The 55,597-nt window shown below is 61.2% G+C and carries 58 protein-coding genes (1 of these 58 cut by a window edge); 25 read left to right on the plus strand and 33 right to left on the minus strand.

Features of this window, described 5'->3' with window-relative positions; all coding sequences use genetic code 11:
* Positions 1-543 carry the 3' end of a chaperonin GroEL gene (gene groL / locus EX00_RS23905; RefSeq protein ID WP_047463669.1) on the plus strand. Its footprint begins 1,098 nt before the window's first position, so only the last 543 of its 1,641 coding nucleotides appear in the window; its start codon lies off the left edge, out of view; the stop codon is at positions 541-543.
* A 429-nt stretch (positions 544-972) separates the two neighbouring features.
* On the plus strand, positions 973-1,476 hold the full coding sequence (locus EX00_RS23910) for a hypothetical protein (protein ID WP_047463671.1): 504 nt from the start codon (positions 973-975) through the stop codon (positions 1,474-1,476).
* Between the two features lie 262 nt (positions 1,477-1,738).
* Here EX00_RS23910 and EX00_RS23915 read toward each other — a convergent pair whose 3' ends face one another.
* The gene (locus tag EX00_RS23915) at positions 1,739-2,446 is read right to left on the minus strand and encodes a glutathione binding-like protein (protein WP_047463673.1); all 708 of its coding nucleotides are present in this window, start codon (positions 2,444-2,446) and stop codon (positions 1,739-1,741) included.
* Between the two features lie 214 nt (positions 2,447-2,660).
* On the opposite strand from EX00_RS23915, the gene EX00_RS23920 reads away from it, so the two are divergent.
* Positions 2,661-3,104, plus strand: a complete 444-nt coding sequence (locus EX00_RS23920; RefSeq protein WP_047463676.1) for a DoxX family protein — start codon at positions 2,661-2,663, stop codon at positions 3,102-3,104.
* 80 nt (positions 3,105-3,184) lie between these two features.
* Here EX00_RS23920 and hisG read toward each other — a convergent pair whose 3' ends face one another.
* From hisG to hisS, 3 genes are read right to left on the minus strand one after another with little or no spacing between them, the layout of a single operon-like run.
* A complete protein-coding gene (gene hisG, locus EX00_RS23925) occupies positions 3,185-3,880 on the minus strand; it encodes an ATP phosphoribosyltransferase (RefSeq protein WP_047463677.1) in 696 nt (231 codons plus the stop codon).
* The gene (locus tag EX00_RS23930; protein ID WP_047463678.1) at positions 3,880-4,998 is read right to left on the minus strand and encodes an ATP phosphoribosyltransferase regulatory subunit; all 1,119 of its coding nucleotides are present in this window, start codon (positions 4,996-4,998) and stop codon (positions 3,880-3,882) included. The genes hisG and EX00_RS23930 overlap by 1 nt, the downstream gene beginning before the upstream one ends.
* A complete protein-coding gene (hisS, locus tag EX00_RS23935) occupies positions 4,999-6,513 on the minus strand; it encodes a histidine--tRNA ligase (RefSeq protein ID WP_047463679.1) in 1,515 nt (504 codons plus the stop codon).
* Positions 6,514-6,636: 123 nt separating this feature from the next.
* Between hisS and EX00_RS23940 the strand changes: the two genes are divergently transcribed.
* The 3 genes from EX00_RS23940 to copM all read left to right on the plus strand — a co-directional run bounded on the left by EX00_RS23940 (position 6,637) and on the right by copM (position 8,068).
* Positions 6,637-7,167, plus strand: a complete 531-nt coding sequence (locus EX00_RS23940; RefSeq protein WP_047463681.1) for a 2'-5' RNA ligase family protein — start codon at positions 6,637-6,639, stop codon at positions 7,165-7,167.
* A 68-nt stretch (positions 7,168-7,235) separates the two neighbouring features.
* Complete coding sequence (locus EX00_RS23945) at positions 7,236-7,619, plus strand: hypothetical protein (RefSeq protein ID WP_047463682.1); 384 nt, start codon at positions 7,236-7,238, stop codon at positions 7,617-7,619.
* Positions 7,620-7,699: 80 nt separating this feature from the next.
* Positions 7,700-8,068: a CopM family metallochaperone gene (copM, locus tag EX00_RS23950; protein WP_047463684.1), complete on the plus strand. Its 369-nt coding sequence runs from the start codon at positions 7,700-7,702 to the stop codon at positions 8,066-8,068.
* Between the two features lies 1 nt (position 8,069).
* On the opposite strand, the gene EX00_RS23955 is transcribed toward copM, so the two are convergent.
* Positions 8,070-9,008 carry a LysR family transcriptional regulator gene (locus EX00_RS23955; protein ID WP_234709099.1) on the minus strand — a complete coding sequence of 313 codons (939 nt, stop codon included), beginning with the start codon at positions 9,006-9,008 and terminating at the stop codon, positions 8,070-8,072.
* An 84-nt stretch (positions 9,009-9,092) separates the two neighbouring features.
* On the opposite strand from EX00_RS23955, the gene EX00_RS23960 reads away from it, so the two are divergent.
* Positions 9,093-9,398, plus strand: coding sequence for a YciI family protein (locus EX00_RS23960; protein WP_047463686.1), 306 nt, complete (start codon positions 9,093-9,095; stop codon positions 9,396-9,398).
* A gap of 15 nt (positions 9,399-9,413) precedes the next feature.
* On the opposite strand, the gene EX00_RS23965 is transcribed toward EX00_RS23960, so the two are convergent.
* Positions 9,414-10,316 carry a LysR family transcriptional regulator gene (locus EX00_RS23965; protein WP_047463688.1) on the minus strand — a complete coding sequence of 301 codons (903 nt, stop codon included), beginning with the start codon at positions 10,314-10,316 and terminating at the stop codon, positions 9,414-9,416.
* 110 nt (positions 10,317-10,426) lie between these two features.
* Between EX00_RS23965 and EX00_RS23970 the strand changes: the two genes are divergently transcribed.
* Positions 10,427-11,452, plus strand: coding sequence for a zinc-dependent alcohol dehydrogenase family protein (locus tag EX00_RS23970; protein WP_047463689.1), 1,026 nt, complete (start codon positions 10,427-10,429; stop codon positions 11,450-11,452).
* Positions 11,453-11,506: 54 nt separating this feature from the next.
* Here EX00_RS23970 and EX00_RS23975 read toward each other — a convergent pair whose 3' ends face one another.
* The gene (locus EX00_RS23975; RefSeq protein ID WP_047463691.1) at positions 11,507-12,556 is read right to left on the minus strand and encodes an aldo/keto reductase; all 1,050 of its coding nucleotides are present in this window, start codon (positions 12,554-12,556) and stop codon (positions 11,507-11,509) included.
* Positions 12,557-12,857: 301 nt separating this feature from the next.
* On the opposite strand from EX00_RS23975, the gene EX00_RS23980 reads away from it, so the two are divergent.
* Positions 12,858-13,562: an HAD family hydrolase gene (locus tag EX00_RS23980; protein ID WP_047463692.1), complete on the plus strand. Its 705-nt coding sequence runs from the start codon at positions 12,858-12,860 to the stop codon at positions 13,560-13,562.
* Positions 13,563-13,567: 5 nt separating this feature from the next.
* Here EX00_RS23980 and EX00_RS23985 read toward each other — a convergent pair whose 3' ends face one another.
* Entirely contained in the window at positions 13,568-14,113 is a 546-nt protein-coding gene (locus EX00_RS23985) for a hypothetical protein (RefSeq protein ID WP_047463694.1), read from the minus strand.
* On the minus strand, positions 14,110-14,739 hold the full coding sequence (locus EX00_RS23990; protein ID WP_047463696.1) for a DNA-3-methyladenine glycosylase I: 630 nt from the start codon (positions 14,737-14,739) through the stop codon (positions 14,110-14,112). Before EX00_RS23990 ends, EX00_RS23985 begins: the two co-directional genes overlap by 4 nt.
* Positions 14,740-15,042: 303 nt before the next feature.
* Here EX00_RS23990 and EX00_RS23995 point away from each other — a divergent pair, with 303 nt between their 5' ends.
* The 4 genes from EX00_RS23995 to EX00_RS24010 all read left to right on the plus strand — a co-directional run bounded on the left by EX00_RS23995 (position 15,043) and on the right by EX00_RS24010 (position 18,234).
* Complete coding sequence (locus EX00_RS23995) at positions 15,043-15,804, plus strand: L,D-transpeptidase (RefSeq protein WP_047463698.1); 762 nt, start codon at positions 15,043-15,045, stop codon at positions 15,802-15,804.
* A 436-nt stretch (positions 15,805-16,240) separates the two neighbouring features.
* Positions 16,241-16,942 carry a L,D-transpeptidase gene (locus tag EX00_RS24000; RefSeq protein ID WP_047463700.1) on the plus strand — a complete coding sequence of 234 codons (702 nt, stop codon included), beginning with the start codon at positions 16,241-16,243 and terminating at the stop codon, positions 16,940-16,942.
* A 207-nt stretch (positions 16,943-17,149) separates the two neighbouring features.
* Positions 17,150-17,821 (plus strand): outer membrane protein, encoded by a 672-nt coding sequence (locus tag EX00_RS24005; RefSeq protein WP_047463878.1) that lies wholly within the window; start codon positions 17,150-17,152, stop codon positions 17,819-17,821.
* 74 nt (positions 17,822-17,895) lie between these two features.
* Positions 17,896-18,234 (plus strand): DUF6881 domain-containing protein, encoded by a 339-nt coding sequence (locus tag EX00_RS24010; protein WP_047463702.1) that lies wholly within the window; start codon positions 17,896-17,898, stop codon positions 18,232-18,234.
* A 5-nt stretch (positions 18,235-18,239) separates the two neighbouring features.
* Here the strand turns inward: EX00_RS24010 and glcF are convergent, their stop codons facing one another.
* The 3 genes from glcF to EX00_RS24030 form a co-directional block, all read right to left on the minus strand.
* On the minus strand, positions 18,240-19,559 hold the full coding sequence (gene glcF, locus EX00_RS24015) for a glycolate oxidase subunit GlcF (protein ID WP_047463703.1): 1,320 nt from the start codon (positions 19,557-19,559) through the stop codon (positions 18,240-18,242).
* A 215-nt stretch (positions 19,560-19,774) separates the two neighbouring features.
* A complete protein-coding gene (locus EX00_RS24025) occupies positions 19,775-20,974 on the minus strand; it encodes an FAD-binding protein (RefSeq protein ID WP_047463707.1) in 1,200 nt (399 codons plus the stop codon).
* A complete protein-coding gene (locus EX00_RS24030) occupies positions 20,971-22,410 on the minus strand; it encodes an FAD-binding oxidoreductase (protein ID WP_047463709.1) in 1,440 nt (479 codons plus the stop codon). The genes EX00_RS24025 and EX00_RS24030 overlap by 4 nt, the downstream gene beginning before the upstream one ends.
* Positions 22,411-22,533: 123 nt before the next feature.
* Between EX00_RS24030 and EX00_RS24035 the strand changes: the two genes are divergently transcribed.
* From EX00_RS24035 to EX00_RS24060, 6 genes are all read left to right on the plus strand, one after another.
* A complete protein-coding gene (locus tag EX00_RS24035) occupies positions 22,534-23,430 on the plus strand; it encodes a LysR family transcriptional regulator (protein ID WP_047463711.1) in 897 nt (298 codons plus the stop codon).
* A 293-nt stretch (positions 23,431-23,723) separates the two neighbouring features.
* Positions 23,724-24,236: an NUDIX hydrolase gene (locus EX00_RS24040; RefSeq protein WP_047463880.1), complete on the plus strand. Its 513-nt coding sequence runs from the start codon at positions 23,724-23,726 to the stop codon at positions 24,234-24,236.
* Positions 24,237-24,339: 103 nt separating this feature from the next.
* The gene (locus tag EX00_RS24045) at positions 24,340-25,878 is read left to right on the plus strand and encodes an inorganic phosphate transporter (protein WP_047463713.1); all 1,539 of its coding nucleotides are present in this window, start codon (positions 24,340-24,342) and stop codon (positions 25,876-25,878) included.
* A 10-nt stretch (positions 25,879-25,888) separates the two neighbouring features.
* The gene (locus EX00_RS24050) at positions 25,889-26,626 is read left to right on the plus strand and encodes a 16S rRNA (uracil(1498)-N(3))-methyltransferase (RefSeq protein WP_047463715.1); all 738 of its coding nucleotides are present in this window, start codon (positions 25,889-25,891) and stop codon (positions 26,624-26,626) included.
* A 151-nt stretch (positions 26,627-26,777) separates the two neighbouring features.
* A complete protein-coding gene (locus EX00_RS24055) occupies positions 26,778-28,151 on the plus strand; it encodes a glutamate--cysteine ligase (RefSeq protein WP_047463717.1) in 1,374 nt (457 codons plus the stop codon).
* Between the two features lie 128 nt (positions 28,152-28,279).
* A complete protein-coding gene (locus EX00_RS24060) occupies positions 28,280-29,146 on the plus strand; it encodes a DUF937 domain-containing protein (protein ID WP_047463718.1) in 867 nt (288 codons plus the stop codon).
* 191 nt (positions 29,147-29,337) lie between these two features.
* Here the strand turns inward: EX00_RS24060 and EX00_RS24065 are convergent, their stop codons facing one another.
* The 3 genes from EX00_RS24065 to EX00_RS24075 form a co-directional block, all read right to left on the minus strand.
* Entirely contained in the window at positions 29,338-31,041 is a 1,704-nt protein-coding gene (locus EX00_RS24065) for an ABC-F family ATP-binding cassette domain-containing protein (RefSeq protein ID WP_080761319.1), read from the minus strand.
* A 120-nt stretch (positions 31,042-31,161) separates the two neighbouring features.
* Positions 31,162-31,740 (minus strand): dienelactone hydrolase family protein, encoded by a 579-nt coding sequence (locus tag EX00_RS24070; protein ID WP_047463720.1) that lies wholly within the window; start codon positions 31,738-31,740, stop codon positions 31,162-31,164.
* Positions 31,741-31,935: 195 nt separating this feature from the next.
* Positions 31,936-32,235 carry a DUF1127 domain-containing protein gene (locus tag EX00_RS24075; protein WP_047463722.1) on the minus strand — a complete coding sequence of 100 codons (300 nt, stop codon included), beginning with the start codon at positions 32,233-32,235 and terminating at the stop codon, positions 31,936-31,938.
* A gap of 196 nt (positions 32,236-32,431) precedes the next feature.
* Here EX00_RS24075 and EX00_RS24080 point away from each other — a divergent pair, with 196 nt between their 5' ends.
* A complete protein-coding gene (locus tag EX00_RS24080) occupies positions 32,432-33,385 on the plus strand; it encodes a LysR substrate-binding domain-containing protein (protein WP_047463724.1) in 954 nt (317 codons plus the stop codon).
* A gap of 27 nt (positions 33,386-33,412) precedes the next feature.
* Here EX00_RS24080 and EX00_RS24085 read toward each other — a convergent pair whose 3' ends face one another.
* From EX00_RS24085 to EX00_RS24105, 5 genes are all read right to left on the minus strand, one after another.
* On the minus strand, positions 33,413-34,057 hold the full coding sequence (locus tag EX00_RS24085; protein ID WP_047463726.1) for a TetR family transcriptional regulator: 645 nt from the start codon (positions 34,055-34,057) through the stop codon (positions 33,413-33,415).
* Between the two features lie 194 nt (positions 34,058-34,251).
* Positions 34,252-34,689 (minus strand): MAPEG family protein, encoded by a 438-nt coding sequence (locus EX00_RS24090; RefSeq protein WP_047463728.1) that lies wholly within the window; start codon positions 34,687-34,689, stop codon positions 34,252-34,254.
* 43 nt (positions 34,690-34,732) lie between these two features.
* The gene (locus EX00_RS24095; protein WP_047463730.1) at positions 34,733-35,323 is read right to left on the minus strand and encodes a hypothetical protein; all 591 of its coding nucleotides are present in this window, start codon (positions 35,321-35,323) and stop codon (positions 34,733-34,735) included.
* 3 nt (positions 35,324-35,326) lie between these two features.
* Complete coding sequence (gene guaB, locus EX00_RS24100; RefSeq protein WP_047463732.1) at positions 35,327-36,811, minus strand: IMP dehydrogenase; 1,485 nt, start codon at positions 36,809-36,811, stop codon at positions 35,327-35,329.
* 215 nt (positions 36,812-37,026) lie between these two features.
* On the minus strand, positions 37,027-37,950 hold the full coding sequence (locus EX00_RS24105) for an MBL fold metallo-hydrolase (protein WP_404944039.1): 924 nt from the start codon (positions 37,948-37,950) through the stop codon (positions 37,027-37,029).
* 295 nt (positions 37,951-38,245) lie between these two features.
* Here EX00_RS24105 and EX00_RS24110 point away from each other — a divergent pair, with 295 nt between their 5' ends.
* Positions 38,246-39,670, plus strand: a complete 1,425-nt coding sequence (locus tag EX00_RS24110) for an MFS transporter (RefSeq protein WP_047463736.1) — start codon at positions 38,246-38,248, stop codon at positions 39,668-39,670.
* A 15-nt stretch (positions 39,671-39,685) separates the two neighbouring features.
* Here EX00_RS24110 and EX00_RS24115 read toward each other — a convergent pair whose 3' ends face one another.
* From EX00_RS24115 to EX00_RS24130, 4 genes are all read right to left on the minus strand, one after another.
* The gene (locus EX00_RS24115; RefSeq protein WP_047463738.1) at positions 39,686-40,069 is read right to left on the minus strand and encodes a VOC family protein; all 384 of its coding nucleotides are present in this window, start codon (positions 40,067-40,069) and stop codon (positions 39,686-39,688) included.
* 63 nt (positions 40,070-40,132) lie between these two features.
* On the minus strand, positions 40,133-40,852 hold the full coding sequence (locus EX00_RS24120) for an RlmE family RNA methyltransferase (RefSeq protein WP_047463740.1): 720 nt from the start codon (positions 40,850-40,852) through the stop codon (positions 40,133-40,135).
* Positions 40,849-42,411, minus strand: coding sequence for a Ppx/GppA phosphatase family protein (locus EX00_RS24125; protein ID WP_047463743.1), 1,563 nt, complete (start codon positions 42,409-42,411; stop codon positions 40,849-40,851). Before EX00_RS24125 ends, EX00_RS24120 begins: the two co-directional genes overlap by 4 nt.
* A 178-nt stretch (positions 42,412-42,589) precedes the next feature.
* Positions 42,590-43,477 carry a LysR family transcriptional regulator gene (locus EX00_RS24130; RefSeq protein ID WP_047463745.1) on the minus strand — a complete coding sequence of 296 codons (888 nt, stop codon included), beginning with the start codon at positions 43,475-43,477 and terminating at the stop codon, positions 42,590-42,592.
* Positions 43,478-43,608: 131 nt separating this feature from the next.
* Here EX00_RS24130 and EX00_RS24135 point away from each other — a divergent pair, with 131 nt between their 5' ends.
* A complete protein-coding gene (locus EX00_RS24135) occupies positions 43,609-43,962 on the plus strand; it encodes an antibiotic biosynthesis monooxygenase (protein WP_047463885.1) in 354 nt (117 codons plus the stop codon).
* Positions 43,963-44,048: 86 nt separating this feature from the next.
* Here EX00_RS24135 and EX00_RS24140 read toward each other — a convergent pair whose 3' ends face one another.
* From EX00_RS24140 to EX00_RS24150, 3 genes are read right to left on the minus strand one after another with little or no spacing between them, the layout of a single operon-like run.
* Positions 44,049-44,828 carry an anti-sigma factor family protein gene (locus tag EX00_RS24140; protein ID WP_047463887.1) on the minus strand — a complete coding sequence of 260 codons (780 nt, stop codon included), beginning with the start codon at positions 44,826-44,828 and terminating at the stop codon, positions 44,049-44,051.
* Positions 44,829-44,844: 16 nt separating this feature from the next.
* Complete coding sequence (locus EX00_RS24145; RefSeq protein WP_047463747.1) at positions 44,845-45,486, minus strand: RNA polymerase sigma factor; 642 nt, start codon at positions 45,484-45,486, stop codon at positions 44,845-44,847.
* Between the two features lie 57 nt (positions 45,487-45,543).
* Positions 45,544-46,086: a tetratricopeptide repeat protein gene (locus EX00_RS24150; RefSeq protein WP_047463749.1), complete on the minus strand. Its 543-nt coding sequence runs from the start codon at positions 46,084-46,086 to the stop codon at positions 45,544-45,546.
* A 202-nt stretch (positions 46,087-46,288) separates the two neighbouring features.
* Between EX00_RS24150 and EX00_RS24155 the strand changes: the two genes are divergently transcribed.
* The 3 genes from EX00_RS24155 to EX00_RS24165 all read left to right on the plus strand — a co-directional run bounded on the left by EX00_RS24155 (position 46,289) and on the right by EX00_RS24165 (position 49,213).
* Positions 46,289-47,341 (plus strand): type III polyketide synthase, encoded by a 1,053-nt coding sequence (locus EX00_RS24155; protein ID WP_047463751.1) that lies wholly within the window; start codon positions 46,289-46,291, stop codon positions 47,339-47,341.
* Positions 47,341-47,838, plus strand: a complete 498-nt coding sequence (locus EX00_RS24160) for an isoprenylcysteine carboxyl methyltransferase family protein (RefSeq protein WP_047463752.1) — start codon at positions 47,341-47,343, stop codon at positions 47,836-47,838. The genes EX00_RS24155 and EX00_RS24160 overlap by 1 nt, the downstream gene beginning before the upstream one ends.
* 127 nt (positions 47,839-47,965) lie before the next feature.
* Positions 47,966-49,213: an NAD(P)/FAD-dependent oxidoreductase gene (locus EX00_RS24165; protein WP_047463754.1), complete on the plus strand. Its 1,248-nt coding sequence runs from the start codon at positions 47,966-47,968 to the stop codon at positions 49,211-49,213.
* Between the two features lie 12 nt (positions 49,214-49,225).
* Here the strand turns inward: EX00_RS24165 and EX00_RS24170 are convergent, their stop codons facing one another.
* The 6 genes from EX00_RS24170 to EX00_RS24195 form a co-directional block, all read right to left on the minus strand.
* Positions 49,226-49,753: a gluconokinase gene (locus EX00_RS24170; protein WP_047463756.1), complete on the minus strand. Its 528-nt coding sequence runs from the start codon at positions 49,751-49,753 to the stop codon at positions 49,226-49,228.
* 75 nt (positions 49,754-49,828) lie between these two features.
* Positions 49,829-50,782 (minus strand): peptide ABC transporter ATP-binding protein, encoded by a 954-nt coding sequence (locus EX00_RS24175; RefSeq protein WP_047463757.1) that lies wholly within the window; start codon positions 50,780-50,782, stop codon positions 49,829-49,831.
* Positions 50,779-51,795, minus strand: a complete 1,017-nt coding sequence (locus EX00_RS24180) for an ABC transporter ATP-binding protein (RefSeq protein ID WP_047463759.1) — start codon at positions 51,793-51,795, stop codon at positions 50,779-50,781. The genes EX00_RS24175 and EX00_RS24180 overlap by 4 nt, the downstream gene beginning before the upstream one ends.
* The gene (locus EX00_RS24185) at positions 51,795-52,688 is read right to left on the minus strand and encodes an ABC transporter permease subunit (RefSeq protein ID WP_047463761.1); all 894 of its coding nucleotides are present in this window, start codon (positions 52,686-52,688) and stop codon (positions 51,795-51,797) included. Before EX00_RS24185 ends, EX00_RS24180 begins: the two co-directional genes overlap by 1 nt.
* Positions 52,689-52,697: 9 nt before the next feature.
* Positions 52,698-53,702, minus strand: a complete 1,005-nt coding sequence (locus EX00_RS24190; RefSeq protein ID WP_047463763.1) for an ABC transporter permease subunit — start codon at positions 53,700-53,702, stop codon at positions 52,698-52,700.
* A gap of 88 nt (positions 53,703-53,790) precedes the next feature.
* Positions 53,791-55,386 (minus strand): ABC transporter substrate-binding protein, encoded by a 1,596-nt coding sequence (locus tag EX00_RS24195; RefSeq protein WP_047463765.1) that lies wholly within the window; start codon positions 55,384-55,386, stop codon positions 53,791-53,793.
* Positions 55,387-55,597 lie beyond the last annotated feature (211 nt).

Raw genomic sequence — 55,597 nt, forward strand, 5'->3', positions numbered from 1 at the left:
GAACGTCTTGCCAAGCTCGCTGGCGGCGTTGCCGTCATCCGCGTTGGCGGCTCGACTGAAGTTGAAGTCAAGGAAAAGAAGGACCGCATCGACGACGCTCTGAACGCGACGCGCGCTGCTGTTCAGGAAGGCATCGTACCGGGCGGCGGCACGGCTCTGCTGCGCTCCTCCGTCAAGATCTCCGTCAAGGGTGAAAACGACGACCAGGAAGCCGGCATCAACATCGTTCGTCGCGCTCTCCAGGCTCCTTGCCGCCAGATCGCTGAAAACGCTGGTGATGAAGCCTCCATCGTTGTCGGCAAGATCCTCGACAAGAACGAAGACAACTGGGGCTACAACGCTCAGACGGGCGTCTATGGCGACATGATCGCCATGGGCATCGTCGACCCGGTCAAGGTCGTTCGCACGGCTCTGCAGGACGCAGCTTCGGTTGCTTCGCTGCTGATCACCACCGAAGCCATGATTGCCGAGCTGCCGAAGAAGGACGCTCCTGGCGGCATGCCTGGCGGCATGGGCGGCATGGGTGGAATGGACATGATGTAATAAGGCCTTAGCCTTGTTATGACTGTTCAATCCGGCATCCGGAATTGATGAAAGGGCGGCTCTCGGGCCGCCCTTTTTATTTGGGCCAAGTCGGTTGCGATACTTGCAACATAAGATTTCATACCCGTGGGAATTTACAGAGTTTGCCCCATTGCCGTTTTCGGAAAAACTTCTATAAATCGCGGCGCAGAGATTTGAGTGAGGATTGCTGCTGAAAACATGGGTTCTACTTGCCTTTAATGCATCGGACGCAATCCAGTATAGTCATACTATTTTCGATAGATAATACGCTCAATTTAATACTTAAGTTAACTTGATGAACTAAGTTAGCAGTCCTGGAGTACGCCTGATGCAGATGGGTTTGCGCAAAGGCGATCTCGGCAGCCCATAGTTGTAGCAATATGTCGACGCCGTTCCGTCCAATAGTGCATGGAATTTCGATTGAAGCGCGCGCAGGGGAACCCGCGTCTCAAGTGGGGGAACATCTTGTTCAAGATCGCCAAAGCCAGCCTTGCCGCACCTTTTGCTCCGGGATCCCTGGAGTTCAATGGTCACGATCCTGATCTGCTGGCGCAGTTCTGCGTCTCGGAAAGTTGGACCGGCGATCTGGCGAGCGGCATCATCAAGCTCGGTCAGTGGAGCACCATGCTGCACGGGCTTACATCATCGGAATGTGGCCTTTTGAGCCTGATGCACTGCTATGACGCCTATGATCGCACCCGTATTCTCGACCTGTTCGAGCAGGCGGCGACCATCTCCTCCAGCTTCTGCTACTCCACGATGGCACTTGGCGTTAGCGGCCACCGCCAGCCGATCTTCTGCGTCGGAGAATCGATCGGCACGGAAGGAAAGCATGCCGGCAGCATGGTGGGGGTCTTCCTGTTCCCGCGCTTCAAGCTGGAGCCGGGCAGCCAGTTGGCGACCCGGCAGTAGAGGCTGTTATGATGATGGTCAGGTGAGCCCATCATCGTCGCACTTGCGTGCCTGGCCCCTCACCCCCACCCTCTCCCCGCAAGCGGGGCGAGGGAGTCTCGTCCTTTAAACTTATTGGCTTCATTGCTAAACGCGATGCCGGCGCAAACACGAGAGCGCCCCCTCGCCCCGTCTGCGGGGAGAGGGCTGGGGTGAGGGGCCAGGCATATAGGTGCGGCAAAGGCGAACATGCCTGACCTGCCCTCGACGCAGTTGGAGCCGATCAATCCCGCTTCGGAATATTCAGCCCGCGCTGGCTCGCCGGGCGGGCTGTCGCGCGTTCGACCCAGTCCATGACCGAGGGGAAGCTTGCGAGTTCGAGGACCTCGCGACCGCCATAGAAGACGTCGACACCACGGACCCAGGGGAAGGTGGTGATGTCGGCAATGGTGTATTCGTCGCCCATGATCCACTGGCGACCCTTCAGGCGGTCTTCCAAAACGCTGAGCAGGCGTTTGGCCTCATCGCGGTAGCGTTCCACCGGATAGGAATTGTTGGCGACCTTATCGGCGGCGAATTTGAAGAAGTGACCGAACTGGCCGAACATCGGACCAATGCCCCCCATCTGGAAGAACACCCATTGCAGCACCTCATAGCGCCCGGCCGCATCCTTGGGGATGAGCTTGCCGGTCTTTTCGGCAAGATAGACGAGGATGGCACCGGATTCGAACAGGCCGATCGGCTTGCCGCCGGGACCGTTGGGATCGATGATCGCCGGAATGCGACCGTTCGGGTTCAGCGAGACAAATTCCGGCGATTTCTGGTCGTTGCTGCCGAAGGAAACCAGGTGCGGCTCGTAAGGAAGCTCAAGCTCCTCGAGCGCGATCGAAACCTTGACGCCGTTCGGCGTCGGCAGCGAATAGAGCTGGATAATATCCGGATTGCTGGCGGGCCAGCGCTTCGTGATCGGAAATGAGGATAGATCGGCCATAAGGGTTTCCTTCCGAAAATCATGATTTGGCATTGAATTCGCGTCACCATAACCGATAGCGCACGGATGGGAAGAGTGAGCGAAGCCCATCACTGTTCAACAATAGTGAACTAATCGTGCGCAATTGTTTATCTTTTCAATCGCATCGAAATCGCGAATAACGGTCCCAAGAAATCGTCACTCACGGTGCCGACCACCCTTACTGGAGACCGTCATGTCCAACACCAATAATGTCATCATCCTCGTGGCGCGCATCCTGCTCGCCTTCATGTTCATCTTCGCTGGTTTCGGCAAGCTGACCGATCCGGCAGGCACCGCCGGCATGATCGCTGGCGCCGGCATGCCCGCCGCCACGCTTCTCACCTACCTTGCCGGCGCCTTCGAATTCGTCACCGGCGTCTGCGTCCTCCTCGGCTTCCAGATCCGCATCGTCGGCTGGCTGCTCGCCGCCTTCTGCATCTTCACCGGCATCGTCTTCCACCTGCCGACAGTCAACGTTCCGGACTTCCCGGCCGCTGCAAATGGCTGGATCAACGGCCTGAACTTCGTCAACTTCCTGAAGAACGTCACACTGGCAGGCGCCTACATCATGCTCGCCACCAACGGCCCCGGCGTCTACTCGCTCGACGCACGCCGCGGCGCCTACGCTACCGCCTGATTGTTCAGGATACTTCGCAGAGCTAAAAAAGCCCGCCGTTTCCACGGCGGGCTTTTTCGTATGAGCAAAGAGACGAAAGATTAAAGAGCGGCGCGCACCGCAGATATGATCCGCTGAACCATGGGATCGCCCTCGTGGCTCTCCTTGCGGGCACGAACGAGGCAGGCTTCCGAGCGCAGAATAGTGCCGTCGGAGAGGATCTTCAGATGGTTTGCCCTTAGCGTCGAGCCGGTCGAGGTGATGTCGACGATGATATCGGCCGAGCCGGAAGCCGGTGCGCCTTCGGTCGCCCCCAGGCTCTCGACGATGCGATAGAGCTGGATGCCGTGCTGGCTGGAGAAGAATTGCTGCGTCAACCGCCAGTATTTGGTGGCAACCGTCAGCCTGCGGCCGTGGCGGGCGCGGAAATCGGCGGCGACATCGCCGAGATCGGCCATGGTGTCGACATCGAGCCAGATATCCGGCACGGCGACCACGACGTCGGCATGGCCGAAGCCTAAACGGGCGCAGAACTCGACGCGCCGGTCGGCATCCGCCAGGCCTTCGCGCACCAGATCCTCGCCGGTGACGCCGAAATCGACGCTGCCATTACCGATCTCGCGGGAGATTTCCGAGGCTGACAGGAAGGCTACCTCGACGTCGTCCCAGCCCTCGACCCGGCCGCGATAGGAGCGGTCATTGCCGACTGCAACGATCGGCATGCCGGCGCGCTCAAAGATCGCGGAGCAATCGTCCTTCATCCGGCCCTTGGAGGGAAGCGCAATGGTGATGGTCATCAGGCTGCCCTCGCGATTTCGATCCGGTCGAGCCAAAGCGAGAAGCCGACGGCCGGAATATGGTCTTTTGCGCCGAGCAGCGTCAGCAGCCGGTCAAACCGACCGCCGCCGACGAGCACCGCCGCCGATCCCTCCACCGTCACCTCGAAGACGAGGCCGGTATAATAGTCGAGCGGACGGCCGAAGGCGGCGCGATAGTCGATAAGGGCTGCATCGACGCCGGCATTGGCAAGGGCGGCGACGCGGGCGTCGAAACGCTCAAGTGCCGTGCCCAGCTTCAGACCGGCAGCATCGGCAAATCCGGCCAGAGCCGAAGAGGCGTCGGCAAGCGGTACGCTCAGCGACAGGAACTCTTCCAGGACGCGGAAAGCCTCGTCATCGAGACGGGTTTCCGACAGGACCAGCTTTTCGCGAAGCCGACGGGCGATCTCCAGCGGCGAGCGGCTGGCATTGGTGGAATAACCGGTCGCCTGCATGGTGCTGTCGATATGCATGACCAGCCCCTGCTCGTCGCCGCGCGCCAGAAAATCAAGCGCATGCGGATCGAGGCCGGTGACCGGCTGCGGGCTGGCGAGCCGCGCCAGCAGGGTTTCGAGCTGCGTCATGTTGCCGAAGGCATGGATCAACCGCTTCTGCCAGCCGGACGGCAGGCCCAGCGCCTGGACGACAGCTTCGAACACCGCCTGATCACCAAGCGTCACCGACAGTGCCTTGCCAGGCACCAGCCGGTTGAGAATGGCGATGGCGTCGCCGACGGCACGGGCATCGGCGCTGGCGATATCACGATCGCCGAGATCCTCGATGCCTGCCTGATAGAACTCATGGCCGCCTTCGCGACGCTGGCGAAAGATCTCGCCGAGATAGGAATAACGCTTCGGGGTGCCGGTTGCGGTCTCGATATGCTGCAGGCAGACGGGAATGGTGAATTCCGGCCGCAGGCAGAGGCTGGCGCCGGTCTCGCTTTCGGTCATGAAGATGCGGCGGCGCAGATCCTCGCCCGCCATGTCGAGAAATGGTTCGGCCGGCTGGATGATCGGCGTGTCGACCCGATCCGTCTTGCGGGCGGCAAATTCGGCAATGAGATCATCGGCGAAATCGGGAAGATTGATCAGGGGCATTTATTCCGCCCTCTTGCGATCTTCCGCCTGCGCCGCCAAAATCGCCTGCACCTTGGCGACCAGATCGGCCTCGGGCACGGTCTCCTGCGCGACGCGGGCTTCGCGCCAGCTCGCATTGTCCTCGATCTCGCCGGAAAGGCGCTTGCCTTCGATCAGGTCCTTGAGCTGCACGACGCCCTCTGCGCGCTCGTCGCCACCCTGGATAATGGCGATCGGGCAGCCGCGGCGGTCGGCATATTTCAGCTGGTTGCCGAACTTCTTCCAGTTGCCCTGGAACATCTCGGCGCGAATGCCGGCGGCGCGCAGCTGTTGCGTGAAGCGCTGGTAGCGGCCCATGGCCTCGACATCGCCGTCCATGACGGTGACGAGTACAGGCGCGATCACCTCGGCCTGGCCAAGCTTGCCGAGGTTTTTCAAGGCCGTCATCAGGCGCGACACGCCGATAGCAAAGCCTGTCGCTGGAACCGGCTGGCCCATGAAGCGCGACACCAGCCCGTCATAACGCCCACCGCCGGCGACGGAGCCGAAGACGACCTTCTCGCCCTTTTCGTTGGTGACGTCGAAGGTGAGTTCGGCCTCATAGACCGGACCGGTATAGTATTCGAGGCCACGCACGACAGAGGGGTCGATCTTGATACGGTCGGACTGATAGCCGGCGCTGGTGACGAGGCTGCCGATGAAATTCAACTCCTCGACGCCTTCACCGCCATTGGAGGTGCCGGCGACCAGCTCCGCGAGTTGGGCAGCGCTTCCGGCATAATCCTTGATGCCGACGAAGAAGAGCACCTTATCGATCTGCTCGGCATTCAGCCCAGCACCCTTGGTGAAATCGCCGGACTCGTCCTTACGGCCGGGACCAAGCAGCAGCGCGACGCCTTCCGGGCCGAACTTGTCGAGCTTGTCGATGGCGCGCAACACGTTCAGCCGTTGGCCGGCCTTATCATCGCCGCCGAGGCCGATCGCTTCCAGCACGCCGTCCAGAACCTTGCGGTTATTGACACGGATGAGATAGTCGCCGCGCTTGATGCCGAGGGCTTCCAGCGTGTCGGCCATCATCATGCACATTTCGGCGTCCGCCTGCACGCCGGGCGCACCGACGGTGTCGGCATCGAACTGCATGAACTGACGGAAGCGGCCCGGACCCGGCTTCTCGTTGCGGAAGACATAGCCGGCGCGATAGGTGCGGTAGGGCAGCTGGATCTCGTTGAAATTCTCAGCGACATGGCGGGCCAGCGGCGCCGTCAGGTCGTAGCGCAGCGACATCCACTGCTCGTCATCGTCCTGCAGCGAGAACACACCCTCGTTTGGGCGGTCGCTGTCGGGCAGGAACTTGCCGAGCGCATCAGTATATTCGAACAGCGGCGTTTCGACGGGATCGAAGCCATAATGCTCGTAAACCGCCCGGATCTTAGCGGTCATCTCGTTGACAGCGCGAATATCGCTCGCCGAACGATCGACAAAGCCACGCGGCAGGCGGGCCTTGAGCTTTTGCGGTTTCTTCTGTTTGTCGCTCATTTGCTGGATAATCCGGTATGGGAACAGTGGCGGTTAACTAGCGGATACAGCGGGATGCGGCAAGGATTGTTGTATGATGTCGTTCGACAAAACCGACAGTGACCGAAGATCAAGGATAGAAAAGTGACGGCCTACGCAATCAGCCTGAAATGCACGAACGATACCGCGAACCCGGTTCTCGATCTCTGGCGCGAGGCAAGCCGCTTCGAAACCGTCCCATCGATGCAGGCTTTGAACTACCCGCCGCATCTGACGCTCGCCATCTACGGAGGCATCGCGCCGGAACGGCCCCTTAAGGCCGTGCGCAAGATCTTTCGCGACATGCCGACACTTTCAGTTGAATTTGCAGGCATCCACCATTTTCCAAATGAGACGCTGGTGCTTTGGGCACGCCCGGTCGATGACAGCGCCTTGCGCCGCATGCACCAGGCCATTCATCAGGAGATTGATCCTATGCTGTGTCATGAGCATTATCGCCCCAGCCATTGGCAACCGCATTGCACGATCGCCATGAGCATTCCGAAGGAGGAGGCGACGGCGGCGCTGAGATGGGCGGCTGAAACTCCGGCAAGATTTGCCGTGACGTTCGATGTTGCCGATTGCATCGGATTTCCCCCTGTCGAAATCCTGGAAGAGGTCAAATTGCTGCCTTGATACCGCGCCAGGATCGGTGCAGTGCAATTTGCACTTGCCTTTCACGGGCATGCACTTAGGGTTTGCCCATGCGCTTCTTCGCCACTCTGACAATGCTGACTGCCTGGCTGATCTACGGTGCCATGCCCGCACTGGCGGCCTGTCCGATTTGCGATGCCGAGATGGCGATGCCGGTTGCTGTAAGCATGACCGAGGATAACGCAATGGCCGGCATGGATCATGGTTCGATGGCCATGCACGCCAACTCCGTGATCCCCGACAAGAAACCGGACAATCCCTGTGCCGGCGGCATGGCGCATGTGCCGTCCTGTGCGGCCTGTCTTGCCGTTGCGCCTTCCCTGATGCTGGACTACGGCCGTGTGCTGGCATTCTCTTATCCGGCCCCCACGCATGGTCAACGGCTTGCCGATTCCCGTCCCGCGCCGACGGCACCCCCTCCCCGCTTCGCCTGACACGCATCTGACTTCATCTCACTTGCGAAGCGACCCTTCGCCAGAAACTCAGATACCGTTCCGAAACGGAAGGAATTCACATGTCTATTTCCAAATCCATCACCCTCGCCGGCGCTCTTGCGCTCGCCTTCTCCTTCCCCGCCTTTGCCGAAGACATGCACAACATGGACATGAGCAAGCCGATGGGCGCCCAGGGTGCATCCAGCAAGGCGTTCAACGATGCCATGGGCAAGATGCACAAGGATATGATGATCACCTATAGCGGCGATGCCGACACGGATTTCGTCCGTGGCATGATCCCGCATCATCAGGGCGCCATCGACATGGCCAAGATCGAGCTCAAATACGGCAAGGACCCGGAACTGCGCAAACTGGCGGAAAACGTCATCAAGGCGCAGGAAGCCGAAATCAAGGGCATGAACGCCTGGCTGAAGAAGCACGGCAAGTAAATCAGGTCAAAGCAGAACGAGAGGCGGCATTTCCGTCGCCTCTCGTCGTGCCTAGATCTCCCCCGAGCTTCGGGTGTTGGAACACTTGATCCAGCCATCCAGCAACCGCTCGAATGCGGGCGGCGTTTCGAAGCTCGGCATGGGTCAGCAGCCATACTTCTCGCACTGGAAGTGTCTTGTCATCGGCATCGACACGGGAGAGCCCTTCTACGCGCTCGACCAGAATTGTGGGCAACAGTGCCCGGCCCAATCCGGCGACGGCAGCCTGAAGCAAAGCTTCCGCGTCATTAACGGCGAGAGCGTTGTCTCCGCCCGATTTCTCCGCCTGTGCAGCGATCCAGCGGGCATGCGGCAAATGCATCATTCCCTCCTCATAGACCAGCCATGGAAGATTTTCGGCATGGTCCTCTGTTCCCGCCGCGACGTAGATTGCGTAATCCAGGGTAGCTATTCGCCGCGCGACGACCTTGCTGTTGGTCATATCGGCAGGCCGGGCAAGCCGGATTGCCATATCCGCCTCGCGGCGGGTCAGGTTGAAGTTACGGGCATCGCCGATAAGTTCCAGTTGCAGGCCGGAATGCTGTGACAGAAGCTCGGCCGCAACGGGGATCAACAAGCGGCTGATGAAGGAAGGCGGTGCCGTCAGGCGCACCTTGCCGAGCGCCGTCACATCCGCCGCCTCCAGCGCTCCCGAAAGCGCCATCACCTCCGCCTCGATCGCCTCGGCCCGCGCCACGGCGATCTCGCCGGCCGGCGTCGGAGTCATTACGCCGCCTGTGTCGCGCTGAAAGAGCGTGACACCAAGCCGTTCCTCCAATGTCCGCAAGCGCCGGCCGACAGTCGTCGCGTCCGTCTTGATCTCGCGGCTCGCCGCTGCAAAGGAGCGCCCTCGCGCCACAGCGAGGACATAGCGCAGATCGTTCCAATCGATATCGTGCATTTTTGCAGCTTTCCTCGGCAGATTTACCGCATGCAATCATATTATTGCAGCCATAAGCTCCAGAGGTCCAGCAAGGAGGCTCCAATGACGCTATTCGCTGTTTTGTTTGAAGATGACCGGCAACATGCGACTGCCATACGGCAAAGCTACCTGGAACGTCATTTCGATTTCCTGCAGACGAACGCAGCCTGCATCAAGACGGCGGGGCCACTCAGCCGGCAGGACGATGTGTTTGCGGGCGGCCTGTGGCTTGTCGAGGCGCAAGACGCGACCGAGGTCGAAAGGCTGGTGAAGGCGGATCCGTTCTGGTCCGCCGGACTCCGGAAATCGGTGCAGATCCTGATCTGGAACCGGGTCTTTGCCGATGGCGTTCGCTTGCCACGACAATAGAGCCGCAGCCTTCCATCATTCCATGACCTGCGGCAGCCGGGCGGCGAGGAGATCGATGACCGCGCGGGTCTTGAGCGGCAAATGTGGCGTCTGCGGCCAGACGGCATAAGCATGGAAGGTCAGGCCGGACATATCCGTCAGCACAGGGGCAAGATTGCCGGCCAGCACCTGACCTCGTATCAGCCAGCAGGGCAGCCACGCAGCCCCCATTCCCGCTGCGGCGGCATCGGCCATCACTTCGAGATCGTCGAACCGCAACCGCGTCTTCGGCATATATTCGATGTCGGCGCCATTGGCCTGCGGGAAAGCCCAGATCTTTGCCTCGCCTGCGCGGGCGTAGGCGATGAGATCATGCTTCTCGAGGTCGGCGATGGTCTGCGGTGTTCCGCGCTTTGCAAGATAGGCGGGCGATGCGCAAACGACCATGCGGTGCCGGGCGACCCGCCGGGCAACCAGCCCTGGGGCATCCCGGAGCGGACCGTTGCGGATGGCGAGGTCGAAACCCTCGTCAAGCAGGTCCACGACGCGGTCGCTGAAGGAGAGATCGAGTTCGAGGTTCGGATGGGCGCGGGCAAGCTCCATCAACAAGGGCGCTATGCAACGGCGGCCGAAGAGCACGGGCATCGAGATGCGCAGGCGTCCCGCCACCTCGCGTTTCCCGGATTCCAGCATCGCCTCGCCGGACTGTATCTCGTCCAGGGCCCGGCGACAGCGCTCGTAGAAGGCCTGGCCCTCGTCCGTCAGGCTTTGCGTGCGGGTGGTGCGGTGGAAGAGCCGGACGCTCAGTCGTCTCTCGAGCTTGGCGATGGTCTTGCCGATTGCCGAACGCGACAGGTTCATACGCGTGGCGGCCGCTGAAAAGCCGCCGGCCTCCACCGCCTCCACAAATTCTGGAATGCCGTTGAGCATGTCATTCATTGCTATTGTTTCCCAAAAGGAACCAGTCAGTGGAAATCATATCGCCACTGGCGACCATTACGCAACGATATAGTGACCTCCGTGCTTTCAATTTCTCGCAGGAGATCATTATGACGAAGACCATGCGACGCTGGACACTGAACAGCTTCGGCATCGACGCCCCTCTCAGCCTCACCGAAACCGAGGTCCCCTCGCCCGCCCGCGGCGAAGTCCTCGTGCGGACCAAGGCGGTTTCGCTGAACTATCGCGACAAGCTGATGCGGGAAAGTGGCATGGGCCTGCCCGTCCAGTTTCCCTTCGTACCCGCTTCCGACATGGCGGGCATTGTCGAAGCCGTCGGCGACGGCGTAACGCGGTTTGCGACCGGCGACCGGGTCATCTCCACCTTCCACCCCGGCTGGATCGATGACAAGCCACCCGGCGATGCGCGCAACCCACCCTACCGGACGCTTGGCGGCTTTTATCCCGGCATGCTCTCGGAATATATCGTTCTTCCCGAAGACTGGTTCGTCGCCTCGCCGACAAGCCTTGACGATGGCGAAGCGAGCACCTTGCCCTGCGCCGGCCTGACGGCCTGGTTCGCGCTGGTGGAACGCGGCAAGATCAAGCCGGGCGACACCGTGCTGGTGCAGGGAACCGGTGGGGTATCGATGTTCGGGCTGCAGATCGCGGCGGCGCAAGGCGCCGACGTCTTCGTGACGTCCTCCGGCCCTGAAAAGCTGGCGCGGGCAAAGGCGCTCGGCGCCCGCCATGGCATCGATCGCAATGCCGAGGATTGGGTGGAGGCGGTCTATCGACTCACCAACGATCGCGGCATCGACCATATCTTTGAAATCGCCGGCGGGCCGCATCTCGGCCAATCACTGAAGGCGGTGGCGGTGCATGGCCGCATCTCGGTCATCGGCGTGTTTGAAGGATTTGACCTGTCCGGCCCAGCCGGACCGGTATTGCTGAAGTCTCCGGTCATTCAGGGCATCTCCGTCGGTCATCGCCGCGCCCTGGAGGATTTCGTCCGCGCTACCGACCGGATCGGCCTGAAGCCGGTCATCGATCATCGCTACGCCTTCTCCGAGGTTCCCGCCGCCTTCGACCATCTCGATCGCGGTGCCTTTGGCAAGATCGTTATCGAACTCTGACGACAAGCGCCGCCGCCGCCATCACGAGATGGCGGCGGCGCTTTCATTCCCAGCTCAAGCCTTTGGTTCGAAAGGCTGGGGTACGCGAGCGGCACCCTGGCGGGCAAGCATCCAGCCGGGATATTCCGCGGCGAGCGCGCTGACATCGTCCAGCCTGGCGATATCCTCGGCATCAAGCTTCAGTTTGACGGCGGCGAGGTTCTGGTCGAGCTGATCGAGGCGCTTGGCGCCAATGATGATGCTGGTGACGAAGGGCTTTGCCAGGATCCAGGCAAGCGCCACGGTGGCGACGCTGGCGCCGTGCTTCTCGGCCACTTCGCGCATGGCGGCGACGCAGGCCCAGGCACGGTCCTTATCCACCGGCGGGAAGTCGAAATTGGCACGGCGGCCTTCGCCATTGCCCGCAGCACCGGGGCCGAACTTGCCGGAGAGGAGACCGCCGGCGAGCGGTGACCAGACCATCAGACCAAGCTTCTCCTCCGCCATCAGCGGCACGATTTCCCGCTCGAGATCACGGCCGGCGATGGAGTAATAGGCCTGCACCGTCTCGAAGCGGGCAAAGCCGCGGCGTTCGGAAATGCCGAGCGCCTTGGCGATACGCCAGGCCTGCCAATTGGATACGCCGACATAGCGCACCAGCCCGTGCGAGACGAGATCGTCGAGCGCCCGCAGAGTCTCGTCAATCGGTGTGACCGTATCCGTGGCGTGGATCTGGTAGAGGTCGATATGGTCGGTCTGAAGCCGCTCGAGGCTTGCCTGAACCGAATCCATGATATGGCCGCGCGAGGCGCCGCGATCGTTGGGCTTGTCGCCCATGACGCCATAGACCTTGGTGGCGATGACGACGTCCTTACGCGGCACGCCGACATTCTTCAGCGCCTGACCAAGCAGCTTTTCCGAAGTGCCGAAGGAATAGACGTCGGCGGTGTCGATGAAGTTGACGCCGGCGGCGAGCGAGCTTTCGACGATCTTGTCGGCCGTCGCCTGGTCGACATCGGCGATGGCGCCCCAGTTGCTATTGGGATTGGCTTCGCCGAAGGTCATGGTGCCCAAGCAAAGTTCGGAGACGAATAGGCCGGTATTACCGAGCTGGTTATAACGCATCTGAGAAAATTCCCTTGTGATCCGCCGGAAGATGGCTTCCGGCCGGTGAATCCTGATCTCTTGGTTATTTGGCCTCGGCATGACAGCCGCTGATCCGCGCTGCCTTGGGGAGGTCGGGGGAATGATCGTCGAGGGGCGGCCCTGCCGCTACCTGGACGATATCAACATAATGCACCGGAATCCGATTTCAACGCGAGACCCGGCGCCGATCACAATGCGGTGACCGGCGCTTTGCTCTTGCCTCCTTATCAGCGCGCGATAGAATCCCACATTCATCCAATCCGTAAGGACGGACAGGCCCATGCCGCAACGCCCACTGACCACGATCGGCTTCGACGCCGACGACACACTCTGGGAGAACGAACAATTCTTTCGGCTGACGGAACGACAGTTCGCCGAACTGCTCGGTGACTATGCCGAGAGCGAGAACATCTCCCAAAGGCTGCTGGAAGCCGAGACGCGCAATCTGCGCCAATACGGGTTCGGCATCAAAGGTTTCACGCTTTCGATGATCGAGACGGCGATCGAGATCACCAAAGGCGAGGTACCGGCAACGGTGATCGCTCAAATCCTCGACATCGGCCGCGATCTGCTCACCCACCCCGTGGAAACGCTTCCCGATGTCCGGGGGACGCTGGAAACTCTCTCTGGCAGCTATCTGCTGGTGCTGATCACCAAGGGCGATCTGTTCGACCAGGAGCGCAAGCTCGCGCAATCCGGCCTCGGGGATCTCTTCGATGCCGTCGAAATCGTCTCCGACAAGAACGCATCCACCTATCGCCGCATCTTCTCCAAAGTCGGCGATGGGCCGGAGCGAGCAATGATGGTCGGCAACTCACTCAAATCCGACATCGTGCCCGCGCTTGCCGCCGGCAGCTACGGCGTCTTCATTCCGCACGAACTCACCTGGATCTTCGAACATGTCGAGGAACCAACGCAGGCACCGCGATTCCGCAAGATCGGGTATCTTGGGGAACTCCAAGGAATAATCGAGGGATTATCCTGAAACCCTTACTGTCCCTGCTTCGACCTTGGCGGGAACAATGACGGACCTTGATCCGCGGGCTTGTCCTGCTGTTGCGTGGCCGGCGGATTGGGGTCGATGAGGATTTCATAGGGTGCGCCGAGGCCGCGACGGCGGGTGACGCGGGAGTAATAGGGCTTGATCAGCCATGTCGTATCTTCATTGACGGTGACATCGGCGGTCATGCCGTCCTCGTCGGTGCCGAAGAAGGATTCGTCATCGTCCGAGGAGAGATCGAAGATTGCCATGAAGGTGTATTTGCTCTTCGAGCTAAAGGTGATCCGGACGTGCTGGCCCTTCTTGAGCGGCAGCGTATAGACCTTGCCCTTGCCGAATTTCGTCCAGCCGGACAGCTTCTCCAGCACGGCGGGGAAACCAAGCTTTTCCACGGTCTCGCCACGGTCGAGCTGCGGAAGCTGCGGCTGCTCGCCACCCTTTGGGTTGTCGCTGCTCTGGGTCGCCTGCGCGTGGGCGGCCTGACTGAGCGGCAGAACGAAGGCGAACAGGGAGAAGGCAAGAACCAGGCGTCTCATGGCCGCACCAATGCACTGCGCATCGCCTCCACCTCTTTCCGGCAATAACAGCCCTCGATGTGATCGTTGACGAGGCCCATGGCCTGCATGAAGGCGTAAACCGTCGTCGGGCCGACGAAGGTCCAGCCGCGCTTTTTCAGATCCTTCGATATCCGCACGGAAACCGGCGTCGTCGGATTGGCGGCGATGGTCGCATGATCGACCAAGGCGGGACGCTCCGCGGCCGTCGGCTCGAAACCCCAGAAATAGCGGGCGAGCGAACCGAATTCGGCGCGCAGCTCGATAGCGCGATGGGCATTGTTGATGGTGGAGACGATCTTGCCGCGATGGCGGATGATGCCGGCATCGGCCAGGCAGCGCTCGATATCGGCATCACCAAACGTCGCCACCTTGTCGAAATCAAAGCCGGCGAAGGCAGCGCGGAAATTCTCGCGCTTACGCAGGATCGTCAGCCAGGAGAGGCCCGACTGGAAGCCTTCCAGGCAGATCTTCTCGAACAGCCTGGTATCGTCGACGACGGGCCTGCCCCATTCCTGGTCATGATAGCGCAGATATTCCGGCAGATTGCCGTGCCAGTGGCAGCGGTCCTTGCCGTCCTCACCGGTGATGATGCCCGTTCCGGCCATAGTCGTGCTTCGTCCCCTATTTCAGAGCGTGATCGCGAAAACAGCTAAACAGCTATCGGATAAGATCAGGCCAATCAAATGCTTAAGATCGAAAGGACGATTCGAAGGCAAATCATCTCGATTCACGGTTTACCATTTGCAAACCGTCTTTCCAAACCAAGTCGTAACCTTGCCAAAAGGTTTATCGGCTTCGCGGCATTTTGATGAACAGGCATTTACCATTCGCTGGCGCGCAAATGTCACCATATTCGGGACCGGGCGAAATTACGCCCATCCTCGGCCCGTTTGTAGAGAGTTTGTCCGATGATGAAACAATGCATTTTATTCGCCATGAGCGCCGTGAGCCTGTTGGCATCCAGCGCTTTCGCCGATGATCGCTATCAGTCGCGCCCGCCCGTCATCGTCAGTCCCGACCTCACCGCCCCCTGGGTGATGCAGCTCGGCGGCGGCAATGTGCAGCCGGCCGTCTATCCGGTTCGCCCGGCGGCGCGGCAGGCGGTCAATCCGCAGGCGCAGCGCGCGATCCAGCCACGCGGCCTGTTCGCGCGCCCCGCCGTCCAGCAGGTGGCCGTCGTCAAGCCGCAATATCCGGCAATCCGTGGCCAGCTCGACCCACAATTCCTGCCGCAGGTGGTCGATTACCAGACCAAGGAAAAGCCAGGCACCATCGTCATCGACACCAACAATCGCTTCCTCTACCTGGTGATGGACGGCGGCCAGGCGCGGCGCTATGGCGTCGGCGTCGGCAAGCCCGGTTTCGAATGGGCCGGCGCCCATACCGTCACCCGCAAGCAGGAATGGCCGGACTGGACGCCACCTTCTGAAATGGTGGCGCGTGAGGCGGCCAAGGGCCATTATCTGCCGGCGCATATGGAAGGCGGCGAAGCCAATCCGCTCGGCGCCCGCGCCATGTATCTCGGCTCCACCCTCTACCGTATCCACGGCACCAATGCTCCCTGGAGCATCGGCAGTGCCGTATCCTCCGGCTGCATCCGCCTGCGCAATCAGGATGTCATCGACCTCTACAACCGGGTGAAAGTCGGGACGCGGGTCATCGTCATGTGATGAGCAACAAGATTACTGTAAATGCGGAGTCGATCTCGCCCTTGGCGGGCGAGAAAGCAAAATCAGCATTTAGCTTTAGCTAAGTGCTAGATTTTGCAAGAGAGGGGGTAGGCAGGGGCGCAAGATACAGACCCCCGCTCTGGCAATTTCAGTGGCTTAGAAATTGCGCTCAGCTTTTGAAGCTGTAGAGCTTCCGGTATCGCAATTCCTAAACCAGTGAAATTGCTTTCTCGCCCGCCAAGGGCGAGACAGGTCTCGGTGTCCACAGCAAAGATATCTTCCATTATTGGGTACTATAGTATCCCGACAATAATCTCCCCCTCGTCAGAATAGACAGCCACGCTACCGACGCGGTCTTTATCATACGCAATTTGATCTTGATCCTCCCACGCGTTTCGCTAGTTTCATGGCGGGTAAATCGAGAGGGGAATTACGGATGAAATCAATACTACCGGTCGTCACGGCGGCGGGCATCGCCATGTCGTGTCTCGCGGCGGCATCGGATGCAGCGGCTTTCACAGCCTCCGCGCCTCAGGTCGCGCAGGCCCTGCCCAGCAATGTGATCCGCGTATCGACAGCGCCGCAAGGGCAGGTCAAGCCGCAGTTTCAGCGGCGGGTCGTGCGGCTGGTGACCAACGAGACACCGGGGACCGTTATCGTCGATACCAACAACAAATATCTCTATCTCGTCGAGGGCAGCAATCGGGCGCGGCGCTACGGCATCGGCGTTGGTCGCGACGGCTTCGGATGGTCGGGGGTCGTCAAGGTTGGCCGCAAGGCGGAATGGCCGGGCTGGACGCCGCCGCCGGAAATGCGCATCCGCGAGGCCAAGAAGGGGCACAATCTGCCTGCCTATCAGGAAGGCGGCGAAGACAATCCGCTCGGCGCCCGTGCCATGTATCTCTACCGCAACGGCAACGACACCGCCTTTCGAATCCACGGCACCAACCAGCCCTGGAGCATCGGCCTGAACATGTCGTCCGGCTGCATCCGCATGATGAACAAGGATGTCACCGATCTCTATGAGCGCGTGCCGATCGGCACCAAGGTCATCGTTGTCGGCCCTGGCAACAAGCAGGGCGAAGTCAGCTACGAGGATCGCGGCGTCGACATTCTGCGGACGATGTTCGGCGGGTGATAAGCGACGGAGTGGTCGCATACCAGTGCGGCCACCCCCAACTGTTGCGCGAGAGTAACATCCCCAAACTTGTCGCCTGAGAAGTCCGCGAAACGGCCGGCTCCATTCAATCTGACGTCAGTTTTCTCGCCTAAGCCACAGCACGCCGCAAAAGAACTGTCACAGAAGCACGCTTAGATGACGGCACTTTGCATCTGGGGGCTTCATATGCGTCGTGCATTTCGCATCAAGCAGCCGGCTATCGCCGCGCTGGCGATTTCAGCTTTTGTCTTTACCGCCGGTTCGGCCTGGGCGGAAATGCAGTTTTCAGCCTATGGCGGTATCCAGGGTGCCACCGGCAGCAACGTCAAGACGTCGGACGGCGACAATTTCGATCCCGACTGGTCGGGAAAATCCTTCAAGATGCCACCCTATTTCGGCTTTCGCGGCATCTTCTGGCTCGACGACTTCAACAAGTCGAACTGGGGTGTCTCGCTCGACTATACCCATGCCAAGGTCTATGGCGATCTCGGCAATACGCCCGGCTGGTCGCATTTCGAGTTCACCGACGGCCTGAACATGCTGACGCTGAATGCGCTCTATCGCTTTCAGGATCCGGGCCGCAAGTGGACGCCTTATGTCGGCCTCGGCGCCGGCATCAACGTGCCGCATGTCGAAGTCACCCGCGCCTCCGGACGGACCTTCGATTACCAGTTCGGCGGCGCCTCGTTGCAGGCGCAGGCCGGCGTCAGCTATCAGATCAGCCAGCATTGGGCGACCTTCGTCGAATACAAGGGCAATTACAATTTCGTGGACAATGTCTCGATCGACAGCGGCGACACGTTGAAGACCAAGGTCTTCACCAACGCCATCAATTTCGGTGTGTCATTCAACTTCTAAAAAATTTGACCACGCGCCCTGCCTGTCCCCCAAAGCGATTCCCGCCTGGGGGTTCCTATGCTAAGCAATAGCGCATGAGCTTTTCCTATTACCAATGCGACTGGATCCATCCGGAAAACGATGAACCCGTCATGATCTATTACGAGGTGGACGACGCAGGTGTCGTTCCCCGGCTGATCGACGTGTTCGCCGACGGGCGCCGGCAGTGCATGTCCGTCACCGACTTTTCCGGGCAGAAATACAAGACGGCCAGCATCACCAGCCTGGTGGAAGGCTCGTTCTATGACGGTGTCGCCGGCTTGCTCGACGGCACCTTCTTCGAGGAGGGGCAGGACGGAATAAGCCTGACACCCATCGGCGCCGACGTTTTCGAGATGGAGTGGCAGTCGCATCGGCCGTCTTCGTCGCACTAGATATTTTAGGCGGCGGCCGGCTCCAGGCCCTTCAGTTTCGCTGGCATCTCTCCGCCATAGGCCCAGTCCAGCAATTCGACCGTGTGCAGGATCAGTATGCCCGTTCCCGTCGCGATCTGCGTGATGCAGCCGATATTGCCGGTGGCGATGACATCGGCCTTCGTCGCCTCGAGGTTTTTCACCTTGCGCGCCTTCAACTCGGCGGAGATTTCCGACTGCATGATGTTGTAGGTGCCGGCTGAGCCGCAGCAGAGATGCCCTTCCGCTGGCTCGCGGACGGTGAAGCCCGCCGTCTTCAACAACTGCTTCGGCGCCATGGTGATCTTCTGGCCATGCTGCAGCGAGCAGGCGGAATGATAGGCGACGGTGATGCCGCGCGGCATGTGCGCAGGCAAGTCGAGGCCGACGAGATATTCGGTGATGTCCTTGGCAAGCGCCGAGATCTTCGCGGCCTTGTCCGCATAGGCCGGATCGAGGCGCAGCTTGTGGCCATAATCCTTGATCGTCGTGCCGCAGCCGGAGGTCGTCACGATGATGGCGTCGAGGCCACCGGCCTCGACCTCGCGCATCCAGACATCGACATTGGCGCGCACGCTCGCCAGCGCCTGTTCCTCGCGGCCCATATGATGCACCAGCGAGCCGCAGCAGCTCTCGCCTTCCGGTACCACCACTTCGACGCCAAGGCGGGTCAGCAGCCGGATGGTGGCCTCGTTGATCCCTGGATCGAGCACCGGCTGGGCACATCCCGTCAGGATCGCCACCCGTCCGCGCCGTTCCGCCTGCGGCTGATGCAGCCCAGGCTTGGCAAAAGGCGACGGTGCCGGGATGGAGCGCGGCGCGAGATCTAGCATGGCGGCGAAGGGTTTCAGGGCCGGAATGCGCTTCAACAGACCCTTTAACGGCCGAGCCAGGCGCGCGAGGTTGAGCGCCAGACGGAAACGGCCGGGATAGGGCAGAACCGCAGCCAGCATGTTGCGCGTCAGCCGATCGAGCAAAGGCCGCTTATAGGTTTCCTCGATATGGGTGCGGGCATGGTCGATCAGATGCATGTAGTCGACGCCGGAGGGACAGGTGGTGACGCAAGCAAGGCAGGACAGACAGCGGTCGATATGCGTCACCACTTCCGCATCGGCCGCCCGGCCGTTTTCCAGCATATCCTTGATCAGATAGATGCGGCCGCGCGGGCTATCGAGCTCGTTGCCAAGCGTCACATAGGTCGGACAGGTAGCGGTGCAGAAGCCGCAATGCACGCATTTGCGCAGGATCGCCTCGGATTCGGCGACATGTGGATCGGCAAGCTGGGCAAGGGTGAAATTGGTTTGCATTTACACATGTCCCATTTCGAGCAAGGTCGAGCCCCTCATTCGGCCTATCGGCCACCTTCTCCCCGTTTGAACGGGGAGAAGGGGATAGACGCACCCTCCGTCATCCCTCAGCTTCACTCTACCCGACAAAGCGCCGCAAAAGAGGTCGTTCCCTCTCCCCGCCTGCGGGGAGAGGGCTAGGGTGAGGGGCTGTTGCGGACAAAAATCCAATCCCATCACGCCATCTTCCCCGGATTGAAAATCCCCGCCGGATCGAACTTTTCCTTGACGCGCGCCGACAATAGCGCCACCGCCTCCGGCTGCGGCTGGAAGGCCGGTGTCGTCGCACGGGCGGCGGGCGTGGCGCGCAGCAAGGTCGCGTGGCCGCCGCCGAGGGCGTGGATATAGCGGCGGACGAGATCGCCTTCCGGTTCCGATTCCATCCGCATCCAGACAAGGCCGCCCTGCCAGTCGTAATAGGCATCGACGCCGGCATCGAGACGAAGGGCGGCGACGAGCTGATGACCGATGCTCGGGGCGACAGAAACGCGCCAGACGGGGCGCATCGTGCCGTCGGCATAGGGCTTCACATCGCGGATCTCGCGCCAGAGCCGCCGGCTCTCCGTCTCGGCGAGCCGTATCACTGGCCCGAGGCTACCCATGGCGGCGGCCAGTTTTTCGGCCCTGACCGAGACCGAACCGGCCAGACCCTCGATGCGTAGCACAGTCGCCTCGCCTTCCGGCAGCTTGCCGTCGAGAAAGGTCCAGCGGACGGTCAGTGGCAGATGCGCGGCGCCCGATATGTCGAGCGGCAATGCCATCACCGCCGCCATGGCATTTGCCGCCTCGGCATCGTTGAGGCCGGAAACGACGATCGTCTCCTCCGTCTTTGGTCGCGGCGGCACGCGGAAGGTGACCTCGGTCAAAAGCCCGAGCGTGCCGTGCGAACCGGCCATCAGCTTGACCAAATCGAGACCGGTGACGTTCTTCATCACCCGTCCGCCGGCCTTGACGATCTCACCCTTGCCGTTGACGAAACGGACGCCGAGCAGGCTGTCGCGCGCGGCACCGCTGATGAAACGGCGGGGACCGGAAACATTGGCGGCAAAGACGCCGCCGATCGTCGGCTCCCCCTCGGTCGCCAGCAACGGCCGATGATCCATCGGCTCGAAGGCCATCATCTGGCCGCTGTCGGCAAGCGCTGCCTCGACTTCGGCAACGGGCGTTCCCGCCCGTACGGTCATCACCATCTCACCGGGATTATAGGCGACGATGCCGGTCAGTCCTTGCGAACATAATGTCGCGTCAGTGGCGACGGCATTGCCGAAGCCAGAGCGTGTGTTGCCGCCAATGACCGCCAGAGTGGCACCCCGGGCTGCATGGTCGCGAATGATGGCTGCGGCCTCGTCTTCTATCTTCGGCAGAAATTCGCTCATGCTGCGTTACGTCCGTCCAGCGGGAAGACCTTGGAAGGGTTGAGGATCCAGCCGGGATCGAAGGCGGCGCGCACCGACATCATCTGGGCGAGATCGACCTCTGCATATTGGTGCCGCATCAGGTCACGCTTCTCGATGCCGACGCCGTGTTCCCCCGTCAGGCAGCCGCCGGCGTCGACACAGAGCCGGAGGATATCGTTGCCCGCGGCTTCCGCCTTGGCAGCATCCTCGGGATCGTTGGCGTTGAACAGGATCAGCGGATGCATGTTGCCATCGCCGGCATGGAAGACATTGGCGACGCGCAGGCCATAATGGTCGACGATCTCTGTGGTCTTCTGCAGGACATAGGAGAGCTGGCTGAGCGGCACCGTGCCATCCATGCAGATATAGTCGGCGATGCGACCGGTGGCGCCGAAAGCGGATTTACGGCCCTTCCAGATCAGCGCCGCCTCGGTTGCCGACTGGCATTCACGCACGGTCTTGACCTTGTGGGCGCGGGCGATGTCGACGATGCTTTTCAGCATGTCGTCCATCTCCGCTTCCGAGCCCTCGACCTCGACGATCAACAGCGCACCGACATCGAGAGGATAGCCGGCATGGGCAAAGGCCTCGCAGATCTCGATCGCCTGCTTGTCCATGAATTCGATGGCGACGGGCACGATGCCGGCGGCAATGACATCGGCCACGCAGGCGCCCGCCTGTTCCGAGGTATCGAAGCCGAACAGCACGGGTCGCGCGCCCTCCGGCTTGGCGATCAGCCGCACCGTCGCTTCCGTGACGATGCCGAGTTGCCCTTCAGAGCCGCAGACGAGGCCAAGGAGGTCATAGCCCGCCGCATCCAGCGCCTTGCCGCCAAGATCGATTACCGTGCCGTCGGTCAGCACCAGCTTGACGCCGAGCAGGTTGTTGGTGGTGACGCCGTATTTCAAGCAGTGCGCACCGCCGGAATTCATGCCGATATTGCCGCCGATGGTGCAGGCGAGCTGCGAACTCGGGTCGGGCGCATAAAAGAAACCGTCGGCCGAGACGTTTTCGGAGATGGTCAGGTTGGTGACGCCGGCCTGCACGGTTGCCGTGCGGTTGGCGAAATCGACGTCGAGAATGCGGCTCATCTTGGAAAGGCCGAGCACGACGGCATCTTCCTGCGGAATGGCGCCGCCGGAAAGCGAGGTGCCGGCGCCGCGCGGCACGACGGGAATACCGTAGCGATGACAGTATTTCATCACGGCGGCAACTTCGGCCGTCGAGCGCGGCAGGGCGACGGCGAGCGGCATGCGGCGATAGGAAACGAAGGCATCCGTCTCGAAGGGCATCAACTCGCGCGGCTCGTGGATCAGGCATTCCGGGGCGAGAAGGTCGGTGAGATCAGCCACGATCTCGCTGCGGCGGGCCAGGACATCCGCGCGTGGTGCCAGAAATGAAATGGCCTCGGTCATGGCGTTCTCCTCCTGCATCCAAATCGGGATACAGCCTCTTTTTAACGCCATATCACGGTTATCACTTTCCCGAAATCGGCGCAAATGATAAGCATTTATGCCAAAACAGGAACAAGTTACGCCATGACCAACCTTGGGGATCTCGAAATATTCGCCAGCGTCGTCGCGACGGGCAGCATGTCGCTTGCCGGGCGTGCGCTCGGCTTTTCGCCAGCCGTCATTTCCAAGCGCATCAAGCGGCTGGAGGACAGGCTCGGCACGCGGCTCTTGCAGCGCACGACGCGGCAGATTTCGCTGACGGAAGCGGGCCAGGGCTTTTACGACCGGGTGCTCGCCATCCTCGCGGGGCTGGAGGAGGCCGAGGCCTACATCGCCGGCCGCTCCGCGCAGATGCAGGGCACGTTGAAAATCTCCGCTCCGACCTCCTTCGGCCGGCTGCATATCGCCCCGCACCTGAAGACCTTCATGCAGGCGCATCCGGACCTGGCGATCAATCTCATCCTGACCGACGAATTCACCGATATCGTCGGCGGCGGCTATGATCTTGCCATCCGCATTGCCGAACTCACCGATTCCAGCCTGGTTGCCCGGCGCCTGGCTCCTGTGCGCCGGGTACTCTGCGCCTCGCCCGCCTATGTCGCCGCCCACGGCATGCCCGAGGACATCGACGATCTGCGCCGCCATGTCTGCCTGCCGGCGCACAATCATGATCCGTGGCGGCTGGAGGGACCGAAGGGCGCACTGACCTTTCGTCCGGAAGGCATGCTGATCACCAATTCCAGCGAGGTCATTCGCGAAGCTGTCATCGCCGGCCTCGGCATCGCGCTGCGCTCCACCTGGGACATCGGCCCCGAACTGAAGGATGGCCGCCTGGTGCAGGTGCTGCCCGCCTATGAGGGCTCGCACAATGTCACGCTCTCGGCCGTCTACCCCAGCCGCCAGTTCCTGCCGGCGAAGGTACGCGTCTTCATCGATTTCCTGGCGGAATTGTATGGGCCGGTGCCTTATTGGGAGCGATAGGCGACCAGCGGAGGAAGATGTTGCGGCGGGAATGTTCGGACATGCCGAAGATTTATATTGTTTTCCCAGTATGATAGAAAGAGCCGGCGAGCAATTGCACCATCTGCGGCATGTAAACCGCACCCCATGTCGTTTACAGCACAATGACTGGCGAATATCAGGGGCCGAATCAGCTCGTTTTTTTCTACTGAACACTCAATAAAGATGTGGGGAAACACCATATGTACTCCCAAGCAATGCATAATTTTTCCACATAATGCTAATATATGACCGATTCTCAACTCAAGCTCTTTATGGTGACCCGACCCTTGGCCATTCTTACCCGTATCGCAAATGATGTGCAGCTCATGTTTCGGCGTCCGCCGCGACAGCAATATGCCGCGCTCTGCTATCGGATAAGGAAGAAGACGGGCGAGCTCGAAATGCTGCTGCTGACGAGCCGCGACACCGGCCGCTGGGTCATACCAAAGGGCTGGCCGATGCCGGGCAAGCTGTCGCATGAAGTTGCCGCCCGCGAAGCTTATGAAGAGGCCGGCGTGCATGGGACGGTGGAAACCGAACCGCTGGGCGCGTTCAGCTATGACAAAGTCCTGAAGGACGGCATCCAGGTGCCCTGCCGGGTCCAGGTCTATGCGCTTGATGTCAGCAATCTCGCCAAGAATTTCAAGGAAAAGGGCGAGCGCACGATAGAGTGGGTCTCCTGCGACGAAGCCGTCAAGCGCGTTCGCGAGTCGGAGCTGCGCGATATCATCCTTGCCTTCCAGGTGCGGATGACGGCAGGGCCTGCCACAGCGCAGTCAAAGTAAGCTGCTAGATATTCCCAACACATAAATTGCGCCGAAACGATCGCCGGGCATTGCCCGGTGCGCCGTGTCGCGTAAGACTATCCGTTTCGATTCTGAGAATGGCATGCCCGACGAACGACCGGCGACACTGACAAAACGGACGCTAGACAAGGACCTCGACAAACTCACCTATGTCGAGGATGCGGCCAACCATGTCACGAAGCTGCTGATCGCTCCCGGCCTTGGCCTGATCTTCCTTGGCCTCGCCATGTTTGTTGCCGGCATTTACGTGCTGGACCGGCCCGGTGCGACGCTGGTCATCGCCGCCGTGGCGCTTGCAGGCTACATGGCCATGAACATCGGCGCCAAGGACGTCGCCAACAATGTCGGCGCGGCGGTCGGTGCCCGCGCCATCACCATGACGCAGGCCCTGGTCATGGCCGCCATCTTCGAAATTCTCGGCGCCACGATCGCGGGCGGTCCTGTTATCAAGACCGTTTCGACCCATATCGTCGATACCGACCGGATCATCAGCAGCGGCAAGCTCGCCTGGTTGATGATGGCAGCGCTGCTGGCCGCCGCGCTCTGGATCAATTTAGCCACCTGGCTGAAAGCGCCGGTCTCGACCACGCATGCCATCGTCGGCGCCGTGGTGGGCGCGGGCGCCGCCGCCGTCGGGCCGGACATGGTCAACTGGCATGTGCTGGCGGCGATCTCCGCAGGCTGGGTGGTGACGCCCTTTCTCGGTGGCACGATCGCCGCCAGCATGCTGTTTTTCATCAAGACCTTCATCATCTATCGTAGCGACAAGATTGCCGCGGCCAAATACTGGATCCCCATTCTCATCGGCCTGATGGCCGGCGCCTTTTCCGCCTATCTTGTCCTGCAACTCGCCTCCAGGGATATGGTCGCCGGCCTCCCTACCCTGGCGATCGGCATCTGCGTCGGCCTGGTGACCTGGCTCTGCGCGCGCCCGCTCGTGGCGGCGCAGTCCGCCGGGCTGGAAAACAAGAACAGCGCGTTGCGCAAGCTTTTTCGCCTGCCGCTGATCTGTTCGGCGGCGCTGATGTCCTTTGCGCATGGGGCCAATGACGTTGCCAACGCCATCGGCCCGCTTGCGGCAATCGTGCGCAGCATCCGCCAGGGCGACGGCCTCAGCATCGTCGCCGGCGCCACCGGCCAGACCGTGCCCTACTGGGTGGTGCTGATCGGCGGCTGCGGTATTTCTGTCGGTATCCTGCTTTACGGCCCGCGCCTGATCCGCCTCATCGGCTCGCAGATCACCAAGCTCAACCCGATGCGCGCCTATTGCGTGGCATTGTCGGCGGCACTCACCGTCATCGTCGCCTCCTGGTTCGGCCTGCCCGTCAGCTCCACGCACATTGCCGTCGGCGCGGTCTTCGGCGTCGGCTTCTTCCGCGAATGGTACACCAGCCGCTCGAAACGGCGGCTGGACTACATGCGACAAAAGGCCGAAGCCTCCGGAATTGCCTGGCACGACATGGAAGAGGCCGACGAGCATAATCCCGACGAGATCCATCGCCGACGCCTCGTGCGCCGCTCGCATTTCATGACCATTATCGCCGCCTGGGCCATCACCGTGCCGGTTTCGGCCCTGCTTGCAGCCACGGTGTATTGGGCTATGGTCGCGCTCTTCATTTAAGAGGTTACCCATGCGCGCCAATTTCCGCATGCAGCGGCTGTTCGTGGTTTCGGACATCAAGGCAAATACCGGCATCGACGCCGATCAGGAGCAATTCAACTATCTGGCCAACGTGCTGCGCATGGAGGACGGCGCGGAGCTGTTGATCTTCAACGGCCGCGACGGCGAGTGGAAAGCACGCATCTCCTTTCCCTCGCGCAAGCGCATTCTGATGACGCCGGTCGAGGAGACGCGGCCGCAGCCCGCCCCGTCCGATCTTCACTATCTCTTCGCGCCGCTGAAAGTCGGAAGGCTCGACTATCTCGTGCAGAAGGCGGTGGAGATGGGCGCCGGCCTGTTGCAGCCGGTCATGACTCAACATGTGCAGGGCAAGATCACCAATCTCGACAAGGTCAGGGCCAATGTCATCGAGGCCGCCGAACAATGCGGCATTCTCGGCATTCCCGATGTCGCCGAGCCGGTAAAGCTCGCCGATCTTCTCGAACGCTGGCCAAGGGACCGCCGCATCATCTATTGCGACGAGGGCGACGCCGGGCAGAATCCACTGCCGCTTCTGGCTGATATCAAGGAGAAGCGCCTGGCGCTGCTGGTCGGCCCGGAGGGTGGCTTCTCGGAGGAAGAGCGCGCGCTGCTGCGCAGCCTGGATTTCGTCACGGCCATTCCGCTCGGCCCACGCATATTGCGCGCTGATACCGCAGCGGTGGCTGCCATGGCGGTTATCCAGGCGGCGATCGGCGATTGGGATTGATCTGAACATCCCTCCCCCCCGGATACATGATCCTATTTTTTTGAACGGCTATTGAAAGAAATTCACTTGCACCGTACCTCAATCCGCTGCAATCACCCATCCAATAGGTCCACGGCTTGCGCGGGCTTCTTTCCGAGATCAAGGTAATACCATGGCGCGCGATACCACCGACCAGACCCCGCTCTCCTCGGTCTCGGACATGACGGCCTATCTGGCCGACGGCAACAAGCCGAAGGAGCAGTTCCGCATCGGCACGGAACACGAGAAATTCGTGTTCTTCCGCGCCGACAACAGCCCCGTGCCCTATGCCGGCGACGCCAGCATTTCCGCGCTCCTGAAGGGCTTGCAGGCGAAGTCCGGCTGGGATCCGATCCTGGACCGCGACAACATCATCGGGTTGGCAGAGCCGACCGGCATGGGTGCGATCTCCATCGAGCCCGGCGGCCAGTTCGAACTCTCGGGTGCGCCGCTCGAAACCATTCACCAGACCTGCAAGGAATCGAACCAGCATCTGGCAACGCTGCGCGAGATCGCCGAGCCGATGGGTATCCGCTTCCTCGGCATCGGCGGCAGCCCGAAATGGACGCTGGCCGAGACGCCGCGCATGCCGAAATCGCGTTACGACATCATGAGCCGCTACATGCCGAAGGTCGGCACGGAAGGTCTCGACATGATGTACCGCACCTGCACGATCCAGGTGAACCTCGACTTCTCCTCCGAAGAAGACATGCGCCGCAAGATGCGCGTGTCGATGAAGCTGCAATCGCTGGCGACGGCGCTGTTTGCCTCCTCGCCCTTCACCGAGGGCAAGCCGAACGGCCTCTCCTCCTGGCGCGGCGAGATCTGGAAGGACACCGACAACCAGCGCGGCGGCCTGCTCGACTTCACCTTCCGCGACGATTTCGGCTTCCATGACTATGTCGAATGGGCGCTCGACATTCCCATGTATTTCGTCGTGCGCGACGGGCGCTATCACGACTGTACCCATGTCACCTTCCGCCAGTTCATGAACGGCGCGCTGAAGGGCGAGATCGCCGAGTGGGAACCGACCATGGGCGACTGGACCAACCATCTCTCCACGCTGTTTCCGGACGTACGCCTCAAGCGCTTCCTGGAAATGCGCGGCGCCGACGGCGGCCCGTGGCGGCGCATCTGCGCCCTGCCGGCCTTCTGGGTCGGTCTGCTCTATGACGACGCGGCCCTTGCCGCCGCCGATGAACTGACCAAGGACTGGACCTTCGAAGAGGTCAACACGCTGCGCGATATCGTGCCCGTGCATGGCCTGAAGGCCGCCATCAAGGGCCATGGCCTGTTCGACGTCGCCCGCGATGTCATCGGCATTTCCCGTAGCGGCCTGAAGAGCCGCGCGCGGTTGAACAGCGACGGCCAGGACGAAAGCGTGTTCCTCGCACCCCTCGAGGAGGTGCTCGCCAAAAAGGGCACGCTCTCCGACGATCTGCTGATGCTCTATAACGGTCGCTGGAACCAGTCGGTTGAACCGGTCTTCGAGGAATATCAATACTGAGGGCCGGCTCCAATTCCGCGGTGACCGGCCGATAGAAACCGGTATGCGCCCTCTTTTTTCCCGCTATACTATCTGAATCAAGCGCCGCCTGATTCAGAAGCGGCCTCATTGCGGGGGAAGGAACTTCGATGCTGCCACTCTTCGACATGATGATGCAGGCACAGAACGGCGCAGCCACTGAGGCGATGGCCAAGCAGTTCAACCTCGCGCAGGAGCAGGCGACCAAGGCGATGGCGGCGCTGATGCCCGCCTTTTCCTCGGGCTTCAAGCGCAGTGCGACCGACCCCTATAACTTCATGGGCGTGATGCAGGACATCACCTCCGGCAACTATGCCAAATATTTCGAAGACATGAGCAAGGCCTTCACGCCGCAAGGCATTGCCGACGGCAATAACGTACTGGGGCGCCTGTTCGGCTCCAAGGAGGTATCGCGTGCCGTGGCCGCGCAAGCCGCGCAGATGACCGGCATCGGCCAGGACATCTACAAGCGCATGCTGCCCGTCATGGCCGACACGCTGATGGGCGGCCTGTTCAAGGAAACCAGCGGCCAGATGCCCCAGATGGCCAATCCTTTTCTCAACACGGCAATGGGCGACATGATGCAGAACTGGCTGCAGAGCATCGGTTTTGCGCCCAAGCAGCAGCCGACGCCGCAGGCGAGCATCTTCGACAACCCCTTCACCCAGGCGATGGAGCTGATGTTCGGCTCGCAGCCTGCCGAGCGCGAAAAGCCCGCCGTCTCCAATCCCTTCCTCGACAATCCTTTCGCCAAGGCCTTTCAGGACATGATGCGCAACGTCTCGCCGGCTCAGGAACCGCCGAAGGAAGAGCCGAAAGCCAAGCCTGCGGCCCCCGGCGTCGATATGGCCGCCTATACCGAGATGTTCAACGCCATGTTCGACAGCGGCCTGGACGTGCAGAAAAACTATCAGAAGAACATGGAAGCGATCTTCGACAGTTATAAACCGGCGCAAGGTAAGCCTACGCCGAAATAGACGTGAAGACCAACTAGGTTGCCATACGCCTTCTCGCGGTGGAAGAAATGATCACAAAGTCTTTTCTGCAACGCAAGCTTCGTTGGAAAAAGACGGGTGATGTGGAGTTCATCTATACGACTATCGATCCATGTGATGGGGCGCTGGTTATTCGATTGAACGATTTTCCTGCGGAACCACTGTATACGCTCTTATGTGACGCGGCGCCGATTGAGAGCTTCGATAATTGGCCTCCGTCGTGGCAAATTGATTGAGCGGCCAAACTTGCTTTCAGATTGTCCCTTCATCCTGTCCAAGCGATCGGCTGCCCAATACGCAGGCAATTCCAATCGCCGTGAAATCCCGATCTCCTCCAGAAAAACCTCGTCATGACTGACGACCAGAAGCGCGCCGTCATAGGCGCGTAGCCCAGCCTCGACCGCGGCGATGGAATCGATGTCGAGATGGTTTGTCGGTTCGTCGAGGATCAGCAGCGGGGGCGGTGTCGGGCCGCCGAGGACACAGGCAAGGCCGGCGCGCAGCAATTGCCCGCCGCTGAGCGTGGAGACAGACTGAAGTGCGGCATCCGCCCTGAACATGAACCGGGCAAGGGCGGCGCGGCAGGCGTTTTCATCCGCCAGCGGGTTTATCCGCCGGAAGTTATCGCGGATCGAGACAGACGGATCGAGGAGGCTGACCCGTTGATCGAGCATGGAAAACGTGGTCATGACACGCACCGTCCCCGCCCACGGCTTCAGTTCTCCCGAGATCAGCGCCAGCAACGTCGTCTTGCCCGAACCATTCGCGCCGGTGACGGCGATCCGCTCCGGCCCTGTGATGTCGAGGGACAAATCGCAGATAACCGGCTGGTTCTGCTGGTAGCCTGCGGTCACGCCGTCGATCTTCAGAACGATCTTGTTGGCCGGCAACCCTGTCGATGGGAGCTTGACCGACAAGGGCTGGAGGATTTCGATGCGGCGGCGGGCGGCAACAGCCTCCTCAAGTGCCTCGGTACGCTGGCGTTCGGCAAGGCGCGCATTTTCTCCGCTCGTCATCTCGCTCCGTTCCTTCATCCCGCCCAGCAGGATACGCGGAATGCCACCCTTGGCGGCCTTCTTCTTGCCCATGCGATCTTTTCGCGCCTGCCGCTCCACCGTTGCCTGCGCAGCGCGGGCAACTTCAGTGACGCGCTTTTCGGCATCGGCAAGATCGTGTTCCGCCGCTGCGAGTTCGAGTGCCTTGCGCTCGCGGTAATGGCTCCAGTTGCCGCCGTAGCGCGTGGCGCCGAGCGAGGTCAGCTCGACGATGGCATCCATCGTGTCGAGCAATTCCCGGTCATGGCTGACGACGATTGCCCCGCCGCGCCAGCTTGCAAGCAGCTCGATTACAGCTCCCCGCCCCCCGCGGTCCAGGTTATTGGTCGGCTCGTCGAGAATGAGAAAATCGGGGTTTGTGAAGATCAGCACGGCAAGGCCGGCGCGCGTGCGCTGGCCGCCCGACAGCGCCGCAAGATGCGTCCGAGGCTCCACATCGAGGCCGGCGCGATCGAGCGCGGAGGCCATGCGCGCTTCCAGCGTCCAGTCAGCCGATGCTAGCTCCTCGGCCGTCGCCTCTCCCGCCTCGGCGCGCTGCAGAACGGCCAGCGATTCTCTGACATGAAAGAGATCGGCGATGGTTTCGTTGGAGGCGACCTGGACGCTCTGGCGGAGCACACCGAGGCTACCCGCGAAGGATATAGTCCCGGATTGGGGCCGCAGCTCACCGGCAATGAGCTGCAAAAGCGTCGTCTTGCCGACGCCGTTGCGGCCGACAAGGCCGGTGCGCTCGGCACTGAAACTCAGATCGAGATTGGAAAAAAGCGGCCGTCCGTCAGGCGTGGACCACGAAATATTGGAAAGTGTGATGGATGCAGGCATGGATACGGAATTCCCCGGTAACAAGGCTGGAAGGCATTGCGGTAGGGTTGAAATCCATTGCGGCACACATCCTGTTGGAATGAAGAATGATAGATAATTTAAGCGACAGCCATTTTCAGTTCAAGCCTGCGCATCGATCGCGTCTAGGAAGCTGAGGACACGGTTCCATGTCAAATCGGCCGCCTTGGCGTCGTAGTCGGGCAGGCTGGCGTCGGTATAAAGGTGGCCGGCGCCCGGATAGGTGAAGATATCGGCCGCGATTCCCGATCCTGCTGCGGCCGACCACCAGGCGGCGACATCCTCCGCCGGCTCGAAAGGGTCGGGGTCGGCGAGATGAAGCTGCAAGGGCAGGCCTTTACGGGCATTGCCCGCAATCTCGGCGATACCGTGCAGGAAGAGGATGCCTGCGGTCTGCGGTCGCTTTGGCCAGAGACTTGCCGCGACGGCAGCACCCATGGAAAATCCGCCCAGGACGGTTGACGCAGGCAAGCCGGCCATTGCCCATTCCGCACGCTCGCAAATGGTAGTCCAGCCGATTTCGTCCTTGAGCTTAAAGCCTTCGTCGCTCGAGCGGGCGGACCAGCCGTCATAGAGATCGGGCGCGAAGGCCTTGTGCCCTGCCGCCTGCAAGCGCTCGACGGCCTCCTCCTCGAAGGGGCGCAATCCATAAACGGAATGAAAGAGGATCACCGTCGCCATTGCCATAGCCTTCCGCTTCTTAGTCAAGTCGTAACATAAGGCGTTCGAAACACATGGCAATTTCCGCGATTGTTTTTTTCGTCGCCCGAAGCTGCTCTTGGAAAAGAAAAAACCCGGTGTCGGCACTGAGGCCGAACACCGGGCAAGAAGCAGGGCTTATTGGCTATCACCCTGCGGGGAAACGGTTGGCCGGCGTCAGCGGCGAATGCTGTCGAGGCCGAAGAGGCGCGCGCGGTGACGCGCCGAATTGCTCAGCTGACAGGACGGGTCCTCGAAAAAGGTCGAGGTCGTCAGCGCCGATGCGAGGTCCTGGCGGGTCAGGCCGATGTCCATCAGCTGGCTGTCGTTCAGCTCATGCAGATAATTGATCTCGCGGCGGTTGCGATATGCGCGCCAGACGGACGCCATCTTTTCGAAAGCAAGCGTCAGACGTGCCGTCAGGGGCAGCGACGGCTTTGCGTGGCCGAGATGTAGTGTCTGGTCTATCGTGCGCATTTCAAGGTCCTTTCCTTCAGGCACGCGCTAGCCGAGCCCCTTCCCGGTGGTGCGGGAAAGGGGTTGGCTGGGAGGAATTCAGCAGGAAGTCTGTCGATTGGTATGCTGATTTGCATTAGGAAGATGCCAAACACCTATTGATCAGTCCAACGAATGTTTCTAATGGTAAGCATCAAACTCTCTTATAGGTGAGATCATGTCCGCGCCGCTTGATAACGATCAGTTGCAGACTTTCATCGCCATCGTGGATTCCGGCAGCTTCACCAAGGCGGCCGACCGGGTGTTCAAGACGCAGTCGGCGGTGTCCATGCAGATGCGCCGGCTGGAAGAGCGCGTCGGCAAGCAGCTATTCATCAAGGACGGCCGCGGCAACCGGCTGACGGCCGAGGGCGAAAAGCTGCTCAACTATGCCCGCCGCATCATCCGCCTGAACAACGAGGCGATCGCCGCCTTCGACGACAACCGGCTCGAGGGCACGCTGCGCATCGGCACGCCCGACGATTATGCCGACCGCTATATGCCTGAGATCATCGGTCGTTTCGCCAAGACGCACCCGAATGTCGAACTCTATATCGTCTGCGAACCTTCCGTCGATCTCGCCGAGCGCATGCATCGCGGCGAGCTCGATATCGCGCTGGTCACCCATAATCCGCGCGAGAGAATGTCGGATGTGGTGCGGACCGAGCCGCTGTGCTGGGTCGGGTCGGCCAATCATCCACTCAAGGACGACGCTCCCATTCCGCTCGCTGTCGGGCGGCGCGACTGCCCGTGGCGCCAGCTTGCTTGCTCGGCGCTCGATGCCGGCGGCCGCGACTATCAGGTCCTGTTCACCAGCTGGTCCTGCACCGTTGTCGCATCTGCCGTGCTTGCCGGCATGGCGGTGTCGGTCATGCCGGAATCGGCGTTGCGCACCGGCATGAAGGTGCTGACACAGGCAGACGGCTTTCCGCCCCTGCCGCCGGTGCAAATCGGCATCATGAAGCGACCGGGCCTTTCGGTGTCGTTGATGAATGCCATCACCGCCCATATCTCCGCCTGTCTCGACAACATCACGCCGGCGGCGATCGACGATGATCTCGATGGCGAGGTGAAGACCTTTCCGCGCGCCTATCCGCGTCTGCGCGCCGGACATATTCTGCCGGGTTGGTGAAGAAGGCTTGAGGCGGTCGCTAAAACCCTACTGCCGTCCGTCTCCTGCCGGCTCCGTAAACAGCGTCGCCCGGATCATCCGTTTCAATTCGTTGAGCATGCGGACCGCCAGCACCTTGTCGCTCATGATGGCGAGGCGGACGGAGGCGCCGATCAGATGACTGAAAAGCTGCGTGCGGGCCTGAAGGTCAATGGAACTGCCGACCGGGAGAAAAGGCTCGATGCCCTCGAGAAAGATTTCGGCGACACGATTGCTGTGCTGGATATTGAGTTTCAGCAGATCCCCGTCCATTTCCGTCCCAAGCCACACGCCCATATAGGTCGGATCACCTCGGAATTCGCGGTAGTACCAGTCGACCATGCCGCAAACGAGATCGACGGCATGATCGAGCGATGAGACGGTGACGAAAACTTCCTTCGTCTTCTGCTGAACCAGAAGCGCATGGCGATCGAACAGCGCCGTGACGATCGCCGCCTTTTCGGGAAAATACTGGTAGACGGAACCGATCGGCACGCCCGCCACGGTGGCGAGTTCCGTCATCTTCATGGCGCTGACGCCTTTTTCCGCAATAAGCTGCGCTGCGGCCGCCAGAATGACATCGACGCGCTGGATGCTGCGTTCCTGTTTCGGCTGCTTGCGGAATTCGATGCGGGCTGGTTTTTCCGGGCTCATGCATTTCCCGTTTCATTGTCACAAAAGCGACGCCCGAAGACGCGGGCAGGCTATGCCTCAGGCATACTCAATGGACGTAAAGGGGAAAAATCCAATTTTACGTGTGATATGTAATAACGCACTCCAGGCGAGTCGACAAAGGCCGAAGCATGCTCCGGCCTTTGTATTTGCATAAAAGCGACGCTATGGGCCGCTCAGGCCGGCATGGCCTGCGTAACGGCGATCCAGATGGCGAGCCAAGCCCACATGCCGGCAAGGACGGTATAGCCAAGGGCGAAGAGCGGGCTGCGATAGCGCAGATTGTTGCTGGTGACATGCACATAGGCGTGAGCATAGCGCGTGACGACGAAGATCCAGGCGAGGATCACGGCCGGCAGATTATCCGCCTGGGCGATGAACAGCGTGATGCAGCAGGCATGGAAGAGGACGGGGAGTTCGAACTGGTTGGCGATGCTGTTGCGCACCACCAGGCTCTCGGACGGCTCCTCTGCGGCATGGTTTTCACGAAATTGCGACGGCCGGATCTTGCCGGCCTTGACCAGGTTGCGGCGGCGCAGGCCCAACAGTGCGTAGAGAATATAGACAAGCCCCGCATGGGCCACCATGGGCCACAACATTTCATAGCCGGTCACGCCGCCAACTCCTTTACGATTTCAAAACGGCTGAAGCGACCGCTCAGGACGACTTGGTTCCGCCGGGAGACAGGTAGCGAAAAATCGCGAAACGGGCCAGCAGAATGATGGTGATGACAAGCGACAGGAACTTCAGCCGCACGATGGTCGGCAGCAGGCTCGAGATCAGCGTCACGGTGCCGTCCGACGGCGTTGCCGGCGGATAGAGCAACAGGCCGGCAATATTCTCCGCATAATCCATCGCGCCATAGACGATCGGCAGGCAGAAGATCAGGACGATCATGGGAGGCTGGATCGGCCGGCCGAAAAAGGTGCCACCCGGCCCGACCAGCCGCAGCAGGCAGAACAGCAGCCCGCCGAGCACCAGCGGAAAGACCAGCTCAGGCCCAAGGTACATGCCATGCAGAACGGCCGCCGGATCGGGATGATCCTTGAGGTAGCGCACCATGGCGACGACATCTTCGGCCTCATAGCCGCCGACGCGCGCATCCAGCATCTGCTGGCCTGCCGCCACATCGCGAAAGGCGGTGACGAAGCCCGCGTAAATCCAGGCGAACAGCGCCAGGGACAGGGCGGCGAGGACCGCCGTCAGGCCCTGTAGGGACCTGACATTGCCTTCAGCGCCATTCCGCATCGATCAGCCGCCGGAGCCCGGATAGTTCGGGCTTTCGCGGGTTATGGTAACGTCATGGGCATGGCTTTCGCGAAGACCAGCACCGGAGATGCGCACGAAGGTGGCGCGCTCCTGGAAATCCTTGAGATCGGCGCCGCCGACATAGCCCATGGCCGCCTTGAGGCCGCCTGCGAGCTGGTGCAGCACGCCCGAGACCGGACCCTTGTAAGGCACCTGGCCTTCGATGCCTTCCGGCACCAGCTTCAGCGTGTCGCGCACTTCCGCCTGGAAATAACGATCGGCCGAGCCGCGCGCCATGGCACCGACGGAGCCCATGCCACGATAGGCCTTGAAGGAGCGGCCCTGATAAAGATAGACCTCACCAGGGCTTTCATCCGTGCCGGCCAGCAGCGAGCCGACCATGGCGGCCGATGCGCCGGCGGCGATGGCCTTGGCCAGATCGCCGGAGAACTTGATGCCGCCATCGGCGATGACCGGGATGTTCTGATCCTGCGCGGCCTGGACCGCCGACATGATGGCCGCAAGCTGCGGCACGCCGACGCCGGCGACGATACGGGTCGTGCAGATGGAGCCGGGGCCGATGCCGACCTTGACGGCGTCGGCGCCAGCATCGATCAGCGCCCGCGTGCCGTCATAGGTGGCGACGTTGCCTGCCATGATGCGAACCGAGTTGGTGAGCTTCTTGACGCGGGTGACCGCGTCGAGGACGCGCTGCGAATGGCCATGGGCGGTATCGACGACCAGGAGGTCGACGCCGGCCTCGATCAGGCGTTCGGCGCGCTCGAAGCCGTCGTCACCAACGCTGATGGCGGCGGCGGCACGAAGGCGGCCCTGCGCATCCTTGGAGGCATTCGGGTTGAGCTGCGACTTTTCGATGTCCTTGACGGTGATCAGGCCGATGAGACGGCCTTCGCCGTCAACGACCAGCAGTTTCTCGATGCGATGCGTATGCAGCAGGCGCTTGGCCTCCTGCTGCTGCACGCCGTCGGCAACCGTGATCAGGTTTTCGTGGGTCATCAGCTCATGGATCTTCTGATCCGGATTGGAAGCGAAGCGGACGTCGCGGTTGGTGAGGATGCCGACCAGTCGCTGCGACGTCTCGACGACAGGGATGCCGGAAATGCCGTGGGCCTTCATCAGGCCGAGCGCTTCGGCCAGCGTCGCGTCGGGGCCGATGGTAACCGGATTGACCACCATGCCGCTTTCGAACTTCTTGACCTGGCGGACCTCTTCGGCCTGCTGAACGGGGGTCAGATTGCGGTGGATAACGCCGAGGCCGCCGGCCTGGGCCATGGCGATGGCAAGACGGCCTTCCGTCACCGTGTCCATGGCGGCCGACATGATCGGCAGGTTGAGTTCGATGTCCTGGGCGATGCGGGTGGCGATATTCGTCTGGCCGGGCATGACCTCGGAGTGTCCCGGCTGCAGGAGCACGTCGTCAAAGGTAAGGGCGTCTAAACCGGTTGACGTTTCAATAATGCGTGCCATTGCCAATTCCTTCGTCTTTAAAAAACAGGACAGCTCCGGAACGAATCGTCTACCGGGCGATCTTGCAAGTGTTGCTTGGAAGTTGGCGAGGGCTGGTAACACGTCTATGACAGGAAGGGAATAGTAAAAAGCGCTGGACAGCCGCAGGCCAGCCCGAGCGCAAATGCATAGCCAGTCTCAGAATGCGTTTCTCGTCCTCCCTGCGCAGTCTGCTCTCACAGGTCGAACTGATAGGTCTTCGGCACATAGCGGAAACCTTCCGGCTGCTTCTCGACGAAGCCGACGGCCGGGAACGGCATGTGGAAGCCGAGGAAAGGGATGCGGTCGGTGGCGATCATGTCGAAGACCCGGCGGCGGGTCCTGGCGGCCTGGGCCTTGTCGGCATCGAAGCGGACTTCCCAGTCCGGGCGCCCGAGCGACAGGATATAGTGGTTGGCCGTATCACCGGTCATCACCAGTTGCTTGCCATCCGATTCAAGGTGAAAGACGAGATGGCCGGGCGTGTGGCCCGGAGCGAGCATCGCGGTCATACCGCCGACGATCTGGTCGCCCTCCTTGAGGAAGGTCATCTTTTCGGCAAAGGGCACGACATTGGCAAGCACCGCCTTGTGGCCGCCTTCGGCCGGCGTTCCTTCGCGGGCCTTGTCGGTCCAGAAGCCGTATTCGATCTCGCCGGTGACATAGCGGGCATTCGGGAAGGCCGGAGCGCTATCCTCCAGCAGCCCGCCGACATGGTCGCCATGCAGATGCGTCAGGGCAACGACGGTCACCTGGTCCGCCGTATAGCCGGCGGCCTTCAGGCCTTCGCGAAAACGGCCCAGACCACGAACGCGGCCGGCAGCGCCGAAGCCGGTATCGACGACTATGAGGTCGGAGCCGGTGTCGATGATGGCGGGCGCATAGCTGTTGACGAGTTTCTCGGTCGGCAGGAAGCTCTGCGCCAGAAGCTTGCGTACCGTATCCGGCGCCTGGTTCGAGCCGAAGGTTTCCCAAGGGTTATCCATGACATTCGCACCATCCTTGACGACGGTGACAGTGCAGGATCCCAGCTTGAACTGGTGAATTTCAGGCGGCAGAACAACACTCATGATTTCATTCTCTCCAATGGTGGCAGCGTAAGCCACGCCTGTCACCGTCATCGGCCATGGCAGGCTGGAACACGATCTTTCACGGCCGGTAATTTAGCCATGACATGTCCAGCCAAATCCGCTAATAGACCGGATGACGTTTTATGCGTTTAGCATTTACATGCGCTTAGCATATGTCAAACCTGGTAACCTATACCGGGCCATATCAAGCATCACGAAGACGTGATGCCCGGGAGGCCACGCGGTAGATTCGGGGATTGGCAGAGGCAGCACATAGGACTACAGAGCGGATGTCCGCCCCAGGCGGACCCTTTCCCGAAGACACGACCCACCAAGGCATCCGCCTATGAATCGCATCGTTCCCCTGATCCTTGCCGTTGCGCTGTTCATGGAACAGATGGATTCCACGGTGATCGCAACCGCCCTGCCGGCCATTGCGAATGATCTCCATGTCGGCCCGATTACGCTCAAGCTGGCGCTGACCTCCTACATGGTGTCGCTTGCGGTGTTCATCCCGATTAGCGGCTGGATGGCGGATCGCTTCGGGGCGAAGAACATCTTCCGAATTGCCATCTGCATCTTCGTCGTCGGCTCGATCCTATGCGCCGCCTCGGGCGGCCTCCTGGAATTCGTCGCCGCCCGCTTCCTGCAGGGTGTCGGCGGCTCGATGATGACGCCGGTCGGACGTCTGGTTCTGGTGCGCACGACGCAGAAGAGCGACCTGGTCTCCGCCATGGCGCTGCTGTCCATTCCAGCCCTTGTCGGACCGCTGGCCGGCCCGCCGCTCGGCGGCTTCATCACCACCTATGCGTCCTGGCACTGGATCTTCCTGATCAACGTTCCCGTGGGTATTCTCGGGATTATCCTGTCGTCGATCTTCCTGCCGGAGGTAGAGGCGACGAGGCCGCCGAAGCTTGATTTCGTCGGCTTCCTGCTGACGTCCTTCGCGGCGGCCGGCGTCGTCTTCGGCATGTCGGTCATCAGCCTGCCGGCGCTGCCGCCAGTAATCGGCATCTCGGCCATCACCATCGGCTTCGTCTGCGGCTTTCTCTATGTCGGCCATGCGCGCCGTCACCCGGCGCCTATCCTCAACCTGACCCTGCTGAAGAACGCCACCTTCCGCGCTTCCGTTACCGGCGGCACGCTGTTTCGCATCTGCATCGGCGCCATGCCGTTCCTGATACCGCTGATGTTGCAGCTCGGCTTCGGCCTCAATCCGTTCCAGTCGGGCCTGATCACCTTTGCCGGCGCCATCGGCGCGATCACCACCAAGTTCATCGCGCGCCGCGTCTTTACCGCCGTCGGCTTCAAGACCGCGTTGCTATCGGCTGCCGGCGTCACCACGGTGACGACGATCTGCACCGGCCTGTTCGAGCCATCGACATCGCATCTCGTCATCATCGGCGTTCTGCTGGTCGGCGGCTTCTCGCGCTCTTTCTTCTTTACCGGCATCAACGCGCTCGCTTTCGCCGACGTCAGCGACAAGCAGGCCAGCCAGGCAACGTCGATGAGTTCGGTCATGCAGCAGATCAGCATGGCGCTGGGCGTTGCGGTTGCCGCGATGATCCTGGAGACTTCGACCTTCTTTAGCGGTGCCGAGCTGCAGGTCCGCGACTTCCACATCGCCTTCTTCAGCATCTCGATCCTGACCGTGCTAGCGACCATTCCCTTCATCCGCATGGACCGCAACGCGGGCGCCATGGTCTCCGGCCACAAGGCCGGGCTGCAGCGCGTAACGGCGACGCAGCCGCAGGAGTCGGTGGTAAAGTAGCTGGATAGCGGGGACCTACTCAGGCTTCTCGCAGACAGCGCTGAGCTTGTTGCCGTCGGGATCGCGCACGTAAGCCGCATAGAAATTGGCGTGGAAAGAGCGCAGGCCGGGCTTGCCCTCATCGCTGCCACCATGGGCAAGGGCTGCGGCGTGAAAAGCGTCGACATCGGCGCGACTTTCCGCGTGCAGGGCAACCATCGAGCCGTTACCGATCGTCGCGGGACGATGATCATAGGGGATCACCACCCAGAACCTGCAGCGGACATCGCCATCGGCGGCATAGCCGATTTCCTCATCCGATTCGCGTTGGCGCCGGTAACCAAGGATAGGCAGCACCGCGTCATAGAAGCCGCGGGCACGCGGAATGTCGTTGGAACCGAGCGTGACGTAAAGAAGCATGGTGATGATGTGCCGCCTTCAGTATCGAGGGGACCACATCATCGACCAAAAGCGACTGCTAAATCAAGCGCTTATTGTGCCGTGATCGACATTGCGCCCCTTGAAGCCTTTTGCCAGCAGGAACATTTCGACCGATTCCGCCCTGGATGCACCCGGCTTTACATGAACGACCTGGCGGAAATTCTGCTTCAGCATGTTCAGGAGGTCGCGTTCCGTGCCGCCCTGGAAGGTCTTGGCGAGGAAATGTCCGCCTTCAGCCAGAACTTCGACGGCAAAATACGCAGCGACTTCGCAAAGATGCATGGTTCGCAGATGATCGGTGCGGTGATGACCCGTTGTCGGCGCGGCCATATCCGAAAGGACGAGATCCGGCTCGCCGCCGACCGCCTCGACCAGCCGCTGCGGTGCATCCGGCTCCAGAAAGTCGAGGTGAAGGATGGTAACGCCCGGCAGATGCGCCATTTCGAGAAAGTCGATGGCCGCGACGCGGATATCATCTTCCGTCGATCCGGTCACCTTGGCAGCGATCTGCGACCAGCTTCCCGGCGCAGCACCCAGATCGATGATGCGCCGCGCACCCTTCAAGATCCCATGCTTCTCGTCGATCTCCAGCAGCTTGAAAGCGGCGCGGGCGCGATAGCCTTCGAGCTGGGCACGCTGCACATAGGGATCGTTGATGTGCCGATGCAGCCACTGCCGCGAGGAGGCCTTCATCTTCTTGTTCTTCACACGCTGGCCGAGCTTTCGGCCGGTGCGGTTGCCGGCGATCGTTGGCTTTGTCATGCCTGTGGTCCCTTCATATCCCTCGGTCTATGGCTGCGGCGCGAACGGCCACGCCGCCACACACCATCATCCGCCATCATATCGGTGAGCAGCCCTTCACGCAGGCCACGATCGGCGACACGCATGCGCGGGCTCGGCCAGCGGCGACGGATCGCCTCCAGAATGGCGCAGCCCGCCAGCACCAGATCGGCGCGGTCCGGCCCGATGCAGGGATTGGCGGCGCGGCCGGCGAAATCCCAGGAGAGCAGCTTGGCCTGCATCGCGGTGACTTCATCGTCCGACAGCCAGACGCCATCAACCCTGCGCCGGTCGTAGCGCGGCAGGTCGAGATGGACGCCGGCTAGCGTCGTCACCGTGCCGGAGGTGCCGATCAGATGGAAATCGTCGCTGTCGCGCGTAGCCCCCTGAACCGGCGGGCAATCGAAGCGTTCGAGCATGCCCTCGACTTCGCGCACCATGGCCTCGAACAGGTCCGGCGTGACGTCGCGGCCGCCATGACGTTCGGAGAGCGTAACCACGCCGACGGGCAGCGAGGTCCAGTGGGTGATGTGGTTGGCAAGCCGGCTGGAGCGGTTTTCACCGATACGGATGATGGCGATTTCCGAGGAGCCGCCGCCAATATCGAACAGCACGACCGAGCGCGCCTCTGGACCGACCAGCGACGAGCAGCCGGAAACGGCAAGCCGCGCTTCGGTCTCGCGATCGATGATTTCGAGCTGCAGGCCGGTTTCTTCAATGACGCGGGCGAGGAAGACCTCGCCATTTTCCGCCGCGCGGCAGGCTTCGGTCGCGATCAGCCGCATGCGGCGGATCTCGCGGGTTTTCAGCTTGGCGGCGCAGATACGCAGGGCCTCGACGGCCCTGTCCATGGCGTCGCCCGACAATCGGCCGCTGGCGCCGAGCCCCTCGCCGAGACGAACGATGCGCGAAAAGGCATCGACGACGCGGAACTGACCAGGCCGCGTCGGCTGGGCAATCAGCAGGCGGCAATTGTTGGTGCCGAGGTCGAGCGCGGCATAAAGGTCCAGCGGGCGGGAATCGCTGTCAGCCTGATGTTGCGGCGTGGGGCCATCGCGGCGCTGCGGATGCCGCTGATCGCTGTGGGCAGGAGCGCGCTCAGCGGCAATGGCGACGGCGGGAGCGACGAGCTGCGCCGTCTTCTCATGCGCCAGCGGCCTCCCCTGCAGGCCGCGCTTGCTGCGGTGCTTGCGCCTGTTCTTGCCACTCTTGTTCGACGAGGCGTGACCATGCTCACCCGCGGCACGATGGTCCGGCGCCGTGGAAGCCTGTGGTTGCTGTGTCGGTGAAGAATTCTGCGCTCCGCCACGAGAACGGCGTCTGCGCTTGCGCTTCTTGGCCGGAAAACCGGCGTCCTGATCTGTTGGGCGTGTCGCCACCGGGCCGGACTTGCCGGTCTGATTGGCCTCCGCAGACAAAGCGCTCGGACGGGGTTGACCGCCACGCTTACGCTTAGCGCGCCGGGAGGATTTACCCTTCCTGCGCTCTGCTACCGACGCCCCGTCTGCTTGCGGCGCTGTGCCGCTGTCGGGGTCACTCACGTATCTTTTCCACCGCGCCGCGCAAGGCCGACAGGCATGCAGCAGGCGCTCATTTGATTTTCGTTGGGCGGAGAATACCAGCAGGAACAGTTTTCGCCAAATTCTTTTTGAAAAGCGCGATTTTAGCTGTTCAATCGCAACTGCGATCAGTTGTCCCAATGGCCTGAAATAGTGGCTATCAGGGACGAAACAGATTGTCCGCCATGAACTTTACAAAGGCTTGTATTTTTGGCGACAGTTGACGGCTCGACGGCCAGAGGACGCGAAATTCGCCGACATCCTCGACATGGTCAGCCAGAACGGAGACGAGCTTTCCATCGGCAATCTGTCCGTCGATGGTAAAGAGCGGCAGGCAGGCAATACCGAGCCCAGCCTCGGCCATGCTGATCAGCGGCTCGAGCGTGCTTGCCATCGACGATACAGGCAGTTCCAGCTTCCCGGCCCTAGCATCGTAGCGCAGCGGCCAGCGTTCCAGCTTGCCGGTCGACGGATATTTGTGGTGAAGACACAGGTGCGCGGAGAGATCCTCCGGCTTTTTGGGAGTTCCGAAGCGGTCGAAATATTCCTTCGACCCGACAATGCGGTGGGAAAACCTCCCCAATGTGCGCACCATCAGGCGACTGTCGTTAATTTCGCCCGTTCGAACCACTGCGTCGAACCCCTCTTCGATCACATCGACCAGCCGATCGGTGAAATCCAGGTCGATCATCACGTCCGGGAACGCCTGCATGAACTTGGTGATCGTCGGCATGAAAAGCATGCCAGCAAGGGGCAGGCTCACGCGGAGCCAGCCACGCGGCGCGGCGATGGTTTGCGACAGCTCCTGTTCCGCGGCTTCAATCTCGGAGAAAATTCGCCTGCAACGCTCCAGGAACATGATGCCCTCAGCCGTGATCGCGATGTTGCGGGTGTTTCGGTGAAACAGGCGCACGCCAAGTCTTTTCTCCAGACGGGCCATGGTCTTGCCGATGGCGGACGATGAAACGCCGAGCGCCTCTCCGGCGCGGACGAAACTACGGGTTTCCGCCGCAATCACGAACACATTCAACGCAGCGATATTGTCCATGGCGAGAAATCCAATTGCGGACGTCAAGGTCCGTTATCTGCGGATTTGTAGCCCGTTTTTTCGGCCTGTGTCGCGGACTATCTCTCCCAACGCCGGCAAATTCCGCCGGATATCTTTTGAACGGAGATCGCGTGACCCATCCCCCAAAAGCCGAATTCGAATTCGCCCCCCAGCCCACCGTGTTCGTCGTGAACGTCATTCATGCCCATCCGGGCAAGCAGGAAGAAGCATTCAAAATCATCCAGGACGTCGTGCACTATGTCGCCGAACGGAAGGAAGGATTTCTATGGAGTAACCTGTCGAAAAGCACGGACGGCCAAACCGTCGTGAACATCGAGGCGATCCGCGACGAGAACAATGTCGACGAATTCTTTTCCGATCCGGCTTTCGTGGAAAAATTCAAGAAGCTGGATGCCGTCTCGAAAAGCGAATTTCACATCTACAAGGTTTCCGACCTCGTGCTTCCGCGTCAGATCATAGGATAGGCGTCCCGGATTCTTGCGATTAAACATCAGCGCAAAACTGCTGCTCGCGCTGATGGGCAGCTCTTCACCACAGGCGGGGGTAAATCTCAAGCCGTCAGTCTGCCCCTGATGTCATCCGCAAGCGCCTTCATCCGGTCGATCGGCAAATGCCCGATCAGCATGAAGGCGTGAGCGGCGTCCGACCAATAGACGACATTCATGCCGCGGCGGTTTTCCATGTCAGGGGCGGAAGCACCCGAGGTCGAGGGGGTGATGCAAAGCGCCATCGGACCGCTCTCGGGATCGAGATAAGCGATCTGCGCCAAAGGCTTGTCGTCATAGTTCAGCAATTGAGCACGTTTGAAATTGACACCCGGGATCGCAACGGCTTCGGGCGTCAGAGCGAGACCCACCTTCGCGCCGACCTCGTTCAATTGCGCAACCTGCTCAGTCCGATCGCCAGCCGGTCCGCTCAGCGTATCCGGCGTATAGAGGGAAAGATATTCTGCAACGACGGCGCGCCATTCGCTTCCCTCGTCCGGCTTGGCGAGGCGATGGCTGATGCCGATCGCCGCACGATCGATGGCGACGCCTGCAACCAGGCAGGCGGCAGTCGCGGCCAGGAAGCCACGGCGGCCGATGCCGGAAGCAGCTTTCGTCTGCTCCCTGGAAGAAGGGATTGCGGCAAGCATCGCGTCCAGCTTGGCTCGCGGGGCAGCGGCAAGCAGCGGCTCGAACGCCTCATGGAAGGGCAGATCGCCGCGCGACAGGAAATCGAAGCGCTCCGCCACCTTGGCGTCGCTTTCGATCAGCCTTTCGATCCTGTCATGCTCGGCAGCCTCCAGTTCGCCGTCGATGAAGGCGGTGAGCTGTTCGTCCGAGGGCATGTTTCTGTTGTCCTGTTCACTCATATCCGTTCCCCAGTCGCCCATCCCCGAGCCGTGCCCCGTCCGTCGACCCCATGCCATCCGCGAGCTTCGCCCGCGCCGCCGCCAGCCGGCTCATCACCGTTCCGATCGGCACATCCAGAACCTCCGCCACTTCGCGATAGGACAGTCCTTCGACATAGGCGAGGAAAACGACGGTGCGCTGCGCTTCCGGCAGCGCCTGCACCTGTTTCAGCACCTGACCGGCCAAAATATGCGTCTCCGTCTCGCGCGCGCCGTCGAAGACCAGCGCCTGGTCGGCATCGACGAAACCCTGACCCATGCGCACCCGGCGAGACCGGATCTCGTTCAGCCAGATCGAGTGCAGGATCGAAAACAGCCAGCGGTCGAGCCGCGTACCGGCGATGAACTGATGCGCGCGCTCCAGCGCCCTGACGCAGGTTGCCTGCACCAGATCATCCGCCACGTCGCGCTGGTGCGACAACACGACGGCATAGCGCCAGAGCCGCGTCAGATGCTGCGACAGACCCGTCCTGATATCCTCTTCGCTCGCTATGGCACCCTCCGCGAGGTTCTCGTCCTTGGGAACCACCGGCCTTGCCGACGGCTCCGATCTTGCCCGACTATAAGCAGAAATCGTGGAATGAGCGACTGACACCCGGATATCCCTCTCAATACTCACTGCTTATGCCGGTCATCTGAGTTTAGCCCGAAATCAGAGGCTCGACGGATTCTGGATGGCCTCGTTCAGATCCTGATATTCTTCACAGCTCGTATTGCCACAGAGCGCCTTGATGGTGCTGAGCTGGTCCTTGGCGAGGTCGATCTGGCCCTTGATGACATAGGCTTCGCCGAGATATTCGCGAACCAGCGTGTATTTCGGGTCCATGGCGACGGACTTCTTATAGAAGGAAATGCCTTCATCCGTGCGGCCGAGCTTGCGGGTGACATAGCCGCGATAGTTCAGCGCTTCCGCCGTGTTCGGGTTCTGCAACGTGTCGAGGACCGCCAGCGCTTCTTCATAGCGATGATCCTTCTTGGCCAGCGAATAGGCATAGTCGGCGCGGTTTTCGTCGGTGACGTTGGCGCCCTGCTGCTTCATGCATTTCTTGGTCTTCTGGTCGTAGATCTCGCCCTTCTTGCAGGTCGGCGTCGCACTCGAATCGTCGCCAGCCGCGAAGACCGGAACAGCGAAAGCACTAAGGGTAAGGCAGGCGCCGAGTGCGGCCGAGGCCAGGCGGAAAGCGGTGGTGGTCATGGGATTGCTCCTTGGCAAAATGAACGTTGCGATGGGAGAACACGCCATCCGTTCATTTTATTCGCCGCCGTCCGATATTTTTTCGCACGACCGGATTGGCCTCCGGGCCATCACTCCTTCGTGACAGCTAGCGTTCCGAATAATTGCTGACGATGGCGTGTTTCCTCCTGCGTACCCGCCGAGGGTCGCTAAGGAGCAGCAAGTGATCGATACCGTCAAGCTTGTCAGTCTGGCCGTTGCCACACCGGACAATATCATCCACCAATCGGAAGCCGCCGAGACCGCAGGTCGCCTGTTTTCCGACCGGTTCCGCGATTTCAAGCATCTTGCCCGCGTGTTCGAAAGCGCCGGCATCCGCAAGCGCCATGCCGCCCGTCCGCTCGCCTGGTTCGAACAACCCCACGGCTGGCAGGACCGCATGGAAGCCTATGCCGAAGTCGCAAGTCAGCTCTTCAAGGAGACCACCACCAAGGCGCTGGAACGCGCCGGTCTTCGGGCTGAAGAGGTCGATTGCATCGTTACCGTATCCTCGACCGGCTTCGCGACGCCGAGCCTGGAGGCGCGGCTCGCCCGCGAAATAGGCTTCCGTTCCGATATCGAACGCGTACCGGTCTTCGGGCTGGGTTGCGCGGCCGGCGTCTCCGGCCTTGCCATCGCCTCGCGTATGGCGAAGAGCCGCCCAGGCGCCGTCGTGCTCTTCGTCTCCATCGAACTCTGCTCCCTCGCCTTCCGGCTGGACGAGCTGACGCGGCCGAACATCATCGCCACGGCGCTGTTCGGCGATGGCGCGGCCGCCTGCATCCTGCGGACCGGCAAAGAGGGTCTCGCCGAGATCGAATCGACCGGGGAACATCTCTTCCCCGATACGCTCGGCATCATGGGCTGGAAGATCGACGACACCGGCTTCGGCATCATCCTGGAACAATCGCTGCCGCCTTTTGCCGAGGCGAACATCAAGCCCGCCGTCGCCGGCATTCTCGAGCGCGCCGGCCTTGATATCTCGGATATCGACCGCTTCATCTGCCATCCCGGCGGCACCAAGGTGCTGCAGGCGCTGGAGACGGCCTTCGGCCTCGAACCGGGCTCGCTCGATATCGAGCGCGAAGTGGTCAGCAGCTATGGCAACATGTCGTCGCCAACAGTCCTCTTCGTGCTGGAGCGCGCCATCCTTGCCGGCCTGCCAAGCCGCTCGGCCATGGTCGCCATGGGTCCGGGCTTCACCGCAAGCTGCATCACGCTGAAGAGGGTCGCCTGATGCTCTGGCCGTCGATAGCACTTCTGACCTTCGTCACCCTGCAGCGGCTTGCCGAACTGATCCTTGCCCGGCGCAACACCGCGGCCCTTCTCGCACAAGGCGGCCGGGAGATCGCGCCGGGGCACTATCCCTATATGGTGGCGATGCATGCCGCCTGGCTCGTCAGCCTGTGGCTTCTCGCCACCGGGCGGCCGGTCGTCGCCGTCTGGTTCGTCATCTTCATGGTGTTGCAGGGCTTGCGCGTCTGGGTGCTGGCAACGCTGAAGGGTCGCTGGACCACCCGGATCATCATATTGCCGGGAGCACCTCTGGTGGAAAGCGGACCCTACTGCTTTCTCAGCCACCCGAACTATGCGGTGGTGGTCGGCGAGATCGCCGTATTGCCGCTTGCCTTCGGCCTGCCACTCCATGCCGTCGTCTTCTCGCTGCTCAACGCCGCCATCCTGACGATACGCATTCGCGCCGAGAATGCGGCTCTGGATCAGGCCATGGCGTGACCGCATTTTTCATTTGCACCGCAGCATTTTGGCAGGCATTTTCGGTGCTTGAAGCATGATCCCGGAAGGGGCTGAGCGTCTTTCGGGATCGGGCGCAGAAAAACAAGCATGCGGATAGCAGGGGATCATGACAAAAGACGCAATCGTGCTCGGCGCGGGCATTGTCGGCGTATCGACAGCCATCCACCTCCAGCGGCGCGGACGCCAGGTCACCCTCGTCGACCGCAAACCGCCCGGTCAGGAAACCTCCTTCGGCAATGCCGGCCTGATCCAGCGCGAGGGCGTCGTTCCCTACGGCTTTCCGCAGCAATTCGGCCTGCTGCTGCGCTATGCCTTCAACAATCGCGTCGACGCGCATTATCACCTCAAGGCGCTGCCGGCGCAGATCGCCTTCCTCGCCCGCTACTGGTGGAACTCCAATACCAAGCGCCATGAGATGATCTCGCGCGCCTATGCGCCGCTGATCGCCCATTCGATCAGTGAGCATAACGACCTCATCGAAGCTTCCCATGCCGGAGAACTGATCCGCAAGGACGGCTGGATCGAGCTTTATCGCTCGAACGAGAAACGCGATGCGGAATTCGCCGAGGCCGAGCGTCTCAATCGTGAATTCGGCATCGCCTCCGACGCTCTGACCGGCGCCGACGTCGCAACATCGGAACCGCATCTCAAGGACCGTTTCGCGGGCGCCCTGCGCTGGCGCGATCCGTGGTCGGTGCTCGACCCGCACGGCTTGACCGCCGCATATCGCAGCTATTTCGAAAGCATCGGCGGCCGCGTGACGACTGGCGACGCCGTCTCGCTCGGCCTGTCCGGCTCAAGCTGGAAAATGGTGACGGCGGAGGGCTCGATCGAAGCCGAGGATGTCGTCGTTGCGCTCGGCCCCTGGGCGGACCAGGTGACGAAGCGTTTTGGCTACGCCTTCCCGCTCGGCGTCAAGCGCGGCTATCACATGCATTACGCCGTCGAGGGCAATGCCATCCTTAACAACTGGATACTGGATGCGGAGCGCGGCTACCTGATGGCGCCAATGAGCCGGGGTATCCGGTTGACGACCGGAGCCGAATTTGCGCTGCGCGACGCGCCGAAGACGCCGGTGCAGCTCGACCGTGCCGAAGCCGTCGCCCGAACCGTCTTTCCGCTTGGCGAGCGGCTCGATCCGGAACCCTGGATGGGCGCCCGCCCCTGCACGCCGGACATGATGCCGATCATCGGCAAGGCGCCACGTCACAATGGCCTGTGGTTCGCCTTCGGCCATGCCCATCACGGCCTGACGCTCGGGCCGGTGACTGGCCGCGTGCTTGCCGAGCTGATCACCGGCGAGACGCCTTTCATCGATATTTCGGCCTATGCGCCGGATCGCTTCGCGCCCTGATATTGCAAGGCTTCAGCGGATCGCGGCGAGGCCCTTGAGCGCAGCCTCGACAATGCCATCGATCGTATCGTCGATATTGACCGTGACGACGCCGGGCTCGCCTGTCGGCACTTCCAGCGTCTGGAACTGGCTCTCCAGCAGCGATGCCGGCATGAAATGGCCCTTGCGCTCGCCCATGCGCTTGGCCAGTAGCTCCTTCGAGCCGTCGAGATAGATGAAATAGAGGTGCCCGGCGGCGGCGGTTCGCAGTCGCGCGCGATAGACACGTTTCAATGCCGAGCAGGTAACGGCGATGCCTTCGCCTTTTGCAAGACTTGCCGAGATCTGCTGACCGATAACATCGAGCCAGGGCCAGCGGTCCTCGTCCGTCAGCGGGATGCCCTTGCTCATCTTCTCGACATTGGCCGCGGGATGCAGGGCGTCACCCTCGACGTAATGAATATTCAACCGGGCCGCCATCTTCTCGCCGATCGAGGATTTACCGCTGCCGCTGACGCCCATGACGATGATGGCGAGGGAAGTTTCTGGATTATCGCTCATTGAATTCGCCCTGACTGAGTAGACATGAAGCAGGCGCGCCCGGCCCCGCCGGACATGCCCGATTCGCAACTTGGATCAATCCAGCGGGAAGAAGCAAGAAAACTTGTGCGTCCCCTCGCCCGTCAGTTCCGGCGTGACCTGACGGCATTTATCCTGCGCGCGCCAGCAGCGCGGGTTGAAGTGACAGCCGGTCGGCGGGTTGAGCGGCGATGGCAGCTCTCCCTGCAGGCGGATGCGGTTCTTCGCGCGATCGGGATCGGCGATCGGCGTCGCCGACAGAAGGGCTGCCGTATAGGGATGGCGCGGGCGGGTGAAGACCTCTTCCGCCGTGCCGGTTTCCACCGGGCGGCCGAGATACATCACCATCACGTCGTCGGCGATATGACGAACCACCGAGAGACCATGCGAGATAAAGAGATAGGCAAGACCCATCTCCTTCTGCAGGTCCATCAAGAGGTTCAGCACCTGTGCCTGGATCGAGAGATCAAGCGCCGAAACCGGCTCGTCCAGCACCAGCACCTTCGGCTTCAGCATCAGGGCGCGGGCAATGGCGATGCGCTGGCGCTGGCCGCCGGAGAACATGTGCGGATAGCGGTCGTAATGTTCCGGACGCAGGCCGACACGCGCCATCATGGCCTCGGCCTTGCCGCGGCGGGTGGCGGCATCGTCATCGGTGTTGATCTTCAGCGGCTCCTCGAGGATGGAGCCGACCTTCTGGCGCGGGTTGAGCGAGCCATAAGGGTTCTGGAAGACGATCTGCACGGCGCTGCGCAGGCTGCGATCGCCAATCTTCGCCGGCTTGCCGTCGATCAGCAATTCACCCGAGGTCGGATGTTCGATCATCGTCACCAGGCGGGCGAGCGTCGACTTGCCGCAACCGGATTCGCCGACAACGGCGAGCGTGCGGCCTGACTGCAGGCTGAAGCTGACGCCGTTCAGCGCCTTGACGGTCGCCTCTGGTTTGAAGCTGCCGCGCTTGACGGTGTAGAAACGGGCGAGATCGCGCCCTTCGAGAACAGCGCCGGTCATGCGGCACCTCCTGCTGTTTGCGTGGCGACAAGACCTGGATGACCGAGCGGTTTGCCGTGTTCCAGCGGATAGTTGCAGAGCGTCACGCCCAGTTCGACGCCCTGGCGCTTGACGCCGCGATCGCAATCGGGCGTCGCAAACGAACAGCGGGGGGCGAAAAGACAGCCCGTGGGGCGGTCATGCTGACCGGGCACGACACCGGCGATCGACGGCAGGCGCTGGCCGACGATGGCACGCTCCGGCAGAGCCGAAAGGAGTGCCGCCGTATAGGGATGATGCGGATCACGGAACAGCGCCTTGACCGGCTGCTCCTCGACCTTCTGGCCGGCATATTGCACCTGCACGCGCTCGGCGGTCTCGGCCACCACGCCCATGTCATGGGTGATCAGCACCAGCGCCATGCCCTGCTCTTGCTGTAGGCGCACGAGCAGATCGAGGATCTGCGCCTGGATGGTCACGTCGAGTGCTGTGGTCGGCTCGTCGGCGATCAGGAGCTTCGGATTGCAGGCAAGCGCCATGGCGATCATGACGCGCTGGCTCATCCCGCCCGACATCTGGTGCGGGAAGTTCGACAGGCGATCTTCCGGCGCCGGGATGCCGACGAGATTCAGAAGCTCGATCGAGCGCTCGCGGCGTGCCTTGCGATCAAGACCCATGTGGATGCGCAGGGTCTCGCCAAGCTGGAAGCCGACCGTGAAGCACGGATTGAGGCTCGACATCGGCTCCTGGAAGATCATCGCCATGTCCTTGCCGACGATCTTGCGGCGCTGCCGCGAGGAGATGCCGCGCAGATCCTTGCCGTCGAACATCATGCGGTCGGCGGTGATCTTCGCCGTCCAGGGCAGCAGCCCCATCAGCGCCAGCATGGACACGGACTTACCGGAGCCGGATTCGCCGACGATCGAGAGGATTTCCCCCTTGTCGCAGGTGAGCGAGACACCGTCCACCGCCCGGAACAAGCCGGACGCGGTCTGGAATTCGACGGTGAGATTTTGAATATCGAGAAGTGCCATTACGACCTCTTCAGCTTCGGGTCGAAGGCATCGCGCAGGCCGTCGCCCATCAAATTGATGGCGAGAACCGTGATCAGGATGCAGAGACCGGGAAAAGTGACCAGCCAGGGGTTGCTCTGGAAGAATTCGCGCGAATCCGCCAGCATCGTGCCCCATTCCGGCGTCGGCGGCTGCGCGCCTTGGCCGAGAAAGCCGAGGGCGGCGGCGTCGAGGATCGCGGAGGAGAAGGCAAGCGTCGCCTGCACGATCAGCGGCCCGAGACAGTTCGGCAGAATGGTCTTGAACATCAGACGCAGCGGACCGGCACCGGAAACGCGCGAGGCGATGACATACTCCTTGTCGCGCTCGGCCATGACCGAGGCGCGCGTCAGGCGGACGAAGTGCGGCTGGTTGACGATCGAGATCGCGATCATCGCGTTGGTCAGGCCCGGCCCCAGGATCGCCACCAGCACGAGGGCGAGCAGCAATGAGGGGATGGCAAGGATGATGTCCATGACGCGCATGATGATCGTATCGGTGCGGCCGCGAACATAACCGGCGACGAGGCCGATCAGGATGCCGGCGATCGCCGAAAGCGAGGCGACCACGAGGCCGATGAACAGCGAGAACCGCGTGCCATAGATCAGGCGCGAGAGAAGATCGCGGCCATTGGCGTCGGTGCCGAGAAGGAAGCTGCTATTGCTGCCTTCGGACCAGAATGGCGGCAGGCGCTGCATGGCGCTGCCATAGGCGGCGTCCGGGTCATGCGGGGCGACGATGCCGGCGAAGATCGCCAGGAACAGGACGAAGAGAAAGATCGCCAGTCCGATGACGGCGCCTTTGTTTCGCGAGAAATAATACCAGAACTCCGCAAGAGCGGAGGGGCGGTCGGACTTGACACTAACCGTGCTCATGGGCCGCTCCTAGTGACGAATACGTGGATTGATGAAGCCGTAGAGCAGATCAACGGCAAGATTGACGAGCATGACGATGCCCGCGATCAACAGCAGGCCGCCCTGCACCACGGGATAGTCGCGCTTGAAGACGGCATCGATCATCCACTTGCCGATGCCCGGCCAGGAAAAGATGCTTTCCGTCAGGATCGCGCCGCCGAGCAGCACGCCAACCTGCAGGCCAATGGTGGTGACGACGGGGATCATGGCATTGCGCAGCGCATGCACGGAGACGACGCGCAGCGGAGAGAGGCCCTTGGAACGCGCCGTGCGGACATAATCCTCGCCCAGCACTTCCAGCATGGCCGAGCGGGTCTGCCGCGCGATGACGGCGAGCGGAATGGTGCCGAGCACGATCGTCGGCAGGATCAGCGAGTTGAGCGCCGAGGCGAAGGCGCCCTTCTGACCGGACAGGAGACTGTCGATCAGCATGAAACCGGTGATCGGCTTGAAGAAATAGATGAGGCCGATGCGGCCCGAAACCGGCGTCCAGTGCAGATAGCCGTTGAAGACGATGATCAGCAGCAGGCCCCACCAGAAGATCGGCATGGAATAGCCGATAAGAGCCACGCCCATGACGCTCTGGTCGAACCATGTGCCGCGCTTGACGGCGGCGAAAACGCCGGCCGGAATGCCAAGACAGATCGCCAGGATCATGGCACAGATCGACAGTTCGAGCGTTGCCGGGAAGAAGGTGAAAAAGTCGGTCAGCACATCGCGCTTGGTGGTGATCGAGCTGCCGAGATCGCCGTGCAGCGCTTTCCAGATGTAATTGCCGTATTGGACGACCATCGGGCGGTCGTAGCCTAGATCATGGGAGATCTGGGCATGGCGCTCCGGCGACATGACGCGCTCGCCCGACAGCAACATGATAGGATCGCCCGGAAGCAGGCGGATGAAGGAGAAGGCGACGATCGATACGCCGAGGAATGTCGGAATCAGCACGGCAAGGCGGCTGAAAAAAAATCGCAACATGACAGGTGTCCAAATTTTTCCGGCGGTCAGACAGAAGCCTGACCGCCGGATCGCCCGATACTAGCCGGGCATTCTCACAGATTTTTGGTTATTCGGCGATATCGACGCCATCGAAGCGGTGAATGCCGAGCGGGTCCTGGAAGTAGCCAGTAACATTCTTCGTCATCGGCATGAAGACTTCGGAATGATCGATCGTCATCCACGGCGCTTCGCGCTTGAAGACGACCTGCGCCTCTTCATAGAGCTTGGTGCGCTCCTTGACGTCGGCCGTCTGCTTGGCCTTCTTCACCAGATCGTCGAATTCCTTGTTGCACCACTGGGCGCGGTTATTGCCGCCGACGGCATCGCAGCCGAGCAGCGTGTCAAGGAAGTTGTCCGGGTCGCCGTTGTCGCCGGTCCAGCCGAGGATGGCCGCGCCATCGCGGTCCTTGGCGGAAGAGAGCTTCAGGTATTGAGCCCAGTCATAGGTGACGATCTCGACCTTGACGCCGATCTTGGCGAGGTCCGCCTGCATCAGTTCGGCGGCGCGGCGCGCATTCAGCATGTAGGGCCGCGACACTGGCATCGCCCAGATCTTGAAGCTGAGATCCTTGACGCCGGCCTTTTCAAGCAGCTTCTTGGCTTCATCGGGGCTGTAGGCGTCGTCCTTGACGTCCTTGTTATAGGACCACATGGTCGGCGGGATCGGGTTGGTCGCAACCGTGGCCGAACCCTGGAAGACGGCGTCGACGATCGCCTGCTTGTTGACGGCCATATTGATCGCCTTACGCACTTCGACCTTGTCGAACGGCGCGACCAGCGTGTTGTAGGCAAGGTAGGAGACGTTCAGGCCGGCCTGTTCGAGAACCTTGAGGTTCGGATCGGCCTTCAGATCCTTGACGTCGGCGGCGTTCGGATAGGGCATGATGTTGCATTCGCCGGACTTCAGCTTCTGCGCACGAACGGAAGCATCCGGCGTGATCGCGAAGACGAGATCGTCGATCTTTTCCTTGCCCTTGTAATAGGTTTCGTTCGCCTTGTAGCGAATGACCGCATCCGGCTGATAGGCGACAAAGGTGAACGGGCCAGTGCCGAGCGGCTGCTGGTTCATCTGCTCCATCTTGCCGTCGGCCTGCAACTTGTCGGCATATTCCTTCGACAGGATCGAACCGAAGTCCATGGCAAGGTCGGCAAGGAAGGGAGCTTCCGGACGGTTCAGTACGAATTTGACGGTGAGGTCATCGACCTTGTCGATCGACTTGATGAGCTTGGGGAAGCCCATGCCGTCAGCATATTCATAAGTGCCGCCCGCGACATACTTCGCCCAGGGGCTGCCTTCCTTGATCTGACGATCGATGGAGAAAATGACGTCGTCGGCAGTGAGATCACGCGTCGGTGTGAAGAAATCGGTCACCTGGAACTTCACGCCCTTGCGCAGCTTGAAGGTGTATTCCTTGCCATCCGGGGAAACGGTCCAGCTTTCGGCGAGGCCGGGCTCAATTTCCGTGCTGCCGTGCTTGAACTCGACCAGACGATTATAGACCGCGCGCGACGAAGCATCGAAAGTATTGCCACCGGTATAAATCCCCGGATCGAAACCCTCCGGCGAACTTTCCGAGCAATAGACAAGCGTTTTCGACCAAGCGGACGTCGCCATGACCGAAGCCAAGGCTGTCACTGCCAGAAGGACAGACATCTTTTTCATGATAACGTTTCCCAGGTTTGTTATTCTTTTGAAGCCGTGGAGCCTCAAAGGTTCCGATCCGGATCGGCGCCGATGGAACTTTATTTTAAGTTTGAAAGCAACAAGCGCCGCCTAAAATTTTTCCAAATTATGGAGTTTGGAAATTTTAGGATAAAAAAACCATTGAATTGGTAATAATCTAGCATTTTTTTGCGCTGATTTAGCGAATCAC

The sequence above is a fragment of the Martinezella rhizogenes genome (assembly GCF_000799715.1).
Lineage (GTDB): Bacteria > Pseudomonadota > Alphaproteobacteria > Rhizobiales > Rhizobiaceae > Rhizobium > Rhizobium rhizogenes_C.

Bases quoted from the DNA above. Each gene is read 5' to 3' on its own strand.
- EX00_RS23995 (WP_047463698.1), top strand. From the start codon at position 15,043: ATGATGAAACAATGCATTTTATTCGCCATGAGCGCCGTGAGCCTGTTG.
- EX00_RS23975 (WP_047463691.1), bottom strand. From the start codon at position 12,556: ATGCGTTATAACCAGCTCGGTAATACCGGCCTATTCGTCTCCGAACTT.
- EX00_RS24140 (WP_047463887.1), bottom strand. From the start codon at position 44,828: ATGCCCTCGGACGAACAGCTCACCGCCTTCATCGACGGCGAACTGGAG.
- EX00_RS23920 (WP_047463676.1), top strand. From the start codon at position 2,661: ATGTCCAACACCAATAATGTCATCATCCTCGTGGCGCGCATCCTGCTC.
- EX00_RS24180 (WP_047463759.1), bottom strand. From the start codon at position 51,795: ATGGCACTTCTCGATATTCAAAATCTCACCGTCGAATTCCAGACCGCG.
- EX00_RS24165 (WP_047463754.1), top strand. From the start codon at position 47,966: ATGACAAAAGACGCAATCGTGCTCGGCGCGGGCATTGTCGGCGTATCG.
- EX00_RS23910 (WP_047463671.1), top strand. From the start codon at position 973: ATGGAATTTCGATTGAAGCGCGCGCAGGGGAACCCGCGTCTCAAGTGG.
- EX00_RS24075 (WP_047463722.1), bottom strand. From the start codon at position 32,235: ATGCGCACGATAGACCAGACACTACATCTCGGCCACGCAAAGCCGTCG.
- EX00_RS24195 (WP_047463765.1), bottom strand. From the start codon at position 55,386: ATGAAAAAGATGTCTGTCCTTCTGGCAGTGACAGCCTTGGCTTCGGTC.
- EX00_RS23960 (WP_047463686.1), top strand. From the start codon at position 9,093: ATGACGCTATTCGCTGTTTTGTTTGAAGATGACCGGCAACATGCGACT.
- EX00_RS24175 (WP_047463757.1), bottom strand. From the start codon at position 50,782: ATGACCGGCGCTGTTCTCGAAGGGCGCGATCTCGCCCGTTTCTACACC.
- EX00_RS24065 (WP_080761319.1), bottom strand. From the start codon at position 31,041: ATGCCTGCATCCATCACACTTTCCAATATTTCGTGGTCCACGCCTGAC.
- hisG (WP_047463677.1), bottom strand. From the start codon at position 3,880: ATGACCATCACCATTGCGCTTCCCTCCAAGGGCCGGATGAAGGACGAT.
- EX00_RS24080 (WP_047463724.1), top strand. From the start codon at position 32,432: ATGTCCGCGCCGCTTGATAACGATCAGTTGCAGACTTTCATCGCCATC.
- EX00_RS23985 (WP_047463694.1), bottom strand. From the start codon at position 14,113: ATGAGACGCCTGGTTCTTGCCTTCTCCCTGTTCGCCTTCGTTCTGCCG.
- EX00_RS24000 (WP_047463700.1), top strand. From the start codon at position 16,241: ATGAAATCAATACTACCGGTCGTCACGGCGGCGGGCATCGCCATGTCG.
- EX00_RS23955 (WP_234709099.1), bottom strand. From the start codon at position 9,008: ATGCACGATATCGATTGGAACGATCTGCGCTATGTCCTCGCTGTGGCG.
- EX00_RS24190 (WP_047463763.1), bottom strand. From the start codon at position 53,702: ATGTTGCGATTTTTTTTCAGCCGCCTTGCCGTGCTGATTCCGACATTC.
- EX00_RS24035 (WP_047463711.1), top strand. From the start codon at position 22,534: ATGACCAACCTTGGGGATCTCGAAATATTCGCCAGCGTCGTCGCGACG.
- hisS (WP_047463679.1), bottom strand. From the start codon at position 6,513: ATGAGCGACAAACAGAAGAAACCGCAAAAGCTCAAGGCCCGCCTGCCG.
- EX00_RS24050 (WP_047463715.1), top strand. From the start codon at position 25,889: ATGCGCGCCAATTTCCGCATGCAGCGGCTGTTCGTGGTTTCGGACATC.
- EX00_RS23945 (WP_047463682.1), top strand. From the start codon at position 7,236: ATGCGCTTCTTCGCCACTCTGACAATGCTGACTGCCTGGCTGATCTAC.
- EX00_RS24040 (WP_047463880.1), top strand. From the start codon at position 23,724: ATGGTGACCCGACCCTTGGCCATTCTTACCCGTATCGCAAATGATGTG.
- EX00_RS24055 (WP_047463717.1), top strand. From the start codon at position 26,778: ATGGCGCGCGATACCACCGACCAGACCCCGCTCTCCTCGGTCTCGGAC.
- EX00_RS24120 (WP_047463740.1), bottom strand. From the start codon at position 40,852: ATGACAAAGCCAACGATCGCCGGCAACCGCACCGGCCGAAAGCTCGGC.
- guaB (WP_047463732.1), bottom strand. From the start codon at position 36,811: ATGGCACGCATTATTGAAACGTCAACCGGTTTAGACGCCCTTACCTTT.
- copM (WP_047463684.1), top strand. From the start codon at position 7,700: ATGTCTATTTCCAAATCCATCACCCTCGCCGGCGCTCTTGCGCTCGCC.
- EX00_RS23990 (WP_047463696.1), bottom strand. From the start codon at position 14,739: ATGGCCGGAACGGGCATCATCACCGGTGAGGACGGCAAGGACCGCTGC.
- EX00_RS24045 (WP_047463713.1), top strand. From the start codon at position 24,340: ATGCCCGACGAACGACCGGCGACACTGACAAAACGGACGCTAGACAAG.
- EX00_RS24115 (WP_047463738.1), bottom strand. From the start codon at position 40,069: ATGCTTCTTTACGTCACGCTCGGTTCCAACGACATTCCGCGTGCCCGC.
- EX00_RS23965 (WP_047463688.1), bottom strand. From the start codon at position 10,316: ATGAATGACATGCTCAACGGCATTCCAGAATTTGTGGAGGCGGTGGAG.
- EX00_RS23980 (WP_047463692.1), top strand. From the start codon at position 12,858: ATGCCGCAACGCCCACTGACCACGATCGGCTTCGACGCCGACGACACA.
- EX00_RS24150 (WP_047463749.1), bottom strand. From the start codon at position 46,086: ATGACCACCACCGCTTTCCGCCTGGCCTCGGCCGCACTCGGCGCCTGC.
- EX00_RS24130 (WP_047463745.1), bottom strand. From the start codon at position 43,477: ATGGACAATATCGCTGCGTTGAATGTGTTCGTGATTGCGGCGGAAACC.
- EX00_RS23915 (WP_047463673.1), bottom strand. From the start codon at position 2,446: ATGGCCGATCTATCCTCATTTCCGATCACGAAGCGCTGGCCCGCCAGC.
- EX00_RS24060 (WP_047463718.1), top strand. From the start codon at position 28,280: ATGCTGCCACTCTTCGACATGATGATGCAGGCACAGAACGGCGCAGCC.
- EX00_RS24170 (WP_047463756.1), bottom strand. From the start codon at position 49,753: ATGAGCGATAATCCAGAAACTTCCCTCGCCATCATCGTCATGGGCGTC.
- EX00_RS24085 (WP_047463726.1), bottom strand. From the start codon at position 34,057: ATGAGCCCGGAAAAACCAGCCCGCATCGAATTCCGCAAGCAGCCGAAA.
- EX00_RS24185 (WP_047463761.1), bottom strand. From the start codon at position 52,688: ATGAGCACGGTTAGTGTCAAGTCCGACCGCCCCTCCGCTCTTGCGGAG.
- EX00_RS24070 (WP_047463720.1), bottom strand. From the start codon at position 31,740: ATGGCGACGGTGATCCTCTTTCATTCCGTTTATGGATTGCGCCCCTTC.
- EX00_RS24010 (WP_047463702.1), top strand. From the start codon at position 17,896: ATGAGCTTTTCCTATTACCAATGCGACTGGATCCATCCGGAAAACGAT.
- EX00_RS24105 (WP_404944039.1), bottom strand. From the start codon at position 37,950: ATGACGGTGACAGGCGTGGCTTACGCTGCCACCATTGGAGAGAATGAA.
- EX00_RS24110 (WP_047463736.1), top strand. From the start codon at position 38,246: ATGAATCGCATCGTTCCCCTGATCCTTGCCGTTGCGCTGTTCATGGAA.
- EX00_RS24005 (WP_047463878.1), top strand. From the start codon at position 17,150: ATGCGTCGTGCATTTCGCATCAAGCAGCCGGCTATCGCCGCGCTGGCG.
- EX00_RS23930 (WP_047463678.1), bottom strand. From the start codon at position 4,998: ATGCCCCTGATCAATCTTCCCGATTTCGCCGATGATCTCATTGCCGAA.
- EX00_RS23970 (WP_047463689.1), top strand. From the start codon at position 10,427: ATGACGAAGACCATGCGACGCTGGACACTGAACAGCTTCGGCATCGAC.
- EX00_RS24025 (WP_047463707.1), bottom strand. From the start codon at position 20,974: ATGAGCGAATTTCTGCCGAAGATAGAAGACGAGGCCGCAGCCATCATT.
- EX00_RS24160 (WP_047463752.1), top strand. From the start codon at position 47,341: ATGCTCTGGCCGTCGATAGCACTTCTGACCTTCGTCACCCTGCAGCGG.
- glcF (WP_047463703.1), bottom strand. From the start codon at position 19,559: ATGCAAACCAATTTCACCCTTGCCCAGCTTGCCGATCCACATGTCGCC.
- EX00_RS24030 (WP_047463709.1), bottom strand. From the start codon at position 22,410: ATGACCGAGGCCATTTCATTTCTGGCACCACGCGCGGATGTCCTGGCC.
- EX00_RS24095 (WP_047463730.1), bottom strand. From the start codon at position 35,323: ATGCGGAATGGCGCTGAAGGCAATGTCAGGTCCCTACAGGGCCTGACG.